Source organism: Paenochrobactrum pullorum (assembly GCF_041929845.1).
Taxonomy (GTDB): domain Bacteria; phylum Pseudomonadota; class Alphaproteobacteria; order Rhizobiales; family Rhizobiaceae; genus Paenochrobactrum; species Paenochrobactrum pullorum.
Map to the genome: position 1 here is coordinate 245,366 of NZ_JBHEEH010000002.1, position 54,670 is coordinate 300,035.

Sequence of the window (54,670 nt, forward strand, 5' to 3'; positions counted from 1 at the left end):
TAGTGATATTCAAATGCAGCTTGATGAATGTGTTGCGCTGCCTGCAAAGACCATTGAGATCGAACGTGCGATGGAGTTGTCATTGCGTTGGGCCGAGCGTTGCAAGGTTGCATTCGGCGATCAGCCGGGCAGGGCGATGTTTGGTATCGTGCAGGGTGGGGATGATTGCCGATTGCGCGAACGTTCAGCGCAGGCGCTGAAAGACATGGATCTTAAAGGCTATTCCGTTGGTGGTTTGGCTGTAGGCGAACCGCAGGAAGTGATGCTTGACATGCTGGAGATCGTCTGTCCGATTTTGCCGGGCGACAAGCCGCGTTATCTGATGGGGGTTGGTACTCCGGATGATATTTTGAAGTCGGTTGCCCGCGGTATTGATATGTTTGATTGTGTCATGCCGACCCGTGCCGGACGGCATGGCTTGGCCTTTACCCGTTTTGGTAAGATCAACTTACGCAATGCACGTCACGCCGATGATCACCGTCCGCTTGACCCTGAATCAGATTGTCCGGCAGCGCGTGATTATAGCCGTGCTTATCTGCATCATCTGGTCAAATCCGGCGAAACACTTGCCTCTATGTTGCTGACATGGAACAATCTTTCCTATTATCAGGATTTGATGAAAGGTATTCGTGCCTCTATTTCAGCAGGCAATTTTGCCGAATTCTCAGCTTTGACAGCAGAAAGCTGGACGCGCGGCGACATTCCAGCACTTTAAAAAGTATTAATTCGTAATAAGGGAGCTTCATTTTTAAATAATGGTGCTTCCTTATTTGGTTTTTAATATATTTTTTAATTTAATTGTCACAGTTCTGTGAATTTAAGAATTATTCTAATATTAATACTTTTATTTTTTTGATCTATATTCACTTCAACTATTTCTCTATTGTTGTTAAATAATATCTCTGACAAATCATGATTGATATCAGATAGCATCTTTTATTTTACACTTTTTTAATCTATTCTCCGCGCAACGCTTAGGCTGATAAAATTAGCCGGATCGCATAAATCATGCGCACATGTTTTAAATAAAAACCAACGTACTTGCTTAATACCCGCATATGACCTTTGAATGGTGCAGGAAAGTGAGTGCGCTAGAGCACACCGGGAGTGCTAAAAGTCAATGATTAAACGCCTTTTATTGGCAATTGTATTTCTGGCAATCGTTGTTGGCGGTCTTGTTGGATTTAACCTTTTCCGTTCGAAAATGATCGCGGATTTCTTCGCAAATATGCCGCAAAAGACGATGACAGTTGCAACCATTACCGTGGAACCGACAGTCTGGACACCCGGATTGGAGGCAATCGGTTCTGTCAATGCATCCGAAGGTGTTGATCTGACATTTGAAGTTGCGGGCATTGTGAACACGATCAAGTTCAAAGCCAATGAAAAGGTTAAGCAAGGGCAGGCCCTTGTGCAGCTCGATGACAGTATTCAGGTGGCTGATCTGGTTGCAGCTAAAGCCTCTGCCGTCTTAAGCGATCAGAATTTGAAGCGCGCGCAAACATTGCGCACCCAAGGTGTTGGTGCAGTTTCCAATGTGGACACAGCAGCAGCATCGGCTGAATCTGCTCGCGCACAGGTAGCCAAACTGGAAGCCGTTTTAAAGCAGAAGACACTTGTTGCGCCATTTTCAGGCACCATGGGGATCGCCAAGATTGATATCGGTCAGTATGTGACACCGGGTCTTGTTATTGCAACCTTGCAGAATATGGACACGATGCGTGTTGATTTTACGGTCACTGAACAATCATTCGATAAGTTGAAATTGGGCCAGACCATCAAAGTCAATCCGAACAATAATCAGGAATTTGAAGGTAAAATTATCGGTATTGATCCGAAAATTGATCCTTCTACACGGTTGGTTTCGGTGCGTGGTCATATTGAGCATGTCGATGGTCAGCTCAATCCTGGACAGTTTGTTCAGGTGACAGTCGAATTGCCGCAAGAAAACAACATTATTACAATACCGCAAACTGCTGTCACTTCCAGCCTTTACGGTGATTATGTCTATATTGTCCGTCCTGTGAAAACGGAAGATGCATCTGCTGATGCGAAAGAAACCTTGGCGGTTGACCAAGTTTTCGTTCAGCTTGGCCGCAGGCTAAAAGGTATTGTAGAGGTCACAAGCGGTGTTAAAGATGGCGATATTGTCGTCTCTGCCGGTCAAAACAGGCTCGCTCCGAAGATGCATGTGGTTATCGACAATAGTGTCAATCCTGCCAATCCGGCAACAGCGCAATAGGCGGGTCAGATGAGTTTTTCTGATATCTTTATTAGGCGACCGGTATTGGCGACGGTAACGTCGTTGCTGATCCTGTTGCTTGGCGCACAGGGAATTTTTCAGCTTTCCGTGCGAGAATATCCGAAAGTTGATGAAACGGTTATCACTGTCACCACAGCTTATGCGGGTGCAAGTGCGGATCTTATTCAAGGTTTTATCACTGCGCCGATTGCACAAGCTGTCGCGACGACTGAAAATATTGACTATGTAACATCTTCCAGTAATCCGTCGATGAGCACGGTAACGGTTCAGATGAAGCTTGGTGCAAATCCCGATGCCGCGTTGACTGAGGTGATCGCTAAAGTTAATCAGGTACGCGGTAATTTGCCGTCAGAATCTGATGATCCGGTGATTGTGAAGGGTACGGGGCAGAATTTTGCTACCATGTATCTCGCAGCTCAAAATCCGAATATGTCGGGCGAACAGATTACCGAATATCTGGAACGTGTGATCCAGCCGCGGATGTCTACCATTTCCGGTGTGGCGGAAGCTCAGATTTTGGGTGGTAAAGTTTACTCGATGCGTGTCTGGCTCGATCCGATCCAGATGGCGGCGCGCGGTATTACTGCTTCTGAAGTTCTGGCGGCGATTAAAGCATCCAACTTCTTGTCGGCGCCGGGTAAAACCAAAAATGAATATGTGGCAAGCTCCATTACGATGCAGTCCACATTGCAGACGCCGGAAACATTCGGTGCGATGCCGGTTAAAAGCAATGGTGATGATATTGTGCGTTTGCGCGATATTGCTAAAGTTGAACTGGCGGCAAAAAGTAATGACACAATCGTTTCGTTCAACGGCAGTGAGGGGACATTTCTGGGTGTTTTCCCGACGCCTGCCGCCAATCCGATTGACATGGCGGCTGCCGTGAACAAAGAGCTGCCTTCCATTCAGGCATCACTTCCTGAAGGAATGAGTATTGTTCTGGTTTATGATGCGACCGAGCAAATCAGTTCATCTATCCGTGAAGTGTTCACCACTATTGCGGAAGCGATGGCGATTGTTATTGTCGTGATCATCATCTTCCTTGGCTCGTTCCGCTCGGTTCTGATTCCGATCGTTACCATTCCGATCTCGATGATCGGTGTGTGTTTTTTCCTTTATATATTGGGTTTTTCCATCAATCTTTTGTCACTGCTGGCGATGGTGCTTTCCATCGGTCTGGTGGTGGATGATGCGATTGTGGTTCTGGAAAATATCCACCGTCACATTGAGGAAGGCCTCAAGCCGATGGATGCTGCCTTCAAGGGCATGAAGGAAATTACCAGCTCGATTATCGCAATGACCATTACATTGGCGGCTGTGTTTGCGCCGCTTGGTTTTACCGGTGGATTGACCGGATCGCTGTTCCGTGAATTTGCTTTCACGCTGGCAGGTGCGGTGATTATTTCCGGTTTTGCTGCGCTGACTATCTCGCCGATGATGTGCGCGCGCATGTTGAAACATGGCGAACAAACCCGTTTCCAAAAGTTTATTGACCATTATTTTGGTCGATTGGAAGCCGGTTACGAGCGTCTTGTTTCAGGTTCTTTAAATTATCGTCCGGTAACCTTGCTGATCGTTGTTTCGCTGGTTGGTCTGACGGGCTTCTTGTTCGTCAACACATCCAGCGAACTGGCTCCTGAAGAAGATTCCGGCGCGTTATTCTCACTCTTCAATGCACCGCAATATGCAACTTCTGCTTATACGGATCTTTATGCCAAGCAGATTGATGAACTGACTGCTGATCTTCCGGAATTGCAGACACGCTTCAATATTGTCGGCATGGGGGGCGGAACCACGCAAGGTATTGCGCTTTGGGTGCTTGATGACTGGAAGGACAGAACACGCAGCCAGAAGGAAATTCAAACAGATCTTACGAACCGCATTGAAAAGGTTACAGGTGTCGAGGCGTTTATTTTTGCTCCCCCTTCATTGCCAGGTACCGGGGGTGGTCTGCCGATTTCGATCGCTTTGCAGTCAACCGGTCCATCTGATCAGGTTTTTGAAGTCGCAGAAGAAATCAAAAATGCCGCACAAGCCAAAGGCGAGTTTATCATTGTTCAAAACTCGATGTCCTTTAATGCGCCGCAAACCACTGTCGCGATTGATCGTGACCGTGCCGCAGCACTGGGTGTGCATGTCAGTGAAATTGGGGCGACACTTGGTGTTTTGACCGCGGGCGCTTCGTTTGTGAAGTTTGACCGTGATTCCCATAGTTATGATGTCATTACGCAGGTTCCGGATGATTTCCGTGCTAACCCTGAAAATCTCGGCAACTACTATGTGCGCAGTGCGTCGGGTGAAATGGTGCCATTGTCGGCAGTCATTAAAGTGACGGAGAATGCCTCTCCTGCGGCCATTGAACAGTTTAACCAGCTGAACTCCGCAACAATTTCCGCATTGCCGATGCCGGGCGTGACAACAGGGCAAGGATTGGCAACCTTGCTAGACGTTGCACGTGAGACGATGCCGGATGGTTTCTTTATCGATTATTCCGGTCAGTCACGATTGGAAGTGGAGCAGGGCAATACCATTGCGATTGCTTTTGGTTTGGCGGTTGTCGTAATTTATCTGGTTCTGGCTGCACAGTTTGAGAGCTTCCGCGATCCGCTGATCATTATGATGTCTGTACCACTGTCGATTTTTGGTGCGATGGTTCCGCTGAATTTGGGCCTTGGTACGCTCAATATCTATACGCAGGTTGGTCTCATCACCTTGATCGGGTTGATTACCAAACATGGTATTTTGATGGTGGAGTTTGCCAATCAGCAGCGTGAGCTTGGGCTTTCTCGCCGTGAAGCAATCATCAAATCGGCTGAAACACGTTTACGTCCGATTCTGATGACAACGGCTGCTATGGCGCTTGGTGTTGTGCCACTGATTTTGGCATCAGGTGCGGGCGCTGCGGCACGTTATTCGATGGGGCTGGTGATTTTCACCGGTGTGACTGTCGGAACCGTCTTCACGCTTTTTGTGGTGCCTATGTTCTATACATATATTGCCAAAAAAGACGTAGCACCGGTCCAGGAAAACACAGCAACCGGACATCAAAATACTGATGCTTCGCCGTCACAGGCATAAGTGATCGGAACCTAAAATTTAAAAGGCGGGCTGGTAAAATAGCCCGCCTTTTTTATTGCACAAATAAGTCATATTTTGGTGAAGCGCACTTGTATTGTTTTGCATGCAATCCATATGAAGCACATGACACCTTTATCCGTTCTAGACCTTTCTCCAGTGCCTGCCGGCAGCACGCCGGCTCAATCTTTGCGCAATACCGCAGAGCTTGCACAACTTGCAGAAAAACTCGGCTACCACCGCTATTGGCTGGCCGAGCATCATAATATGCCGGGCATTGCCAGTGCCGCGACATCTGTCGTAATTGGTCATGTGGCATCTCACACCAAAACAATCCGCGTTGGCGCGGGCGGCATTATGCTGCCAAACCATGCGCCATTAGTGGTGGCGGAGCAGTTTGGTACACTCGCCTCGCTCTATCCGGGACGTATAGATTTAGGGCTTGGTCGTGCACTGGGCACAGATCAATTTACCGCCCATGCATTGCGCAGAAATCTCAATAGTGATGCCAATGCTTTTCCACAGGATGTAGTGGAACTGATGGGTTATTTCCGCCCGGTTGAAGAAGGCCAGCGTGTGCAGGCAGTGCCGGGCGGTGGGCTTGATGTGCCGGTCTGGATTTTGGGCTCCAGCTTGTTTGGTGCGCAATTGGCCGCGATGCTAGGCTTGCCTTATGCTTTTGCCTCACATTTTGCACCCGCTGATATGGAGCGCGCGATTGATATTTACCGCGAGCGTTTTGAGCCATCCGAGCATTTGGATAAGCCTTATGTGATGGTGGGCTTGAATGTGATTGCAGCCGATACTGATGAAGAAGCGCAATTTCTGTTTTCATCGCAATTACAGGCTTTTGTGAACTTGCGCACCGGTCAGCCTGGTTTGTTACCAGCACCGGTTGAAGGTTATATGCAAAATCTGGATGCTTCGGCACAATCGGTTATCCAGCATGCGCTTTCTTGCCGTGTTGTTGGTGATCCGGAGAGTGTTGGCAATGGTATCCACGATTTTATCAAGCGCACCGGTGTTGATGAATTGATGCTGACAGGCATGATCTATGATCATCAAAAACGTATGCGTTCTTATGAAATTGCCGCACAATCCTATGCCAAGGTCGCTGCCTCCTGATTAACTTCTGCCCTGCTGATTTCGGAGAGTAGCCAGTTTTTAAACGCTTGAACAGTCGGCCGCGCCTGACGAGTTTTAGGTGTGACAAAATAATAATGGCTGAGGCTTTTAATCTTATGCGGCCAGACAGGAACCAACTGTCCGGCCGCCATTTCTGCATGGATCAAAAATTCCGGCATCAGCGCAATTCCAAGTCCGGCGATACATGCCTGACTGACATTGGAGAATTGTTCAAAGCGCATAGAGCTGTGCAATGGCTGTTCAATGCCAAGAGTTTTGAACCAGTGTTCCCAAGCATTTAGGCGTGATGCCAGATGAAAAAGTGGCATTTTGAGAAGGTCAGCCGGACCAGTCACCGGGTGCGCTTGCAAAAATGCAGGGCTGCATACCGGCATGACCGTTTCATCCATTAAAAATTCAAAATCGGCATCCGGCCAATCGGGTTGACCTATATGGATGGCGGCATCGAGATTTTCTTTTTCAAAGTCCACTTTGCCAATACGGGTGGAAAAATTCAAAATAATATCAGGATATTGCGCCACAAAGCGCGGTATTTTCGGGATCAACCAACGGGTGCCGAATGTGGGCAAAAGTGCTAAATTAAGCGTGTTGTTGCCCATATGGCTCATTATATTTAAGGATGCTGCACGTATGGCTGCAAGGGCAGGCCGGATGGCTTGCAAATAGCTGCGACCGGCATCAGTTAAAATAACTTGCCTGCTGTTTCTCTCAAATAAAGCAATATTAAGCTGCGCTTCCAAAGCTGCGATCTGACGGCTGACCGCACCTTGCGTCAGGCTGAGCTCATCGGCTGCTTCCGAGAAACTTTCATAGCGGCTGACTGCATCAAATGCTGCCAATGCTTTGGTGGATGGTAGGAGCCGTCGCGATACTGATGTCATTCATCTATGATTAAACGGAATAGATGAATGAGTAAACATAGATTGCTGAAAATACGGACTGGTTGCATAATCGGTTATTCTTATTGGAGAGGCAGGAATTTATATGTCACGCGCAAGTTTTGTTTGGGATGATCCGTTGTTGTTGGATGATCAGCTGACTGAGGATGAGCGGATGATCCGCGATTCAGCCAGAGGTTTTGCCAATGATGTGCTGATGCCGCGTATTGAAAAAGCCTATATGGAAGAATCAACCGATCCTGAACTGTTCCGCATGATGGGGCAGGCTGGTTTGCTTGGCGTAACACTGCCGGAAGAATATGGTGCAGCCGATGCCAGCTATGTAGCTTATGGTTTGGTGGCGCGTGAAGTGGAACGTATTGATTCTGGTTATCGCTCGATGATGAGTGTGCAATCATCTTTGGTGATCTATCCGATTTATGCTTATGGCTCTGAAGAGCAGCGCAAGAAATATCTGCCGGGCTTGGTTTCGGGTGAATTGATTGGTTGTTTTGGTTTGACCGAGCCTGATGCGGGTTCTGATCCGGCTGGCATGAAGACGCGCGCCGAGAAAATCGACGGTGGTTACCGTCTGACCGGCACGAAAATGTGGATTTCCAATTCACCGATTGCCGATGTTTTTGTCGTTTGGGCAAAGTCTGCCGCACATGACAACCAAATCCGTGGTTTTGTGCTTGAAAAAGGCATGAAGGGACTATCCGCTCCGAAAATCGGCGGCAAACTTTCCTTGCGCGCCTCCATCACCGGTGAAGTGGTTATGGATGGTGTTGTAGTCGGTGAAGACGCATTGCTGCCGAATGTATCTGGCCTTAAAGGGCCGTTTGGCTGTCTTAATCGTGCGCGCTACGGTATTTCATGGGGCGTGATGGGCGCAGCTGAAGATTGTTGGCATCGTGCCCGCCAATACGGACTTGATCGCAAGCAGTTTGGCAAACCACTGGCCGGAACGCAGCTTTATCAAAAGAAGCTTGCCGATATGATGACCGAAATCACCCTTGGTCTTCAGGCAAGTTTGCGTGTTGGTCGCCTGATGGATGAAGATCGCATGGCGCCGGACATGATTTCACTGATTAAACGCAACAATTGCGGCAAAGCGCTCGATATTGCGCGTCATGCCCGTGATATGCACGGCGGTAATGGTATTCAGATTGAATATCATGTGATGCGTCACGCGCAGAACCTTGAGACCGTGAATACTTATGAAGGCACGCATGATGTGCATGCGCTGATTTTAGGCCGTGCACAGACAGGCATTCAGGCTTTTTACTAATTTTTACTAAGTTCAACATGACCTGTTGGTGATTGTGCCCGCTCGCATCATTGCGGGCGGGTTTTTATTTTAAAAGGGCATGATGTAATGGAAAATACACCGGTGGCAGGGCTGAAAGTGGTCGAGCTTGCCCGTATTTTGGCAGGCCCTTGGGTGGGGCAAACCTTGTCTGATCTGGGCGCTGATGTGATTAAGGTCGAAAGTCCTGAGGGCGATGATACGCGTAGATGGGGGCCGCCTTATTTTGATGTCGAGGGCGAGCCGTCTGCCGCTTATTTTCATGGTTGCAATCGTGGCAAAAGGTCAGTGACGGCTGATTTTCGCGACAAAAAAGGTCAGGACCTTGTTCGTGAATTGGTTAAGCAAGCTGATGTTCTGATTGAGAATTTCAAGCTGGGCGGTTTGGAAAAATACGGCCTTGATTATAAGAGCCTTATAAAAATTAATCCGGGGCTGATTTATTGCTCCATCACCGGCTTTGGCCATGAGGGGCCCTATGCCGAGCGGGCAGGTTATGATTTTATGATCCAAGGCATGGCCGGTATTATGGATTTGACCGGCGAGCCGGATCGAGAACCACAAAAAATCGGCGTGGCTTTTGCCGATATTTTTACCGGCCTTTATAGTGTGATTGCCATTCAATCAGCCCTGATGATGCGCGAGCGCACCGGAAAGGGCCAGCATATTGATATGGCTTTGTTTGATTGCATGACGGCAGTGCTCGCCAATCAGGGCATGAATTATCTGGCTACCGGCAAGGCGCCAAAACGGATGGGTAATACGCATCCCAATATTGCGCCTTATCAGACACTGCCGGTATCCGATGGTTATTTCATCATTGCTTGCGGCAATGACGGGCAGTTTGCAAAATTAGTCAAATTGCTCGGACTGCATGGCGTGGCCGAAGATGAAAACTATGCCAGTAATGCAGCGCGGGTTAAAAACCGTGATAGCCTGACACAAATGCTGGAAGAACAAACACGTCTATGGACACGTGATGCGCTGTTGGTGGAACTTGAAAAACTTAAGATTCCGGCAGGGCCGATTAATTCAGTAGCGGATGTTTTTAGTGATCCGCAATTTATCGCTCGCAATATGCAGATTAATCCGCAAAATGTGCCGGGACTACGCACCCCGATCAAATTCTCGGATGCTGAACTCAAGCTGGGACAACGTTCGCCATTATTGGGTGAGCATGATGCGGAAATTGCTGAACTGCTTCAAAAGAATAGCTGAAATAAAAAGCGGCCTGAATTTCAGACCGCTTTTTTAAAACTTAGAGCGCATCCCGAAAAGTGTGAAACAGTTTTCGGCGTAAGATGCGCGTAGAAACATAAAGACTAGAGCGGTTTTGATTGAAACCTCTTTAGTGATAGCTTGGCGCGTCGTCATCTTCGTCTTCATCGGGATCGATGATGTCGGCAAGGCCGTATTCTTCTACATCAGCCAGAAATGCATCCCATGCTTCCTGATCGGTTTCAAACAGATCTTCATAAACAAAGGAAATGTCATCTTCATCAATGACTTCCAGTGTCCAGCCATCTTCCTCTTCACGGCGATAAATATCGACCTGAACAGTAATGTCGTCTTCCGTAAATTGTTGGGACAAGGCGGAGAGAATGAGATTTGAATCTTGTTCGGTCATATCATTTTCCAAAAGCGGTTGTGAACGGTTATGTCATTTGAAATGACTATAACATTTTGTTTATATTTTATAAATTGATATTCGCTTTTTTAGAAAACTATATCTTCGTCATCCTGTTGATGACGCAAAAGAACCGGAATGATAAATCGTTCCGGTTCTTTGAAATTATTGCATAAAATAACGGCGCACTATGTGCCGTCAAAAATCAGATTATTTTGCTATTTTTGCTCTGGCAACGCTTTGATGAAAGCGGAAACGACAGCTGCGGAGTTGGCCGAAGCCAAGCCCATGAATGTGCCCATTTCGTTTTCGCCGTCGCCGCCGCCGGCAAGATCGGAAAGCGAACGGAATGCAATGAATGGTACGCTATTGGTGTCTGCAACATGGGCAACAGCGGCGGATTCCATATCAAGAACGGTCGCTTTGAACGTGTCGAATGAGTATTCGCGGAAATCAGCATTGTCGACAAATGCAGTGCCGCTCACGCCATTGCCGCCGACATGAATGGCAGGAGCCTTGGAGAGGCATTTGTTTTCGGCAACGCAATCTTTCAGCTTTACTGCTGCGGCCACTTTGGTGGCTGTTTCTAACAGCTTGCCATCAACTTTAAACCAGAATTTTTTCTCCATCTGGCCGCCGTCGCGCGCAACGCTGACTTCACGCGGGAAAATCATACCGTAATTCGGCAGGGTTGTCGGCATGAAGGACGGGGTGGAGAACTTGCCATCGGTTTCACGCGCATAGACAGCTTCGAGATATTGTCCCCATTGTTCCGGCACAATCACATCGCCAATATTGAGGGATGGATCAACGCCACCGGCAATGCCTGAAAAGACAATGGCATTGATGTTAAATTTGTCGATGGCCATCTGCGTGGTCATGGCTGCATTGACCATACTGACACCGGAGAGGAACAGGACAACGTCCTTTCCCTCAATCTTGCCAGTCAGAAATTTGGTGCCGTTCAATTCGATTTCCTGAGGATCGCTGAGCTTTTCTTGCAGGACAACCCATTCCGGTTCAAAAGCAGACATCACGGCGATACGCGATGTGTCATCAGCGAAAGCTGAGGTGCTGACGGTCAGGGCGAGGAGAGCAGGAATAAATTTCATCTCAATGTCTCTTCATGCGTTGGTGCAGGTGATTATTATTGGCTGATTATGTTAGGTGAAATCAAGCTTTAAGGCTAAAGCCTCTTAGCTCTATTTCAGTTTTTATTGTATTTAAAACAAAAATACTCCCATTATATCAATATGATGGGAGTATTTTTTATAAAATTAATTTAAATCAGAAAAATGTAATGGAAACCCAATATCTTGTCTGATTTATTTGCCGATTAATTATCACCGAAAACGCGATTGAAAATCGTATCAACATGCTTGGTATGGTATGCAAGGTCGAATTTTTCGCGGATTTCTTCTTCGCTGAGGGCTGCACGCACTTCTTCATCAGCCAGCAATTCTTCCAGGAAATCTTTACCCTGTTCCCAAACCTTCATCGCATTGCGCTGAACCAGACGGTATGAATCTTCACGGCTGATACCAGCCTGAGTGAGCGCCAAAAGCACGCGCTGTGAATGCACGAGGCCGCGGAACTTATTCATATTGGCTGTCATATTGTCAGGATAGACCAACAATTTTTCAATCACACCGGTGAGACGCGCCAAAGCAAAATCAAGGGTGACGGTAGCGTCAGGGCCGATCATACGCTCAACGGAAGAGTGCGAAATATCACGCTCATGCCAGAGAGCCACATTTTCCATTGCAGGCAGTGCGAAAGAGCGAACCATGCGGGCAAGACCGGTGAGGTTTTCTGTCAGCACAGGGTTGCGCTTGTGCGGCATGGCTGAAGAGCCCTTCTGGCCGGGTGAGAAATACTCTTCCGCTTCCAGAACTTCAGTGCGCTGCAAATGGCGAATTTCAACGGCCAGACGTTCAACCGATGACGCGATGACGCCGAGTGTTGCAAAATACATAGCATGACGGTCACGCGGGATCACCTGTGTGGATACAGGCTCGGCTTTCATGCCGAGGGCTTTAGCCACATGTTCTTCAACGCGCGGATCGATATTGGCGAATGTGCCAACTGCCCCTGAGATGGCGCAAGTGGCTATTTCTTCACGCGCCGCTACAAGGCGGGCGCGGCAGCGTTCAAATTCGGCATAGGCCAATGCCATTTTAAGGCCGAATGTAATCGGCTCGGCATGGATGCCGTGGCTGCGGCCGATGGTGACGGTGTCTTTATGCTCATAGGCACGGGTTTTAAGCGCTGCCAGCAGCTTGTCGAGATCAGCAAGTAATAGATCAGAGGCGCGCATCAATTGCACGTTGAAGCAGGTGTCGAGAACGTCTGATGAAGTCATGCCCTGATGGATGAAACGTGAGTCAGGCCCCACAAATTCTGCCAGATGGGTCAGGAATGCAATGACGTCATGCTTGGTGACAGCTTCGATTTCATCGATACGATCGACATCAAACTTTGCTGCACCGCCTTTTTCCCAGATGGTTTTAGCGGATTCTTTCGGGATAACGCCGATTTCAGCCAATGCATCGCAAGCATGGGCTTCAATTTCAAACCAAATGCGGAACTTGGTTTCCGGCGACCAGATGGCAACCATTTCAGGGCGGGAATAGCGCGGGATCATGTGCGTTTCCTAATGTGTATTCGACGAGAAAACCAGTTAGGGTAATAACCGGCGGTTTTAAAAAGAAATCAGGCGGATGCCTTTTTACGCATTTTTACGGAAAACCGGTTCCCACTTTTCCTAAAATACTCGCCCGCCTGCAAGAATTCAATTAAGCGCGGGCTTCTTCCGCAGCCTTGCGGATGGCCACGATATTGGCACGGTAGCCCTCCAGATTGCCTGCCTTGTAAACAGAGGAGCCTGCCACAAGCGAATTGGCACCAGCTTTTGCCGCAGCACCTGCATTGTCCGGTGTCACGCCGCCGTCAATCTGTAAGTCAATCGGGCGATTGCCAATCAATGCATTGACTTGGGCAATCTTCGGCAGCATCGAACTGATGAATTTCTGACCGCCAAAGCCCGGATTGACGGTCATCACCAAAATGAGATCGACATCATCAATGACATTTTCGAGCGCTGAAACAGGGGTGCCAGGATTGAGCGCTACACCGGCTTTTTTACCTAGGCCGCGGATGGCTTGCAATGAGCGGTGCAGGTGAGGGCCTGCTTCCGAATGGATGGTGATGATATCAGAGCCAGCTTTAGCGAAAGCTTCCAGATACGCATCGCAAGGTGAAATCATCAAATGAGTGTCGAAAACGGCATCTGTCTGTGGGCGGATGGCTTTGACGACATCCGGGCCAAAAGTGATATTTGGCACAAAATGGCCGTCCATCACATCAATATGGATCCAGTCCGCACCGGCGGTCACAACATCTTTGATTTCCTGGCCAAGCTTGGAAAAGTCAGAAGCGAGAATAGAAGGTGCAATGATAATCGGGCGGGACATCAAATAATCCTTGTTTGAAAAGCCTTTCAAAGGCTCTGTACCACTATGTGCCGTTAGCATGTCCGGCACAGTCATTCAAGTTTGTGCGAGGACGCGTCAGATAAAACTTAAGTCAACCCCAGCGTTTATGGAACCACATCCATTGACCCGGATATTCGCGTACCCATTCTTCTACAGTGTCATTTAAAAGCTGGGCCGTCGCGGCAATATCAACTTGTCCTTCGGCATCGCGTGGCAATTCCATGCGCTCTTGCAGTTCCAAGCGGAAGCGGCCACCGGGCAGGCGGATGCAACGAGCCGGATAGACATCGCAATCATATTGACGGGCAAGTTTGGCCAAAAGCGGATTGGTTTTAACCGGACGGTCAAAGAATGTGCTCTCGACGCCACGGTGGAATTTTTGGTCAACCAAAACACCGACATTGCCGCCATCGCCCAAAATGCTGGCCAAAGACCATGCAGCACCCGCTTTGGAAGGAACCAGATGTCCCATATTGGTGCGGCGTGCTTTAAGTACGCGTTTGGCAATATAAGGATTGTTTGGCGGGCGGAAGAGAGCTGTGACATCCAACCCGTAAGTAGCCGCACAAATTGGCAGCAGTTCGAAATTGCCGGTATGTGCGGTGAAGAAAATATGTGGTTTCTTCTCATCGCGCAGACGTTCGAAAATCGGAATACCATCAACTTCGACCAGACCTTTTGTCGTTGCATTCGGGTCGAAATCGAAAATAGCATCAAGGAAAATATATTCAGCAAACAGCCTTGCCATGCTGTCCCACATTTCGCGGGCGATCGCTTGGATATCATCTTCGGATTTTTCCGGATAAGCATGGCACAAATTATCGACTGCCACTTTATGGCGTGGCGTCAATGGCCCGATTTTGCGCGCAAACCACGCACAAAAGCGGATGGCCGCATTGGCAGGCAACAGCCGCAAAACTGCAAAAATCACGAAGATTGTCTGTGCTAACAGCCAGTAATTAAACTGTTTTAATTTCTGGCTGTAGCGAAAGGCAAGGAGTTTAAGCTTGAACATATTACTCAATAGTCAGGATGATCTTGCCGAAAACGTCACGGCCTTCCATGCGCTTCAATGCGGTATCGATTTCATCAAAACCAACAACGGTATCAATCACCGGCGATACAATGCCTTGTGCCATTTTCTGCATGGCGTCGGCCATGTTTTCCATACGGCAACCAAATGAGCCGAGAAGCTTCAGCTGCTGCTGGAACAGCATCATCAGGTTCATGCTTGTTGATACACCGGAGGTGGAGCCACAAGTGACCAGACGTCCGCCGCGCTTGAGGCTGAGCATCGAGCCTGCCCACGTGTCCGCGCCCACATGTTCAAACACCACGTCGACGCCTTTTTTCTTGGTCAGCTTGCGCATGACGCCTTCAAAGCGGTCTTCGCGGTAGTTGATGACGTGATCTGCACCCAGTGCCTTGGCTTTTTCGATTTTATCGTCGGAACCAACGGTGGTATAGACCGTGCAACCCATTTTCTTGGCGAGCTGAATAGCGGCGGTGCCGATACCCGAACCACCGGCCTGAATGAGAATGGATTCACCCGGCTGCAACTTTGCATTATCAAACAGCATATGCTCGACAGTACCAAAAGTTACAGGCGCAACAGCTGCACCAATCTCATCAACACCCGGAGGTGCAGGGATGAGAAGGCGTGCAGGCAGGTTAACCGCTTCACAGGCAAAACCATCAAGATGGAAGCCATGAACGCCGGAGACGTGTTCACAAAGATTGTCGCGGCCTTCGCGGCAAGCTTTACAAAGACCACAGGTGCGTGCGCCATAAATGGAAACGAGCTGTCCCGGCAGCAGACCTGCAACCCCTGGGCCGATAGCCGACACAACGCCGGAAGCTTCCGCGCCGATAACGAGCGGCATTTTGCGCTTGGCAAATACCATGCCGCGCCAGCCCCAAACGTCGATGTGATTAAGGGCGACGGCTTTGATGTTGACGGTTACTTCACCCGCAGCTGGCGGGGGTGGAGGTGCCATATCGGTGATCTCTAATCGACGATCATCAAGAAGCTGCAAAGCGCGCATGAAATTATCCTCTAAGTTTGGGCTTATCCCAAAATAGCTCTTGCCCATAATTTGTATTGTTATGGGCAAGATATTTGAAAGCTTAATCCCGGAAAGCATCTGCTTACCGGGATTTTATATAAATTACGGTCAATGACAGCCAGAATTTATTTCGGTTCGGCTGTCAAAATCAGGCTGGTATTCTGGCCGCCAAAACCAAAGGAGTTGGAAAGCACAGAGGTCACCGCGCAATCACGTTTGACATTCGGCACCACATCGAGCGGAATGGACGGGTCAGGATTATCATAGTTGATGGTTGGCGGCAAAGTGCCGGTCTGGATCGTCAATAATGAGAAGACGGCTTCAATCGCACCGGCAGCGGTCAGTGCATGACCGATCATCGACTTGTTGGATGAAACAGGAATGTTTTCCATTTGGTTTTCAAACACGGTTGAAAGTGCCAGATATTCCATCTTGTCATTTTCAGGTGTCGAAGTGCCGTGGGCATTGATGTAGGAAATCTGATCAATGGTCAGACCTGCATCAGCCAATGCGCCGCGCACAGTGCCGATGGCAGGGGACGCGTCAGGCTTGGAGCGGGTGCGGTGGAAATCATCCGCTTTTTCACCGCAACCAGCCAGAAGACCCAGCACTTTTGCACCGCGCGCAAGTGCTGATTCCAGCGATTCCATTACCAAAGCGCCGGAGCCTTCAGCCATGGCAAAGCCGTCACGATCTTTGGAGAACGGACGGGATGCCTTTTCAGGGGCTTCATTATGGGTGGAAAGGGCTGAGAGCAGCGAGAAGCGGATCAGTGCTTCGGCCGACACTGAACCATCGGTACCGATGGCCAAGACACGTTCGCTTTCGCCGCGGCGAATGGCTTCCGCACCAAGCTGAATGGCAGTGGCACCGGATGCACAAGCTGTCGATAAGGTGACAGGCAGACCGCGTGTGCCAAAATGATTGGCCAGCTGCTCGGCAATATAGCCAAATTGCGTGGTGTTGAAGAACTCTTGCTGACGCTGATTGCGGCAGGCTTCCAACAGCAATTGATAGCTGGCGGGGCCTTGGTCTTTAACGCTTTCATCCAGTGCAAAACGGCTTTTCCAGTCCAGTTCAACCGGAGGGGCCGCCAAGAACATGGCGCCGCCAAAATCGGACACGGAAAGACCGGATTGGGCGATCGCTTCTTCACCGGCAAGGCGCGCAAGCGCTTGTGAAAGGGCTGAAGCTCCGATTTCACTTTCGGTTAAGAAATCAACCGTACCGGCAAAGCGGGTTTTGAGATTTTCAGTCGGAAAACGGTTAATCGCATGAATACCGGATTTGCCGCTGGTCAGCGCATTCCAGTTATCTTGTTTGCCCTGACCAAGGGATGAAACAACACCGGCTCCGGTAATTGCGATCAGAGGACGACCGAGGTGATCGAGATATTTTGTCATCATCCTCTTCCTTATGCTTTAACCAGTTTGGCAATGCCTTCAGCGCGTGAGGCGCCGATTGTGGTGGCAAGGGCAGAGGCAATTTCTGCCTGATTGCGCAAATCTTTACCCTTCCAGACGCTCAATGCAGCTAACGCAACAGTCAATGGGAACTGTGCTTCGCGCAAATGTCCGGTGAGGCTGGTTACATCCTGATAATGAGCTTTTGCAGCTTCAAGCGCTGCTTTTTCGGCGGCTGTTGCCTGATGCGCACCCGAAACACCGGAGATGGTGATGTCGGCAGTGCCGGCACTCGCCAGCATGTCACGGACAGCTGCTTGCAGGTCGCTGTTTCCACGCTGAATTTGCGATGTCAGCACGTGTTCGATTTCTGCATAAGCGCGTGCATCACGCGATTTGGCATGGGTTTCGCTTTCAAGCACCAGAAACACACCGCCTGAGCCGGAAATCATACCGCCGCCAGTTGTGCCTTGACGCTCCCAGACAGGTGCCCAACCGTCATGCTTCAAAAGACCGCCCAGTTCATGGCCGAGAATCATGTCGAAATGCTCGGCATTATAAGAACCACCGACCAGCGCATGGGTGCTTTGACCCGAACGAATGCGCGCCGCAGCAGTTTCAATCGCCGAAATACCGGAACCTTCTTCACCCATAAAGGTGCGTGAAGAGCCGGTGACTTTATGAACGATAGAAATATTTCCGGCGAGCAGATTGGAAAGCTGCGCCAGAAATAATGTTGGCCGTAATTCCGTCGACAATTTGTCATTGAGCATCAGGCCGCGGTTTTCGTTAACGCGGCCTTCTTCCAAAATCTGGGTGTCAACGGAAATATCACGTTCGCCGCCGCCTGCACCGACAACCATATCCATGGTCGCGCAAAGGTTCTCGTCATCCTTGATACCGGCATTTTCCAGCGCAAGACCGGCAGCATAAGTGCCGAGCCTCTGCCATGTTTCCATCTGACGCTGATCACTGCGCTTCGGAATTTGGCAATTCCAGTCAACTTCACCAAGCTTGTGCACCACATATGGGGCAAATTCAGTTGTTTCCAACTGAGGCTTTGTGTCGGTTGAACTGAATGCATTCCAATGCGCTTCAAGACCTTCACCTAGAGAGGAAATGATGCCAATTCCGGTTATGAGAACTTTATTGCTTTGCATGGTGGCTTCGTATGATCTCCACGGCTGATAGGGGCGTTTACGCCCAAGTAAACATTTGGCGATTAAGCCTGTTTGGCAGCAACCAGTTCGTCGATTTTTGCGCAGAGGTTTTTCAGCACAAAATATTCTTCGGTCGGTGCTTTGCCTTCGTTTACTTCCTGAGTCCACTGTTCAAGCGGAATCTTGATGCCGAAAGCTTTGTCGATTGCGAAAACAATATCAAGGAAATCGAGGCTGTCGATGCCCAAATCGTCGATTGTGTGGCTTTCTGGAGTGATTGAATCGCGATCGATTTCACTGGTTTCGGCAATAATATCTGCGACTTTGTCAAAAGTTGAGGACAAGATCTGTTTCCTTTTTTAGGCTTTTGCCTTTCGGCTTTACGAATTTTCGTTCGCAATATGCAAACATTTAACGCGTATGTAGCGCTTTTCTCAAAATAGGGAAAGCCTCAATAAGCGCCAGATTATACATGTAGGTATAATCTGGTTTAACGACATCAATTATAATTGCAATCCTGCCCCTTATAATTGCTGTTTGTTGAATTTGAAGCAATTTATAATCAATTATGTCCTTTTTAACGTGAAAACCATCTTTCAAGCTTATGAAATTGAACAAAATCACTTAATCATGACTGTTTGAACTGCTTATTTGATAAATAAATCGTGAGCTGATTGCATTGGCATTAATGCACCGCGACACTCCACGACGCGGGCAGCTACTTTATGTGCCTGTATGGCTGCTTCCACAGGTGCCATGCCATTCAAACGGGCTGCAAGATAACCACCGTTAAAACTGTCGCCAGCGCCGGTTGTATCAATTGCATTGGCTTTGGCCGATGGTACAAGCGTTTGATCATCTTCAAACTGGACAATTGCCGGCTCAGTTCCATCTTTGACAATAATTTCTCTGACCCCAAGTGCTTTGAGGCGCTTTGCACAAGCCTGACCATCCGCATCGCCGAAAAGTGCCTGCTCATCCGGCAATGTCGGCAGAGCGATATCACTGCTACGCATGGCTTTGGTAATCAGTTCGCGGGCAAGGCCGTGATCGGGCCAAAGAGAGGCGCGGAAATTGGGATCAAACGCGATGAGAGAGCCATTGGCACGGCATGTATTAATAATGTCCAAGAATGCGTGGCGATGTTCCGGCAAAATGATGGCGAGCGTGATGCCGGAAAAATAGATCATTTTACGGTTTTTGAGGCTTTCGAGCAGCTTATCCGGATTTTCGGCCAGACGACGGGCAGCAGAATCATTGCGCCAGTAAGTGAAAGAACGCTCGGCTCCTGTCAGAGTGATGGCATAAAGGCCGGGGCGGGCACCTTTGATGATCGGGCTTTTGTCGGTTCCGATACCATTGTCTTGCATAAAGGCAATTTGTTGTTTGGAAAACGCATCATCACCAAAGGCGGTGATATAATCCACGCAGAAATCTTCGTCCATCAATGCGCGCACATACCATGCGGTATTGAGCGTATCGCCGGCAAATCCCATATGCCATTGCGTGTCGTTCTGGCCTGAAAGTTCGATCATACATTCACCGACAGAGGCAAAGCCGTGCATTATGTTACCTTTTTATATATATGGTTTTCCCGATTATAGTTTTGGATAAGGCTATAAGCGATTATCCGTCATCTGTCACCTTCGTCACTCTGTCTTATTTTACCGGTATTGGCATGCGTCAGAAAAAGGAATCATTATGCGTTACGCTATTTATTTTACCCCTTCCTCAACTGATGCTTTGCTGAAAATTGCCAATAATTGGTTGGGGCGAAATCCATTTACCGGAGAGGCGGTGCGGCGTCCTGTAATCAAAGGCTTGTCGGTTGAAGAACTGGATAATATGACGATCTCGGCACGCCGCTATGGTTTTCATGCGACCATTAAAGCACCGTTTTATCTGGCCCCTGGGTATAATGAAGATGATTTGTTGCGTGCATTGATGCTTTTTGCATCTTCCATTGCTCCGGTCACATTGCCGCGGCTAAAAATTGCGGCCCTTGGCTCTTGCTTTGCATTAATGCTGAAAGAACCGGTTCCGGCTCTGCAACAGCTGGCCAATGATACGGTTACAGCGCTGGATAAGTTTCGTGCGCCTTTAAGCGGGCAGGATTTTGACCGCAGAAAACCAGAAACATTGGAGCCTGCTCAGTTGCGCAATCTGCAACAATGGGGCTATCCTTACGTATTCGACGAATTTCATTTTCATATGACTTTGACGGACAAAATCGAAGAGAAGCACAGACCAAAAATTGCCGCTATTCTGGATGATTTCTTTGCACCGGTTTTAACCGACAGTGTCGAGATCAGTAATCTGGCTCTGTTCGTCGAACCAGAGCCGGGGGCACCATTTGAAGTGCATTCTTTGCACCCTTTGGCGAGTGTCAAGTTTTTGGCATCTTTGGCTGGTCAGCGATAGGCTGAAGATAAAGTGTCGAGTTGTTAGCAGGATAGGACAGGATGACGGAAACTGTATTAAAAAATGCCCGGCTTATATTGGCTGATGAAATTGTGTCGGGAGCTGTACAGTTTCGAAATGGGGTAATTACTGATATTTCCAGCAATGGCACTGCCGTTGGTGAAGATATGGCAGGGGATTATATCACCCCCGGACTGGTAGAGCTGCATACCGACCATTTGGAAGGCCATTACGCGCCGCGCCCGAAAGTGCGCTGGAACCCGATTGCTGCCGTGCAGGCTCATGATGCACAGATTGCATCTTCCGGCATTACTACGGTTTTTGACGCATTGCGTGTCGGGCTTGATGCGGAAACAGAAATTGGCATCGCAGATATGCGTAAATTAGCGCAAGCGATCAAACAAGGCGTGCAGGATGAACGCCTGCGTGCCGATCACTTTTTGCATTTGCGCTGCGAAGTGTCGGCTGATGATTGTCTGGATGCATTTCATTATTTCGATAATGAGCCGCTGGTGCGCCTTGCCTCGCTGATGGATCACGCACCCGGTCAGCGTCAGTTTATGGATATGGAGACTTATAAGGTCTATTATATGCGTAAACTGAAAACCAGCGATGAAGAGTTTCGCCGTTATTGCAATAAGCGGATGGATGATTCCAAACGTAACTCGGATAAAAACCGCAAAGAGCTTTCTGCACTTTGTCATGAACGCAATATCATTCTGGCAAGTCATGATGATGCAACGCTTAGCCATGTTGAAGAGGCGGTTGAGCAAGGTATTCGCATCGCAGAATTCCCGACCACACAAGTGGCGGCTGAAGCTTCGAAGAAAGCCGGTCTTTCCGTTTTGATGGGTGCGCCGAATATTGTGCGCGGTGGTTCACATTCCGGCAATGTGGCAGCACGTGATCTGGCAAGCACAGGTAATCTGGATATTATTTCATCAGATTATATCCCTTCAAGCTTGATGCAATCGGCTTTTCATCTGGAACAAGATGTGACGAGCGTATCCTTGCCGGAAGCAATCCGCATGATCAGCTATAATCCGGCACAGAAGGTCGGGTTTACAGATCGTGGCGAGATTGCGCTTGGTAAACGTGCCGATCTGGTACGGGTGAAACTCGTTGATAATATTCCGATTATTCGCACTGTCTGGCGCGAAGGTTCGCGGGTGATTTAAACGGTTTTTTGGTTTTATTTCTTTTTCTGCCCGTTCATAACGTGTATGAGCGGGCAGTTGTTTTTGTGTTGTACGTTGCTTGTCGATAAGCCTGCCGGAGAAGACTGTGTCACTCGTGTCTAAATTATATCAGGACCAATCAATATCGGTGCCACAGAACTGGCCCCGAAATTGGCCACGCTTGTCGATTGCGCCGATGCTCGATTGGACTGACAGGCATTGTCGCTATTTTCACCGTATTCTGACTAAAAACACGCTGCTTTATACTGAGATGGTGGTGGCCGATGCTGCCATACACGGGCGACGTGATTTTCTGCTCGGTTTTGATGATACACAGCATCCGGTTGCCTTGCAGCTTGGTGGTTCGGATCCGAAAAAGCTGGCGGAAGCGGCCAAAATTGGTGCGGATTTTGGCTATGACGAGATCAATCTCAATGTCGGTTGTCCGTCTGATCGGGTGCAATCCGGCACATTTGGTGCGTGTTTGATGCAGACACCCGATGTCGTGGCGGCTTGTGTCGCGGCGATGAAACAGGTGGTTTCTATTCCAGTGACGGTGAAATGCCGCATTGGTGTGGATGAGCAGGACACCGAAACAGCACTTGGCGAATTGGCACGATTAACGATCGGTGAGGGCGTTGATGCTTTGTGGGTACATGCGCGCAAGGCTTGGTTGCAAGGGCTGTCACCCAAAGAGAACCGTGATATTCCGCCACTGGATTATGATCGTGTTTATCGTTTAAAGCAGCAATATGGTGCGCAATTTATCGGCATCAATGGCGGCATCAATAATTTGCAGGAAGGTTTGGATCATCTGCAATCGGTCGATGGCGTTATGATCGGACGTGCGGCCTATCACAATCCGCTGTTGCTGAGAGAGGCAGATGCACTGCTTTACGGTGATGCACATGAGCCGGTAAGCGATGCAGAATTGATTGAGGCGATGTGCGATTATTGTGATCGCCATATTGCAACAGGCGGCAAGCTCAATCAGGTGACGCGCCATATGGTCGGGCTATTTGCCGGACAGCCGAGTGCGCGTCGTTTCCGCCAGATATTATCCGTCGATGCGCCGAAAGCTGGTGCAACCAGTGACGTGTTGCGCGCAGCCTATCATGTGATCGTCGAGGCGCGTGAAGAAGCGGAGGCACAAGCACTCAATCTTGGCGCTCTTAATCCAGCAGAATAAGCCTGTCTCCTCGCACATTGAAACCGTGCAAGGTTTCCAGAAAACTCATGCCCAGCAAACTGCCGCGCATCATGTCTGGCTGCGTGACGAGGGCATGGACATTCTCGCGTCTGATATCGCCGATCTGTAATGTATCTAGGCGCGCATGCGCAGCCTTTGAGCTGCCATTGGCGGTCATGATCGGCGCGGTAAAGTTTAGATTGTCGGTGTCAGTGCCGACTTTTTGTGCGTCCTCATATGATAAAACAATTGAAGAAGCGCCGGTATCTATCAGAAAATGCACATATTTTCCATTTACCTTACCATTGACTTCAAAATGTCCACCGGAAGATTTTGTTAAAGTAACGGTTAAGGTGCCATCCTCGGAAAGGCTGGAAATTGCACTTGCCGGAATAAGACCGGCTGTGACGCGGCTGCCAATATCCTGCAATTCATAGCGATATTGGTAGCCTGCAACCAAAGCCATAATAATGATTGCCCAGATCATCAATTGGCGAACGGAATCGACAAGACTGATACCAGAGCCAAGAAGACCGGCCGCAAGTACGATGCCCCAAATACCTAAATAACCAGCGCGGGCAAATATATCATTATCATAACCAGCAGTCGTGCCACTCTCATGATTGGAAACAAGCAGCAAGGCCAGAACTGCTATGAGCGCGAGAATAATCCAAACTAAACGACCCATCAGATATCTTTTGCCTGTAATTGTCTGTGGCGCGAAGGTAAGAGCGCCAGAACTTGTTTTTTATGTGCTGCACTCATGGTAGACCAACGTGCTATCTCGTCCAGTGTGCGGGCGCAACCTAAGCACAGGCCGGTGTTAATATCCATATTGCAAACCAAAACGCATGGTGATGGGGGCGATGGTATGCCTTGCTCCTGATTTTTAATCGGTGTTTCCATAATGAAAAGATGCGCATTTCAGAGGCTGATAACAAGTGCCAATAAAAGAGATAATCCTGTTATTTGTTGACCTGCGCCCAGCACATCGCCGGTTTGACCGTTAATTTTATTGAGGCTTAGCTTTGCAAAACCCCAAAGGATGAGCGATGCAACCAGCAAAGCTAAGATGAATGTCGCAATACTGGCAATGAGGGTGAAGCAAAGACCTAAAATGCCGACACCAATAATAAGGGCTGTTTGGGTGGCTTCCAGCGATGGCGCGCCGATCTTGTCGGACAAGCCACCGGAGCGGGCTGAGGGGAGTTTATACCAGAGGCTCATCATGGCGGCGCGGCTGACAGCTTCAATGGCAATAATCGCCAAGCCGGCCGATTGCGCTCCTAATTTTTCAATGACGGTTGCCAGAAATATGGTTTTCAGCCCGATGGTGCCGATCAGTGTGAGGGCGGCAAAGGTGCCGATATGGGAATCTTTCATGATTTCCAAACGACGCGCCTGTGTAGAGCCACCAAAAAAGCCGTCAGCGGTGTCGCCTAAACCGTCTTCATGCAAGGCGCCGGTAATGAAAGCCAAGGTCAAAAAGGTGATAAGTGCAACAGCTAATGGCGGCAGTCCTAAACTTGATGCGATGAGTAAAGCCAATGCGCCAATCGCGCCAAGGACTGCACCGGCAAGCGGAAATGCATAGGCATGGTCCTGCAATGATTCGCTTTCCTCACCATACCAATGCGCGGGTAAGGGCAGGCGGCTCAAAAAGCCCAGAGTATGGACGATAGAACGGCTGATCGTCTTTTTTGTCACGCAGCTTCTCCGGTCATTTTCAGGACGAATAGTCACTTTCTCTTTATAGGCCGTTTGAAAATTAGCTTCAAAGGCTTATAGGAGGTCAACACTTTAATAACATCCATCCTGTTTATTTCCCAAGAGCGACTGGACTGAAAGATTATGAGTACAAGCGGCCTGCCTTTTGATGATTTTCGTGAGCTGATCCGTAATTTGCCGGGGCCTTCTGAAGACGCGGTTGCGCAGGTCAAAGCGCGCGAAGCACAACTTACAAAGCCTGCTGGTTCGCTGGGTCGTATGGAGGAACTGGTTGAATGGTTGGCTGCATGGAGCGGCTTGGGCAAACCACAGGTCACCCGTCCGCTGGTTGCCGTTTTTGCCGGTAATCACGGCGTCACCGCACAAAACATCACCCCTTATCCGGCAAGCGTTACCGCGCAGATGGTGGAAAACTTTGCCGCTGGTGGTGCTGCAATCAACCAGATTTGCATTGCTTATGATCTGGGGCTGAAGGTTTTCGATCTGGCGCTGGAATATCCGACCGCTGATATTACTGTCGATGCAGCGATGGATGAACGCAGTTGCGCTGCAACCATGGCTTTCGGAATGGAATCGATTGCTGGCGGCGCCGATCTTTTGTGCATTGGTGAAATGGGTATCGGTAATACCACTATTGCTGCGGCTATTGCCTGTGCGCTTTATGGCGGCAGTGCTGAAGATTGGGCAGGCCCCGGCACAGGTTCTACCGGTGAATTGATGGATCGCAAGCTTGCTGCCATCAACAAGGCAATTTCATTGCATCAGGATCATTTGAAAGATCCGTTTGAAGTCTTGCGACGTTTGGGCGGGCGTGAAATTGCGGCAATGGCGGGTGCTATTCTGGCAGCACGCATGGAAAAAATTCCGGTCATCATTGATGGTTTTGTGGCAAGTTCTGCGGCTGCGATTTTACATGCTGTTGATCCGTCCGCTATTGAACATTGCATTTTTGGTCATGTTTCAGCTGAACCGGGGCATCGTCGTATGCTGGAAAAAATGGGCAAGAAACCATTGCTTGAAATGGAAATGCGCCTTGGTGAAGGTACGGGTGCTGCTTTGGCTGCCGGTATCGTGAAGGCTGCAGCTTTAACCCATGCTGGTATGGCAACATTTGAACAAGCTGGTGTAACCAGTTCAAATTAATAGTAATTTTCGAATTAAAATGAAAAAACCGGCTGAGATTTTCAGCCGGTTTTTTTTGTGGAATATTCAGGAGTTCTCTTTATCGAGAACCATATAATCAAGCGGCAACTCGGTTGTATATTTTATCTGCTCCATCGCGAAGGATGAGGAAACATCGCGAATTTCAATCCGGTTGATGAGGCGTTTGTAAAAAGCATCATAAGCGGCAATATCGGGCACAGCGACACGAAGCAAATAGTCAATATCACCGCTCATGCGATAAAATTCGATCACTTCCGGAAATTCCTGCACCACTTCAGAAAAGCGTTTCAGCCATTCATTGCTGTGCGAATTGGTGCGGATGGAAACGAAAACCGTCACGCGGGCATTGATTTTAGCCGGATCAAGGATGGCAACGCGCCGTTTGATGATGCCGTCTTCTTCCAGTTTCTGGATACGGCGCCAGCAAGGGGTGGTGGACAGTCCGACTTTTTTGGCAACATCAGCAACTGCAAGGGTTGCATCTTCTTGCAGCAAACGAAGAATTTTTCTGTCAAGCCTGTCCATGCGCTCAATTTCCCTTAAACGAAACCCGTATTATCAATTGTGCAGTTTCTTTGAAACTTGATACTCTTATGGCGAGCATATAATAAAAAAGACAGCAAATAAATTCTATGATTTTGTTTATTTGTAGAACTTTAATCTGGATTGAGCAAAAGTGAAGCGGTCAGCTTTTGCAATTCAGGCAATAAGTCATGTTCAAACCACGGATTCCGTTTCAGCCAACCGGTATTGCGCCATGAGGGATGGGGCAAGGGAAGGATACGGCGGTCATTTTCGTCTGGTGCCTCAAAGAAGTCCCGCCAATGTAAAACGGTTTCCGTTAAAGTTTTTTGGCGTCGTTTTCCCAAATGATAGCTTTGTGCATATTGGCCGATGACAATGACCAGTTTTATCTGCGGCATCAGCGGAAAAATCTGGTCATGCCAGATTTCTTTGCATTCACGTCGAGGAGGCAGGTCGCCGCCATTTTTATCATAACCGGGAAAGCAAAAGCCCATCGGAATGATGGCAAAGTGATCCGGATTATAAAAACTCTCCCGTGAGACATTGAGCCATTGGCGCAAGCGATCACCGGACGGGTCATTAAAAGCAATACCGGTATTATAAACACGCATACCCGGCGCTTGTCCGCAAATGGCAATGGGAGCTGAGGCGGAAATCGTGCAAACAGGACGTGGCGGCATTGCCATAGCTGGTGGATAGCGCGGGTTGTCGTGACACAACCGACATGCAGTAATCTCTTGAGATATTTGCTTGATCAAATGTTCTTGGTCGAGTTTATTCATCAGTTTCACCACTTCCGAATAATCTATCATAAATATCTTTGATTATTTGAACAAATTTTTGATAATCCAAATATGTGTCTTTAGAGGAATTTTCCATTTCTTGTTTGGCAGTGCGTTTGCGCCAATCTTGCGGACGTTCAAATTTACCAGCCCAGATGCCGCGTTTGTTTAGTCGCGCTTCATGCTCTTGTGCAGGATAATCATAATATGAAATGGCATAACCTTGCTCGACCATCCATTGGTTGAGGTCAGTTTGATCAAGATAACAGATTGCCAAAAAGCGCTTATATTTGTCACGTGCAGTGCTGGTGCAATGAATGGCCTGGCGCGCTATTTTTCGTTGCAGCGCCTGTTTGGCAGTAACGCCGCAAGCTTGTGCCTGGTTGTCAATTTGGCAAGTTTGTTTTATTTCAGGCGCATCGATGCCTTTTAAGCGCAGCCGTTGATTATTAAGAATTATTGTATCGCCATCAATAACAATCGCAATGCCCGACCATCCTTGGTTCTCATGACTTGCTTGTGGGAGCAGGCTGATCAGATAAGCAATTGCTGCCAAAATGATAAGAGCAAACAAAGTGTCGAGGATAAGTGGTCGGCGGCGTTTAAGCTGTCGATATTGTTTTGAGGTGCGAAAAGCGGATTTTCGACCATAGCGTGGTCTGAACATTGCGCCTCACTTTTAAAACATGGTGCTGAAATTCATAAATCAGATATGGAACATATAGGGAACTTTCGCAATGCTTGATGCTAGATATGCATTTGCTTGCTACGTGCCGTTATAACTAAGTCGTAATTTAATTATTAGATTTCGATCCAGTTTTCATCATCATTTTCTTGCCAGCCAAGTTGGTGCAATAAAGGTTGGTCACTATCGAACGCGGGCCAGCCAATGCAAAGATAAAAACTAAACTGCCAGCTTTCAGGAACCTTGAATAGTTGTTCAATGGCGTGTGGGTTCAAAATGGACACCATTCCAACGCCCAGCCCAAGTGAACGGGCCACCAGATTTAGATTTTGGATGGCCATTGCCGTGCTTTGTATCAAAGTGTCTTTTATTGTTTGACGGCCCAGCCCGTGGCCTTGATCCGGGTTTGTTTCAGTAAAAACTGCCAGTTGAATTGGGGCGGTTTGGATGGCTTCAAGCTTCAATTGAGCGTATTGAATTGAGCGGCGCTCATCATAGATGGTTGCGGCTTCTGCGTTGGCTTGTTGGAAGTTATCGTAAATTTGAGCGCGTATTTGTTGAGATTTTACTGCGAAAATGCGCCACGGACGTGAGTTTCCCACGGAAGGTGAAAGCTGAATGGCGTGCTGCAGCTCTTTAAGGAGATGATCGGGTACAGCTTCAGTTTTAAAATGCCTCACATCCCGTCGCCAACGCATGATATTTAGTAAAGTTTGTTGGTCACTGGCCGCGAAATTCATATTTAAAAGCTTATTCTGTCTGCAAGGGGATTTAAGAATCCTTCTTATCTCAATGTAACAGATTTCGCTAATTATAGTGTTGGTCAAAAAGAGGTTTGTCTCTTTTTTAAAAAAAGTGGCGCGAAGCTAAAGTTCGCGCCACCGCTGGATTTTTTAAACTATTAAGCAAAAGCTTAGAATTTAAACTGGGTTGCCACCATGAAGGTACGTCCTTGACCTGAACCAGATGTGTTGAGGGCAGGCGTATAGGTTTTATTGAAGACGTTGTTGACCCTCAGGGTCAGGTCAACATTATCTGTGAATTTATAATTGGCAAACACATCAACCAGCGCATAGGAGGCTGTTTTGCTGCCATCTGTATTCTCGCCTTTTGATACGTAGTTATAACGCGCACCGGCCGTCAGTTTTTCTTCCATGAAACGCGCACCGGCCGTCAGTGTCAGGATATGATCAGGCAGATAATTATTGGCGCCCAAGCCCGGCATTTGTTCCGGCATATTTGTATTGGTGTAACCATAAGCGATGCCGGCAAAAGCAAATCTTGCATCATAGTTGGCTTCAAGTTCGAAACCACGCACATGGGTGCTGCCGTCAATATTTACATATTGCATTAAGTTACCGTCAACTTCACGAGCGGCAATATAATCCTTGACGGTCATATAGTAATAATTTGCTTTCATGCTGATAATGTCATCAGCTAGGAAAACATCGCTTTTGGCCAGATTGAAACCAACTTCCCAGCCACGCAGTTTTTCAGCTGAAAGGTTTGGGTTCGGTAAATAAAACTGACTTGAAACGGAACCAGGATGTACACCACCCAACATCGTTTCCTGCAAAGTCGGTGCACGCATGGAATGCGAATAAGTGACATATGGCTGTAACCAATCGGTTGCATTCACAGCCAGCGTAATTTTGGGGTCGAGTTCATTTATCGAGCGGTCGACAAGCTGGGTTCCGTCGTTGGCATCACCATCAAGTTTGAAGAAATTATATCGCAAACCGGTGGTCAGATCGACAATGCCATAGGAAAATTTGACTTCAGTGAAAACAGCCCCGGCTGTACTGCGACCATCTGACGGGTTAACGCCTGCATTGTCGCCGGTGATTTTGTCGCGGAAATATTCGACACCATTTTGCCAACGAATGGCAACATCACCCGCAACAAAATTTGATGTGTTCGAGACGTCAAACCCTACACCTTTGTCGGTAATTTCGCGGCCTACAGCGCTAACGAATGGCGGGTTAACCGATGCATTATAGGTCATGTTAAGGTGATTATAAAAACCATTAACGCGCAGATCGATCAGATCATTATCGCCGGGATTGTAGCGATAATTTGCAGTTAAAGTGTTGTTTTTCAGTGTTTGATCATAAGAGTTTGCACCAAAATCATTTTTATAGAAAACGCCGCCCAATGACAGGCGTTGATCTTCACTAAAGCCAAATTCGGTTTTAAACAGGCCGGATGTCAGTTCCTGTCCGGTGTTGGGCTGGCGGTCGCCGTCACCGTTTTTGTAAGAATTGGAATCGCGGCGGCTGATAGCTGCGGCAATCCCCATCGCATCAATGCGTGCACCACCGGAGAGCATTTCGGAGAAGCCAACACCATTACTACCCCATGAAGCGCGACCAAGAACACCCCACTGTTTGCCTTCAGGCACAATGTCATTGACGCCGAGGGTGCGGAAGTTAACGCTGCCGGAAAGACCACTGCCGCCTGCACCCGTTACGGCGCCGCGGGTTACGTCAATATCAGCCAGCAAATTTTGATCGACATAAGTGAAGCCGGACGCCTCATGGCCGGTAAAGCGGAAGTTCTGGCGAACGCCGTCAATCATCATATTGACGCGTCCGGAACCCTCAAAGCCGCGGATATTGACTGCAACGCCGGGTTGAGAGCCATTAATGCGGGTAAATGTACCAGGTACATTGCGTAATGTGTCGTCAATCTTGATGCCGCCAAAACGATTCAGGGTTTCGCGTGTAACGATGCTGATCGGATCTGTGGTGGATGTTATTGCGTCCGGATTACCTTTACCCACAACAATTGTCTTCAGATTGACTTCCGCTTCATCAGGTTTGGCAGTTTGTTCCTGTGCGAAGGCTGATGAAGTTGCGATAAGAACCAATGAGAGGGCTGTTCCGGCCATAAAATGCGTGCGGTGCCCGCCAGTCTTCAGCGACATTTCTACTTCTCCTGAGAAAATTGAAAACTTGTTCCGCTGGCTGGTGATGTGAAAAGTCACTGGCTTGAGGAAGTTTTTAAAACTTGACTAACAAAGTCTTGTATTGCTCTTTCTATGAAACATGATAGATTGTGTCAAGAATGTGAGAGTACAAATTTTCACAGGATGAATGAAAGCGAATGAAGCAATGAACCGGCGCATCGATATAGATCTGGAGGTGCAGTGGCCTCCTGCAAGATCATCTGAAAAATGGCCAATGCAACAACAGCTGGCAAGCGAGGATGAAGTGCAGGCGTTGCAACCCGATGAATGTATTGCCGCAGCAGGAGATTCTCTGGAACCGGAAGTTAAAACCTATGGCAGTAGTGAGCTTTTTGAAGGTGCAAAAGAGGTTGGCATCAAACATGCCGGTTCTGTGTATCGTTTGAAAATCACCCGCCAAGGCAAATTAATTCTCAATAAATAGGCATAGTAGCACCATGACACTATCGACAAAACCATCGCCGCAGGAAATCCGTTCGGCACGCAGCGAAAATCCGAAAATGCGCGAACGTGATTTTGCACAAAAACTTGATATCTCTGAAGCCGATTATCTGGCAGCTTATATTGGCGCTGATGATGAAGCTTTAAAAGTAGCGCGGGTACGCGCTAATGTTGAGGCGTTTTTAAGTGGTATCAGTGCTGTCGGAGAAGTGATGGCGCTGACCCGCAATGAAAGCGCAGTGCACGAAAAAATTGGTCCCTATGAAAAGACAGTGCCTGGCAAACATGCGGCCATGGTGCTTGGCAAGCAGATTGACTTGCGTATTTTCCCTTCACAATGGGTTGAAGCTTTTGCCGTTGAAAAGCATGACGGAGAAACTGTGCGGCGCAGTTTACAGTTTTTCAATGCTTCTGGTGAGGCCGTTCATAAGGTGCATTTGCGTGAGGCGTCTGATCTGGATGCCTATGCCAAATTGCTTGAAACATTGGCCAGCGATAATCAATCCCCGGAATTTCATGCCGTTGCACCAAAAGCCAAGCCTGAGACAGCAGTTACAGCTGAAGTTGACAGCGATGCTTTCCGAAGCCGTTGGTCGGAATTGACGGACGTGCATCAATTTATGGGCTTGCTGCGTGATTTTAATATTGATCGCAAGCAGGCGGTTGAGCTTGCAGGTGATAATTTTGCATGGCCGCTTGATGCCGGATCAATTCGCGCGATGATGGAGCAGGTTGCCGAAAATGCATTGCCGATCATGTGTTTTATCGGCAATCGCGGCTGTATCCAGATCCATACCGGTGCAATTACGGGCATTAAAATGATGGGGCCTTGGCTCAATGTCATGGATCCGACTTTTCATATGCATTTGCGTACGGATCACATTCGTGAAGTATGGGCTGTTCGCAAGCCGACTAAAGATGGTCATGTAACCTCTTTGGAAGTCTTCGATGACAAGGGTGAATTGTTTATCCAGTTCTTCGGTGAACGCCATGAAGGCACTGAAGAACGTGCGGATTGGCGTGAATTGGTGGAAGCTTTACCGCGTCTGCCGCGTTCCATTGCTGCTTGAACATATGGCCGGTCACATGAATTTTTTACCCCTGTTTTCATCAAAAACCCTGCTGCACAAAACGCGGCAGGGTTTATTGGCTGGTGTTGTTGCTTCAATGCTATTTACGCCGGTCTCGCTCCAGTCATCTCTTGCAGCAGGCAATGAGCCTGTAACATCAGCAACAGTGGAAACATTGCAAGATACGTCACGCTTGTTAGCCATTGGCGGATCTTTGACCGAAATCATCTATGCCCTTGGTGAAGAGGGCAGATTGATCGGCCGTGATACAACCGGCACTTATCCGCCGCAAGCAAAAAATCTTGCTGATGTCGGCTATATGCGTCAATTGTCACCGGAAGGCGTTTTATCCATTAATCCGAGTGCGATTTTAATGCTGGAAGGCAGTGGCCCGCCAGAAACGATCGAGGTTTTGGAAAAAGCCTCTGTTCCGGTGGTGGTGGTGCCGGATGGCATGAGCCATGAAGGCGTATTGGAGAAAATCCGCATTGTCGGTAAGACATTGGGTGTCAGTGATAAAGCCGAGGCGCTTGTCGCTCAGGTTGATGCGGATATGCAGGCCACTGAAAAACTGGTTCAAAAAGTAACAAAGCCAAAACGTGTTCTGTTTGTTTTATCCATGCAGGGTGATCGTATTCAGGCTTCCGGCACCGGTACCGCTGCCGATAACATTATCAAAATGGCAGGGGCGATAAATGTCATCGACAGTTTTGCCGGTTACAAACAAATGACCGATGAAGCCGTGGACAAGCTTGCCCCAGATTTCATCTTGATGATGTCGGGCGGCGGTGACCATATGGCAAGAACTGCAGAAGTTTTAAAGCACCCTGCCATTATCTCGACACCTGCTGCGAAGACAAAAAGCGTCGTATCCATGGACGGATTATATCTGCTGGGATTTGGTCCGCGCACCGGTGAGGCTGTGCGTGAACTGACGGAAGCACTCTATCCGGAACAAAAAGACTAAAATAACAACGACATGCATATGTTGCGGTCTGACTTTATCGGGCCGCAACATATTAATATGTAAAGGTAGCTTTGGCTGCCGTCATTCACGGGCTGCATCCGATGGCCTGTTCAATATTCAGGGATGTAATTATGACATCGCAAGACGCCGCTTACAGCAGTACGCTGCCGTTAATGCGGAACAGGCAGGATGGAGATCGCAGCCATATTGCCAGATTGGCTATTTTTATACTGGCTATTGCCTTGATTTTCACGGCTTTGTTCAGCTTGACGGCGGGGGCATCTGATGCCTCGTTATGGAATTTGATCCGATCTTTATGGGCAGGCAGTGATGCTTCGGGCGATGTTCTTTCGCAACGTGACCGTTTGATTATTGTTGATATTCGTCTGCCACGCATTGTTTTAGGCATGTTGATTGGCGCAGCACTGGCTGTTTCGGGTGCAGTGATGCAGGGTTTGTTCCGCAATCCGCTGGCTGATCCGGGCCTTGTTGGTGTATCGTCCGGAGCAGGGCTTGGTGCAATTTCGGTGATCGTGCTGGGCGGTTCAATTCTGGCGCCGCTGACCGCAATTCTTGGTCTTTTGACCTTGCCGCTGGCCGCATTCGGAGGTGGTCTTTTTACGACATTGGTGCTTTATCGTGTGGCGACCAGACAGGGACGGACGTCTGTTGCCACCATGCTTTTGGCCGGTATCGCATTGGGCGCGCTGGCTGGCGCATTGACGGGTCTTTTGACCTATATTGCTGATGACCGTCAATTGCGCGATATGACCTTTTGGGGACTTGGTTCGCTGGCTGGTGCGACGTGGAACAAAATCATCTCCGCAGGGCCGATTATTTTGATCGTCCTGGTTGTGGTGCCGTTTTTAGCGCGTGGTTTGAATGCTTTGGCATTGGGGGAGGCATCTGCCAACCATCTGGGCGTTCATGTGCAGCGGGTGAAAAATATTGCTATTGTCAGTGTTGCTGCGGCCGTTGGTGCATCCGTGGCCGTCAGTGGTGGTATTGGTTTTGTCGGTATTGTAGTGCCGCATATTCTGCGCTTAACGATCGGGCCGGATCATCGTTATCTGCTGCCTTGTTCAGCCCTGCTTGGCGCTACATTATTATTGCTTGCCGATGCTTTCAGCCGCACAATCGTAGCCCCAGCTGAATTGCCGATTGGTATTGTAACTGCAACATTCGGTGCGCCTTTCTTCCTTTGGATTTTGTTGCGCCGCCGAAATGTGCTGGATTTGTAAGAGGTTATTATGATCGAAATTCGGGATCTGTCTGTTACAATTTCCGGTAAGACCATTATCGAAGATGTCAGTTTTAAAGCTTATCCGCGTCAGGTGACGGTCATTGTCGGGCCAAATGGTTCCGGTAAAACAACGCTGATGCGTGCTTTATGCGGCGATGTGGAGTATAAAGGCGAGGCTGCACTGGACGGGATTAATTTCCGTTCTTTCAAGCCTTGGCAAATGGCCGGAAGACGTGCTGTCCTGCCGCAATCCACCAGTTTGTCCTTTCCTTTCAGCGTACGTGAGATCGTACGCTTAGGATTAACGGGGGGGTTGAGCGGCGTATCTCAATCCGAGCAGGAGAAATTGCCGGATCTGGCACTTAAAATGGTGGATCTGGAAGGGTTCAGCGGGCGTCTTTATCAGGAATTATCAGGCGGAGAACAGCAGCGCGTACAATTGGCACGTGTCTTGTGTCAGGTTTGGAAACCTGTTGTCGATGGTCATCCGCGTTATTTATTTCTGGATGAGCCAATTTCCAGCCTAGATATTCGTCACCAGATCATGGTTATGAATATTGCCCGCAAATTTGCTGCTGATGGCGGAGGCGTCGTTGCTATTTTGCATGACCTGAATTTGACAGCAATGTTTGCTGATCAGATCATCATTATGCAAAATGGAAAGCTGGACGGGGCAGGTGCACCACGTGCGATGCTGACCAATAAAAGATTGTCACGAATTTATGGTTGTAATTTATGTGTCGGCATGGTGCCGCCACCGGATGTACCTTTTATCCTGCCTCATGGTTCAATAGAAGAAATGAGCGGTTCTTAGCGGCGCTCATTTAATACTTAAGAATATCGAATGGAATGATTGCCGGCTCAGCCGGCAGTCGCACGGGCCGAAGCTGCTGCGGCACGCTTTTCCATTACTTCATCAAGTCCCAGCAACATCCGCACATTCGGGCGAGCCTTAACCAGATCAGCAATTGTATATTGCGAAAGAACAGTGAAGAAAGCGCCCAAAGCTTCACGCAGGGCCGAGTTGAGAGCGCAGCTGTCAACAAGCGGGCATTCCGTAGCATCATTTTCGAAGCATTCTGCCATCGCAAAATTTTCTTCTGTTACATGCACCACATCAAAAACGGTGATTTCACTTGCAGCTTTACCGAGCCTGACGCCACCATTACGGCCGCGTACAGTTTCAATCATATTGTTTTGGACAAGCGGCTGCAGAATTTTGAACAGAAAAAGTTCGGAAACCGAATAAGCTCTGGCAATTTCCGGAATGCGGCTTAACTGCCCTTCATTTGCAGCGCAATACATAAGCATCCGAATTGCATAATTGGTCTGACGGGTCAGTCGCATATAATATCCTTTCCACACGGGAAGGTTTTAAACGATACACTCCTTACGCGTAAAACAGGTAAGGAGCCTGAATGTTAACTTGCCCTATGATGCAATGAAACAAACATAATTCAAGTTAGTTTAGAATTGTTCTTAACACATATAAAAGGCATTATTAAGAATTGCAATTTGATTTCGTAAAAATATGACAAAATTAAGCATGTTTAATATAGCCGGTTAAAACCGGTGAAGCAATATCAATATGTTCACCGGTATTTTTAAGGTTGTTGTTTATTGGCAAACATCAATCCATTCGGCCTGGCTCAGTTCTGCCAAACGCAGAGTGTTGATGCGAAGAGCACTATTGATGGAACCGGCGGCCGGTACGACCTCATCAAAGTTCTTTAAGGAGATGTCGCAATAAATGGCCATATTGCTTGCCAAACCGAAAGGGCAGACACCGCCGACTGGGTGACCGGTTAGTGCAATCACGCTTTCAGCATCCAGCATCCGCGGTTTTGTGGCAAACTGGTCTTTGAATTTGCGGTTATCAATACGTGCGTCACCGCGGGTGACAATGAGAACGGCATCATCTTTGATTTTGAACGAAAGGGTTTTGGCAATTTGCCCCGGCTCAACACCATGTGCCTCGGCTGCCAGTGCAACCGTTGCGGTGCTGGTTTCCAGCTCAATAATCTCTATATCGGGAGCTTTTTCGGCAAAAAATGCTTTAACAGATTCCAGACTCATCATTTGTTCCTTGATTTTATAGACCAAGTTTTAAGCAGGAAGATGAGGAAGGCAAGCATTCAAAGAACTGATATTGAAAACAGTTTTATGAAAATTTTATATTACTAATTGAGATTTTAAAATGGTGCGGGCGGAGGGACTTGAACCCCCACGCCTCTCGGCGCTAGAACCTAAATCTAGTGCGTCTGCCAATTCCGCCACGCCCGCAACAAGCGCTCTCATAGGGTAAAAAATAATCCGGTGCAAGCCCCGTTTAATTTATTGAAACACCTAACAAACAAGTTTTTAAAGTTTTATCTTAAAATAAACAGTTTTGTGTTGTTTTCCGGCTAAGCACTCGGCCAAACAACTCTGACAGGCACAGGGCTTAACAAATACTCGAATCAAACTTCTATTGACCGGTAGTGAGAGGCTCGCGAATAATTACAGTTCTCCTTATTTCCGGGCAGATGCATTTTATAATGGCAGGTTATAATGGCAGGTTATAATGGCAGGCTTTGGGTTGAAATTAGCTCTGTGCTATTTTTCAGCTTCGCAATTTAAATGCTGGCATGGACAAAATTCATGGTTTTATCTGCTGAGGGTGGATTGTCAGCTGGCAAATGGATAAATATATAGGCATAAGCGCTGTGTGACATGCATCATTATTGACGGTTATTCATTGACCTTTGGGTTCTGTCCACGTAATGGAAGTGAAATTTGGCGCGAGGTGCAATGAAGTGACTGCGTCTTTGAAGCGGAAACTTGATCGGAATAAAGGCCTGACGGGGCTCCGGTGAGGTTTCATGTTTTTTAAGATGCGCATTGATTGTCTGACGCGTTTGATTGCGCACACAAGCCATATGGCACAACAGTTTCTTGCCGGCGTTGACGCCAGAAGTTCGTGACCCGGCATCATGATAAGAAGTGAAGGTTTTGACATGCAGGTTACCGAAACGCTCAATGAAGGGCTGAAGCGCGAAGTTAAGGTCGTGATTCCAGCTGCGGATCTCGTCGCAAAGCTCGCAGAACGCCTCGAAACTGCACGCGGTAATGCACGTATTAACGGTTTCCGTCCGGGTAAAGTGCCTGTTGCGCATCTGCGTAAGACATATGGCAAGTCTTTCATGGCTGAAATCGTCAATGAAATTCTCAGCGATACCCCACGCTCGATCCTTGCTGATCGTGGCGAAAAATCTGCAACCCAGCCGGAAGTTGTTTTGTCGGAAGACGAAAAAGAAGCCGAACAGGTTCTGGACGGCAAAATCGATTTCGTATTCTCGCTGGCTTATGAAGTTCTGCCGAAGATCGAAATCAAAGATTTCTCCGGCATCAGCGTAACCCGTGAAGTTGTCGATATTTCTGATGAAGAAGTTGACGAACAGGTTAAGCGCGTTGCGTCTTCTACTGTTTCTTACGAAGCGAAAAAAGGCAAAGCTGAAAACGGCGATCGCGTTACCATGGATTACCTTGGTAAAGTTGACGACGTTCCGTTCGATGGCGGTGCAGATAATGATGCACAGCTCGTTCTGGGCTCCGGTCAGTTCATCCCGGGCTTTGAAGATCAGCTCGTGGGCGTAAAAGCTGGCGATGAGAAAGTTATCAACGTAACTTTCCCTGCTGATTACGGTGCAGCACATTTGGCTGGCAAAGATGCAACCTTCGACATCACCGTGAAGGAAGTTGCTAAAGCTGGCGAAATTGAACTGAACGACGAAACCGCTAAGAAGCTCGGCATTGAAACTCTTGAGCGTCTGCGTGAAGTTGTACGTGAACAGATCGAAAGCCAGTATGGCTCCATCACCCGCCAGAAAGTCAAGCGTCAGATTCTTGATGCTTTGGATGGTGACTATCAGTTTGAAAGCCCTGAAAAGCTGGTCAATGCTGAATTTAACAACATCTGGCAGCAGATCAACTTTGACCTTCAGCAGGCTGGCCGCACTTTTGAAGACGAAGAAACCACAGAAGAAGCAGCTCGTGAAGAATATCGCAAGCTGGCTGAACGCCGCGTACGTCTCGGTCTGGTTCTCTCCGAAATCGGTGAAAAAGCTGGTGTAGAAGTTACCGAAGAAGAATTGCAGCGTGCAGTTTACGATCAGGTGCGTCGTTACCCAGGTCAGGAACAGCAGATTTACGACTTCCTGCGTAAAACTCCGGATGCAGTTGCTAACTTGCGCGCTCCAATCTTTGAAGAAAAGGTTGTTGACCATCTGTTGGCTGCAATCACCGTTACCGACAAGAAAGTAACCAAAGAAGAGCTGACCGCAGAAGACGAAGATCAAGTGGCTGAAAAGCCAGCCAAGAAAGCTGCACCAAAGAAAAAAGCTGCTCCTAAGAAAAAAGAAGCAGATAAGGCAGATGAAGCTTAATCATTAGCCATCTGAAAATTTAGACAAAAAAGGCCGTGCTTTGCACGGCCTTTTTTGTGTTTCTAACACCGTTAAATGATTGGGAAACGTCATGGTTGGCTGCTGTTCACATTAAGTTTATCTACCGTTTTTACATCATACGACTGATTGACAACTTGCCCCAACTTAATTACCAACCGGATGGTTATTAACTGGAATGAACTGATGGCCAGACCCAGAGCGATTGATCGTGCAACGATTTTGGATGCGGCTGAGCATGTAGTGTTGCGTGACGGGGCAGCAAAACTGACACTTGATGCTGTGGCACTTGTAGCTGGTATCAGCAAAGCGAGTGTAATCTATGATTATAAAACCAAGCAGGCTCTGATTCAGGCGGTTGTGGAACGCTGGATTGCCGGTTGGCGCGATAAGCTTGATGAAGCCACAATCTGTCATGAGGACAGCGATAATCCGCGTTTACGCGCGCGTATTGATGTGGCGCGCGATTATAATGCGGAAGAAGACGGCGCTGTTGTTTTCCAGCTTTGTTCAGCGATGACACAAGATGAACAATTACGACAAACAATGAATGAAGGCTTTCGGGAAGAGCTCGGCAAATTGCTCAGTTCAGCGAAAGATCCGGACAAGGCATTGCTGGGATTTCTGGCCATTGAAGGCATGAGCATTTTGCAAATGTTTGGGGTGGTGGAATGGCAGCCAGAACAACGCGAGAAGATTCTCTCCGGCATTGAACAACTTATTACTCAAGAATAACCCGCAGCTCTAACATGGATGACCATAATGTGATCAGAAGGCTAGTTTGGTTTTGCCTCCGAAAACTATAAGAAAGCCTGAATGTTTCGCTTGGAATCTCTGTTTCATATCTCAGGATATAGAATGAAAAAAAATACTTACTTGTACAAAGTGGCTGCCGTTCTGTTGGCTGCCAGCTTTTTAACCGCATGTGATGACAAAAAGGATGCGGCTGGAGCTGCACAGGCGATGCCCGCGATGTCGGTCAGCGTTGTTGAGTTAAAGCCGGAAGCTTTGCCGATCCTGAATGATTTGCCGGGCCGTATCGCCCCGACACGTCTGGCAGAAGTGCGTCCGCGCGTTTCAGGCATCGTGGTTGAGCGTGTGTTCGAACAGGGAACCAGGGTTAATCAGGGTGATGTGCTTTACCGTATCGATCCGGCACCTTTTCAGGTGAAAGTTGATATGGCAGAAGCCACATTGGCACGAGCGAAAGCTACACAGCTTCAGGCGCGCCAAGCCAATGACCGTCAGGAACAGCTGCGTAAATCCAATGTTTCTAGCACACAAAATCTGGAAACAGCTGTTGCTCAACTGGCGCAAGCTAATGCTGATGTGGCAGCTGCTGAAGCAAGCCTCGCAGAAGCCAAGCTTAATCTGCAATATGCTGAAGTAACGGCTCCGATCAGCGGCCAGATTGGCCGTGCACTGATTACGGAAGGGGCTTTGGTTAGTGCAAACAGTGTTGAAAATCTGGCCACCATTCAGCAGCTTGATCCGATCTATGCTGACTTTACCCAGCCTGCAGCCGATCTGATCCGTCTGCGTAAAGCCTTGCAGGATGGCAAATTGATGACTGGTCCGAATGAAGCAGAAGTGAATCTTCTTCTTGATGACGGCACACTTTATCCAACCACTGGTCGTCTTCTGTTCTCAGAAGCAGCGGTTGATACTACAACCGGGCAGGTGACCTTGCGTGGTGAGTTCCCAAATCCTGATGGTGATTTGCTGCCGGGCATGTATGTCCGAGTTCAAATCGAACAAGGTATTGAGAAAAACGCCTTGGCAGTGCCGCAGCAGGCCGTACAGCGTAATGCTGATGGGCTTGCATCTATCTTGGTTGTGAATGCAGAAAACGTGGTTGAACTGCGCTCTGTCAATGTGAACCGCATTTTGGGAGACCGTTTCGTCGTAACCGGTAACATCAAAGAAGGTGATCGTGTGATCACTGAAGGTTTCCAGAAGACTGCTCCGGGTGCGACTGTGGCACCTGTACCATTTGAAGCGGAAAAGCCGGTAGCTGAAGTTGCTAAAGATAAGGGCGAATAGGATAAAAATATGGCGCAATTTTTCATTGGACGCCCCATCTTCGCCTGGGTCGTCGCTATCTTCATTATTATTGCGGGACTTCTGGCCATTCCGCAACTGCCGGTATCGCAATACCCAAATGTTGCACCACCGCAAATTTCTGTTTTTGCTTCTTATCCGGGCGCAGCACCTGAAGATATTTATCAAAGTGTGACTTCGCCAATCGAACAGGAGCTCAATAGTGTAAGTGGAACGATTTATTTCGAGTCCACTTCTGATGCGTCTGGTACAATTCAGATTACGGTTACTTTTGAAGCCGGTACCGATATTGGTCAGGCATCGATTGATGTGCAAAACGCGATCCGCCGTGTGGAATCGCGCTTGCCGCGTATCGTGGTGCAGCAGGGCGTGCAGGTGCAGGAAGCCGGTTCAGGCTTTTTGATGATGGTTGCGCTGATGTCGAAAGACGGAAGTACCAACGTGGTTGGTCTTGGCGATTATTTAAGCCGTAACGTGCTTGGTGAAATCCAGCGTCTTGACGGCGTCGGCCGTGCGCAGGTTTTCGCCAGTCAGCGCGCAATGCGTATCTGGATTGATCCGGACAAAATGGTTGGGCTCAACCTGTCTTCTACCGATATCAGTAATGCAATTTCTTCGCAAAACGCGCAGGTTGCTGCTGGCCGCATTGGTGCACGTCCGATCCCGATCAATCAGCAAATTGCTGCAACCGTTCTGGTTAAAGGTCAGTTGACCTCACCGGAAGAGTTCGGTTCTATTGTTCTGCGCGCTAATCCGGATGGCTCATCTGTGCGACTGCGTGATGTGGCACGCATCGAAGTGGGGGCGGAAAGTTATAACTTTGCCACGCAAATTAACGGTCGACCGGCAGCGGCGCTGGCTGTTCAGCTGTCACCGACCGGTAATGCGATGGAAACAGCTGCAGCTGTTCGCGCCAAGATGGAAGAGCTTTCAAGCTTCTTCCCTGATAATATCGAATATGCAATCCCTTACGATACATCGCCTTTCGTGGCCGTATCGATCAAGAAAGTTGTCACCACACTCGTCGAAGCGGTTATTCTCGTTTTCCTTGTAATGTTCCTGTTCTTGCAGAACTTCCGCTACACCATCATTCCCACTTTGGTTGTTCCGGTGGCTCTGCTTGGAACGCTGGGTGTGATGTATGCCGCCGGCTTCTCGATCAACGTGCTGACAATGTTTGCGATGGTTCTTGCCATTGGTATTCTTGTTGATGACGCGATTGTGGTGGTTGAAAACGTTGAACGTATCATGGCGGAAGAGGGGCTACCGCCTCGCGAAGCAACGCGTAAAGCTATGAAGCAGATTTACAGTGCGATTATCGGGATCACACTGGTTCTGACAGCTGTGTTCATTCCGATGGCTTTCTTCCCCGGTGCTGTTGGCGTTATTTATCAGCAGTTCAGTCTGACCATGGTGGTTTCCATCATGTTCTCTGGCTTTCTGGCGCTATCTTTGACACCTGCATTGTGCGCAACCTTCCTGAAGCCTATCAAAAACGGTCATGAGCCAAAGCGTGGTTTCTTTGGTTGGTTTAACCGTAAATTTGATGCTCTGATCGGTGGCTACACAGGTAGTATCGGTTGGATCGTCAAGCGTGCTGGCCGTTTTATGCTGATCTACGTCGTGCTGGTTGGTGGTTTGGCCTATCTGTTTATTCAGTTGCCTTCCTCCTTCCTGCCGAATGAAGATCAGGGGTTCCTGATTGTTGATTTGCAGGCACCGGCTGAAGCCAGTGCAAACCGTGCTTTGAGTGTATCCGATGAAGTGGATGCGATTTTCCAGCAGGAAGATGCAGTTGCAGAACGCGTGCTGATCAGCGGCTTCTCCTTCTCAGGATTTGGTGACAATGCTGGTCTGGCATTCATTACCTTGAAGGATTGGAGCAAACGTGATGCGTCCAACTCGGCAAATGCTATTGCCGGACGTGCCAACCAGAAGCTGTTTGCTATCAAGGATGCAATTTCTTTTGCTCTTTCCCCGCCGCCAATTCAGGGCTTGGGTACATCCGGTGGCTTCAGCTTCCGTTTGCAGGATCGCTCCGGTGCAGGGCAGGCGGCACTTTCGGCTGCAACTTCGCAGTTGATGGCGGAAGCTGCAAAAAGCCCGATCCTTGTCGGTATGCGTATTGAAGGCATGCCGGATGCAGCGCAGCTGATCATTGATATCGACCGTGAAAAAGCCAACACTTTTGGTGTGACCTTTGCCGCGATCAACTCAACCATTTCTGCCAATTTGGGATCGTCTTATATTAACGACTTCCCGAATGCCGGCCGTATGCAGCGCGTAACCATTCAGGCGGATCAGGAAAAGCGCATGAGCGCGGATAATATTCTGGATCTGAATGTGCCAAATGCTTCGGGTGGTATGGTGCCGCTGCGTTCTTTTGCCAATGTTAATTGGACGAAGGGCGCCGCACAGGTAGTCGGTTATAACGGTTATCCTGCGGTGCGTATTTCCGGTAACGCGGCTCCTGGTTATTCATCCGGTGCGGCGATTGCGGAAATGGAACGTCTGGTGGCTGATTTGCCTGCCGGTTTTGGGCATGAATGGTCAGGCCAGTCCTTGCAGGAAATTCAATCGGGTTCGCAGGCGCCATTCCTGATGGGCTTGACAGTCGTCTTCATCTTCCTGCTTTTGGCTGCTTTGTATGAAAGCTGGTCAATTCCTATTTCCGTGATGTTGGTGGTGCCGCTTGGTATTATCGGCTCGGTTGTGGCCGTGATGCTGCGCGATATGCCGAATGACGTTTATTTCAAGGTTGGTCTGATTACCATTATCGGACTATCGGCGAAAAACGCTATTCTGATCGTGGAGTTTGCCAAGGACTTGCGTGCGGAAGGCATGGGACTGCTGGAAGCAACCATTGAAGCTTCGAAATTGCGTTTCAGACCAATTTTGATGACCTCACTTGCTTTCACTTTGGGCGTTGTACCTTTGGCGATTGCTAATGGTGCGAGTGCTGCCAGTCAGAACGCTATTGGAACCAGTGTGCTGGGCGGAATGATTTCGGCAACAATTTTGGCTGTTTTCTTTGTGCCGGTTTTCTTCGTGTTCATCATGAGCTGGTTTGGAGGCAAACAAAAACCGATTGAGAAAGTATCTCCTCCGGTTGAAGCTGAATAATAACAGCCTGTGAGATAAAACAAAAAATGCCGCGCTAGTCTCAAGCGCGGCATTTTTATTGGAAGTAATTTATTACAAAAACGTGCCGCTTACTCAGCCGGTACAACGCAGGCAAGATCGCCTTCTTCGCATTTCAGATAATCAGCCAATTGTTGATTTCGTGCTTTCGTCAGAGATGCCTTGCACATTGCCAGCATCATCGGGTGCACGCTGCCACCTTGCGTGCCGGACGTTGAGAAGTTGCACTCACTATCGCGAAACGCAATCCATGCCCGTTGTGCGCTTATTAATAAAGCTTTACTCTCGGTGGCATCAGCAAGGCGCTTCTCGATCGTTTGATAAAGTTGATTGAGCTTGTGATCAGCTTGATACAATTCATCTTGTGCGCATTTTGTCATCGAGGTTTGATCGGTAACAGTGCTGCAATCCGTTGCAGCATAAGCCTGACTAATCAAAAATATGCTGCATGCTGTGAAGAGTGAAAGTTTCAACATGAATAAATCCTCTCACTATTAATGGTGACGTCTCTGTCATCACTTAAAATCATGGACAATCATTGTCACGAATATAGCGTGCATAGACCCAACCTTTCGCAGACCGATCTTCGCCATAATAGGTTATAGGGCACCAACGATTGGCCCATGGTCGGTTTAAAGGCTCGCATTTACCTTTCAAAACAATCACACCATGATTCTCCGCAGGTATTTTGCCCACAACCGGTGATGCAGCGGTTGGTTGGCTGCGAATATTGAGTACGTCATCTTGCTGGACATTGACGACACGCAGGCATCCAGGACCTGTTGTTGCAAAAGCTGGTTGGATGATTGTCAGGCTGAAAGTCGCCAGTAAGAAAGCAGAAACGGAAAATTTCATCTGTATTTCCTTTTAAAACGCGCGATCACGTTTGTGCATGCCATCTTTTGAAGGCTGCAACATATTATATATTAAAATGATCGGAGGTGAATACAGGCTGAATGAAGCAGAGAAAGAGAATATTGGGGGAAATTCTGCTCTATTCTTCAAATAAACTAAAGGATTACAGCATTGAGGCTGATTGATCCAGAATAACAACATAAGGCGAAAGATGGGGATAAGGGGAAAGATGGAGGCCTCGCCCGTAGTGAAACATACTAATTAATTCAGTAGGTTAATGCCCCGCACCACTGAAGACAGCCCTTTGATTTTATTTACTTATTTTTAGGCTTCCCCGCACCCACCACAGAATGATTTGTAGCACTGCTTTCAATTTGTTCAGCTACGCGACGAGACGATTTAATGCCAAGCTTAACTCGGTCAGCGCCTTTTGTATAAATTTCAGCTTGCTTCATACTTGACCAGCCATACTGCGCCATTAATTCATGCGTGGCGGCACCAGCTTCCGCTGCTAATGTTGCACTAAGTTTTCTCACTCCATGTGCGCTTTTTTTAATTCCAGCCTCATTGCATCGGTCACGGAACCAATTACCAAAACTTGCCGTTGCAAACGGAGCGCCCGATTCGCTCACTAAGAAGCAGAGGTCGCCTGTCTCAGTATTTTCAATTACCCTCATCAATTGCGATGGAAATTCTACGGTAATTTGCGCGCCTGTTTTCTGAGTTTTCATTGTAAAAATATTGCCACGCATATGATGGCGGCCAGCGCGAACAATATCAGACCTACGAAGGCCGGTATGGATCATCAGCTCCACTGCCAAGCGTGGCTTGGTGCCAATAGGCCACCGTGCATAGAACAAGGCCAAATCCTCCATACTCCATGGGGCAAACCCATCTGTCTTATATTTTAATGGGCTAATGCCTGCCGTCGGGTCTACGGTAACGTGGTCGTTCTTAAGCGCCCAAGAAAACAATCCTCGCATGGTTTTAAGAAAGTGATTGGCCTGAGCCGGAGTGTCTGACCGTGCCTCTACCGCCGCTATCATAGATTTTTTATTGATTGCACTATATGGCGCGTTCCCAGAGCGATTAATTGCGATAATAAATAAATTTTCACGTTGACGTTGAGTGGCTGGGGAAAAGGCTTTCCATGCAGCGCTTTCGCGGTAGCGATCAATAAGCCATCGCAAGCTTTGTACTGATACTTCATCTTTATTTTTAACTTCAGGCCGCTTTCCTGATGCGGCCTGTATGTAGGCCTCTTTAAATTCATCAGAGGCGATATCATCGGGTAGCCTAATACGCTCACCTTTGCCGACGCGGTAAAAGAACTTAATCTTTCCGTGGCGGCTTTTCTCCCTGACAACATAAAGTGGTAATTTTCTTGCCATGTGCTCATTTACAGTAGGACAATATCATTGTGATTGTTGCGCGTTGCGTCATTTGGAGCGGCAGGAACTGGCAAAACGGATAGTGATCCATCTGGCTTCACCGTGACGCTTACGCCTTCCTCTTTAGCGATTATCGCCATATTGCGCATCTGAGCGCGCGTAAAACGAAGTTTCTCGGTCAATCCCTTCCTCCTTCCGGTGCGAGAGGCGAGGCGTAGAGGGGTTGTTGCTCGTACTTCTCAGGGTCAAATCCACTGTCGGGGTGCAGGCTGTAGTTCCAGTAGTGGTCGTTATTATTGCGATGTTTACCGCGCCACGCCACTGGCTCCTGCGCTTCATGCTGCGCGAGTTTGGCTTTCAGCTCATTGATTATTAAAACAGCTGCTAAACAACCGTTCTCGGCATCCTCTTTCTTCGCACGTTCTGCCGCGATTAATGCAGCGGCTTGCGAGTGAAGGACGTATTCGCCTTCCATATTGTCGACTTCCATATCGGCGCTATCGTAATCAGACCAATGCAACCTATACCGCACCAACTCCGGCACGTCTGGCGCGGCGCGGGGATCGTGGTAATTTCCGGCATCATGCGTAGTGATATAATTAGCTGGAATATTAGAAAACGTAGTCTGATTGATCTTTTCTCCGCAGCGTTCGCAATAGTGCTGTCGCCCATCGGTATACACACTACTTCTATGCGTCACTCTATTATGCATTCTGTTATAGCAAGGATGGGCATCTGACTGCGGCATATATTCAAAGTTCATGCTGCTGTCCTTTCGTGTTTTTACCCGCCCAAAAGCCAATGGCGAACCAGAAAAACCAAGATGATGTAAGGATTAAACCTAAGATGCTTTCAGCACTCACTCCCCACCTCCTTGCGCCAAGGCGGCGCGGCCTGACCTAAGTATGCGGAGACGGCGAATAGCTTCAGTTATTCCTATATCGCTCGAAATGAGATAGTCGTAGCTCTCTATGATGGATGCTGCCATGTATCGCACTTCTTCGGCACTCCCATATCGCAAGCGCCACATTACCCCGCCATCATAAAATGATTGAGGGTTTACGATGGTGGCAATTGCACCATCTCCAAGCTCGATCTGTGCTGTCAGCTTCATCGTCCTGCCTCCATGGTCGGGGTGGCGGGTAAAGATGCAATCGCTTCTTTACGTTTTGTTGCCGCCGCAATTGCTTCCTCTTCGGTTTCGAAGGTCAATACCTCGTCGTCGTCATCGCTTGGATCAAGTGTAGGGGCGCGAAACACATATCTGCTATCGCCCCTGTAACTTGAGTGAACTAGGTGTATCGAATATTCAGGATGGTTTACGATTGCTTCGTAAGCTGTATCGCCATTATCATCCGGATCATTATCTCGGTAAAACCAGTCGGCGTTAGCGAAGCCTGCCTGTACTGGGTCGGCAGATGGGGCGCGGATGGCATCACGGGCATATGATTTTACAAGCTTCTCGTGAGTTTGCGCACTCATAGCGGGGTAGTATTCATAAAGCTCGTCTGGCAGCTCAGGTAGCCGCCCTTTAGATCCACGCACCGCCGCCACGTCAACGGGCTGCAAGTGAGGCAGGGCGGCGGTGATCATATTCCTCGCCACTTCTTCGATATCAGGCATATCAAGCCCTTGTCCGCACCCATCGCTGTAATGGTCAATTGCAGCCTGCACGGCTGCATCTGGTATCTGCATTGGGGTGGTCATTGTGAGTGCTCCTGTGGTTGAGCGGACACGTAAAGAGAACGGCGCGGCAATGGCTTCTTGGTCATTTCTGGCTTTGGAGATTTGCGACCGGCTAATTTTGATTTTGGTCTGATCGTTCCAATGTGTTTGCCGCGTACTGCTGCAACTTTGGCTTTCTCACGCACATCAGCTTGTGTTTTCTTGATGTGGCAGTGGCTATGAGCAGGGGCTAGATTGCTCTCACGGTTTTCACCACCATTGATCAAAGCAATCTTGTGATCTGCTTCCCATGTTTCAAAAGGCACTTTGATTTGAAGGTTGCAGCAATGGCAGATGCCTTTTGCACGATCGAAGATGCGTTGTGATACGCGGGGAGGGATTTTGCTATCGGGAGTTTTGCCAACCCATTCTGGTGTTGATCTTGCCATTACTGCCCCCACTCAAATTTGCCGTTGCGATATGGAATGCCGCGTTCAATCGTCATGATGATGGCTCTGACCTTGCAAAGCTCGCTCTGTAGGTGGCTGTATTTCTTTTTGTCGCGCTTAGCTTTTTCGATGGCGGCCGTTAGCTCGTTAGCCTTTTTATTAAGTGCCGGAAGAGGATTGTCTTGAATGCCAAACAGCTTGCGCAGTCTTGAGATAAGGAAATGCATTATCATGCGGCTGCCCTCGCTGTTTCACCACGGTTGACGCCAAGTAGCTTGTCTATTTCTTCTAAAACTGCCGTTTTGCTTTGTTGGAATTCTTGCTTTCCCATAGCCTTCATGCTCTGGCTTTGTGCTGTGTAAACCCGCACCACTGCCTCACGAACGGTAACAACCGCATGTTCATCCATTGGCTTAATGAAGGCTGCAACGCGGAGAGCGTCTGCCTTGCTGGCGCACACTATGGAGCGTTCATCTGCGTACCCGCATTTGACAAGCATCTTTTTTCTAAGATGTTCTGCACTCGGATATTCTGAAATCAATTCGTCCGGCAGTGTTCGCCATGCGTTTGTAATACTGGCGAAATAATGATTGTGCGTTGCTTCTGTGCGGTCATGGTGCTCAACCATTTTATAGGTTTCGCCAATGACGAATTGCTTATCCGCACGGGCTTCCCAATAAGGGGAGGAGGGAACCATCGCTTCACCGTCCCACTGCATCATGATAGGAGTGATGCTCATTCTGCTGCCTCCATCCTTGGTTCTTGTCCGTAAGAACGGATGCGCTCGATCAGCGCCGCTTTCTCATCGTTGAAGCGGTCAATTTCGTCGGACATGGTTTTGATATATTCCTCATCGCGATAGACGCGGACGATCAGCATCGGCAAGCGCGGCCAATAAGAAACGAAATCCCACCATTCACGCTCTGCAATCCATAAGTTGCCTTGCACTTGCGCTTTATGTTCTGGCGGAAGGCGGTTGCGCTCTAAGCGGTCAATCTGAATGCGTGGCAGTGCGGTTTTGATCTCTAAGCCGCCATCCGTACCGATAAGACTATCTGGGCTTGCGCCTTTTTCACCTTTGCGGATGAAGCCGACCTGATAAGGCTCAACTGAGTTGATAAAGGCGTAAGTCTCACGCGCTTCATCTTCCATCAGCTTGCCGCGTTCCATATGTGCGGATGAGAAGCTTTCCTCTATCTCACCGGTGATAATTTCACCGGCAAGTGTCCTCATATATTCAGAGCGTGTTTTACCTTCACCTTTTGCCATGACAGTTGAAAAGCGTGAGGCTGTCGGGATGCCAGCACGGGCGGCAAACCATTCAGGAGAGCCTTGCTCGATATCTTTGAATACCTGCATCATTGCCCCATCCGCTTCTTTTTTTCTTCAAGCAGATAAACAGCGGTTTCATAGTCAGCGGCCAAAATATCCGGCAGGGCTTCCACCTTGCCACGGTTGCAGAACTGCTCAATATCTGTGTCTGTTTCTTCGATCAGGCGGCGTATGTTTGCCAGCTGGTCATTGTTAATGCGCTCTTGGCTTCTGGCTGTTGGCTTGTTGCCGTCCAGATCATCGCCGGTGCTGATGTTAAACAGCATGCAAAGCAGGTAACGACGGCCATAGGTGGCTGTGCTTCCAAAGGCTTGAGTGCCGGTCTTGTTGACCTTGCCTTGTGAGCCAGCGCCATCAACTGGAATTTCGCCTACGCCATTGCGTGAGTGACCTTCTGCATGGGAAATTTCCCAAAGAATACGCAATTCACCGTTGCCGTTATAGCCGTCTGGTTGAAAAGACACTGCAAAGCCATGCTTATGAATGGTTGGCATTGCCTGTTCTTCAATTGCAGCCAGATCGGCATAGCGTGACTTAGTGTGGTCGTTGCCACGGTTCTTAATCACGACCGGCAATTCAGACTGGCATTTTGACATGGCGGCAAAATAAGCCTTCTTTGCCTGACGTTCTTCGTCTTCACGGGCGCGATCTTCCATGCGCTCTTTCATGTCGAGCATCTTTTCAAGGCGATCAAGCGGGATAGTCGGATCCATCGCAATGCGCTCGATCATAGAAATCATTGGCGTGTCGGAGTTACGGACTTGAGGTGATGTTTCAGTGTGGATTTCAAGTGCTGCGCTCATGCTGCAAGCTCCTTATTGTCGACTAAATCAAACGGGCTGATGCTGTACCAAAATCCTGCGGCTTCTAAGTGCCTCAGCGCTGCTTCAATGCCGTAGTTGATGCCTTGGCTAAACAGATCATCAGGGGCGGCGGCTCCGCCCTCTGCTTCAATGGTTCGGTATAATTCACGCAGTTTTTGATTTTCTGATGCATTCATGACAAATGCTCCGCCAAATTAAAAATGAAGTGATGAAGAGAGAGACAGCAATAAATGCTGCGAAATCTTGGAGGAGGCCTTTCATTATGCGACCTCCCGCATTTTCATCAGGCAATCTGAGCCGATGAATTGTGCTTCTTCTGGAGTGATGGTTATAGGTGCAGCAGCGAAGATGCGAATTTCCAGATATGCATCGCGCAAGCACTTGTTGAATTGGTAGCGACGGAATGGGAGCTTTTCGCCATATTCCTTGAGCCAGTCAGCTGACCATTTGCGGTAGCTTTCCCATGCCATTTTCATGGCTTTAGATTGGGTTGAATAATCGCGGGGACGCTTTGCAGGTCGCACTGCATTCGCGGCAGTAACCTTCTGTGCGCCTGTTAAATCTGTGTGTGCAATCTGCAAAGCTGAGGACATTTTCTAACTCCATCGTTTAGCGGATCGGCGGGTGCTTCTTCGCGCTGTTGATGTGGCTACATTACTAGTAATCTAGTGAGTGTGTCAACTAGTAAACTAGTTAAATTGTAGTGTTGTGCAAATGAAAAAAGAATCGGTGAGTTTTGAAAATGGAACTCGACAACATCACGAATCTTGGTATCTATGGACAAAAGGAGAACATTATGGGGGAATGTTTAAAGCCCGAATACAAAACGTTTACGCTGTATGTTCGCTGCGAGAACTGTATGCGTGAAAACATTATGGGCGTGGCAGTGCCTAAAGAAGATGGTTCGCCGACTGATGTTGATGAGCTTTTGGAAAGCGCAGTATTGAATAACCTGCCATTCAAATGCAGCAAATGCCCGAGCTTAATCGGGAAGGTAGTTGGGGCGGAAGAGGGGTCACGGAAGCGATGAGTAAACCAGTCACAACATTTATGATTATGCCGCCGCAAGAGCTGTCAGACGCTATTAAGGCATCAAAAGAACGGCTTGAAGCGCATCTTGCTGTGGAGTTCACCGGTTATGAATTTAAAGTTATTGAGCCTAATGAGGCTTTCGACGGGTTAGAATTTATAGTGCTACCGTTGATGAATTACATAGATGACAATGGGGATAGCAGATTGTGCGATAAGCCTGACAGCTATCTCCTTGAAGAGATTTATACGGTGTGCAGGGGCTTTAACCACTCCATCAAACAAGCAGTAGTGCATTAAAAACCCGCACTAGGCGGGTTCTGTAGGGGGTAATATAAAAGATCGGGGGCTGTTCGTGTTATTTTGTCACGACAGCATCAATGCCTGCTTGAGCGCATTCAGCATCTATCGCCCCAGTAGGCGCGCCACCAACGCCAATACCAGCCACTAAGGCATCCCCAACCTTGATAGGTAATCCGCCGCCTTGAATGACAAAGCGCTCATCCATGTCTCGCAATCCGTTATTAGCTGGATTTTCAGTAATGAACTGCGCTAAACCAGCGCTGTCACGCCCCATTGCGGCGGACGTAAATGCTTTTCCTTCTGCGCTGCTTCCAGTGTGAGGGCCGGATAAATCAGCTTTCAGCAATACTTTGGTTGAGCCATCACGCGCGACTACCGCGACACTTACATTATGCCCAAGAGTAGAGCATGCATCCAAGGCTGCCTGAGCCGCTTTAGTGGCTAGGTCAAGTGGTAGATACGCAGTTGTTGGAAGGTCTTGCGCATAGACATGGCTTGATGCGAGCAACACTGCAGATAACACTAGTAAACGCTTCATGAGAATCTCCGTTTATATAGAGGTGCTCATATAGTAAATCATAGTGAGTAGGTATAACCAAGCGCTTTCGGCTTAGTGCCGTGCAGGAGTTATTCGATCAACTGCGTTATGGCGAGCTCTCGAATTGTTCGATCAAGCTTCTGCTGATCCAGATCGCGACGGCGCTCGTACTCTTCGCGCTCCTTCTCATACTCCTCGCGTTCCTGCTCATACGTCTTTGGGTCTGGATTTGGGTGCCGCTTAATGAGTTCCAAATGTTGTGTGTGACGCTCAACGTCTTCTTTCAAAGCTTTAATACGGCTTTCAAGGTATTCGCGAATATGTGACATAAAACTATCTCCCCCAAAGTTATGCTTTTAAAACTCGATATCGTTTACCACGCGCCGCACGATAGCGATTACTTCAACGCTCATCCCGTTATCTGTATCGTGGTCGCGTTCAATAACAATTGGCTTATAGTTTGAATTGGTTGAGCGTGGCGCGAATATGGTTCGATCTTCGTATAGCTCAATCTGCTTGATCGACCACTCACGGGTATGACCGCCATCACGGCTGCGCTCGACAACTACGACCATACCATCACGTAACGGCACTTCATGCGCTACATCGCTATAAGCAACGCATACAGCTCTGTCGCCGGACAGGATAGGTCGAGGCCTCAGGTCATTCATGGAGTCGCCGGAGACGTTGAAGGCCATCTGGCGCGCATGTGGGAAGCGGCTATCGATAGGGAGTGATAACTCTTCAAAGTCAGACTGGTCGAATTCGTCAACCTCTCTGAAAGTTCCAGCTTCAACCGTACCGACGACCCGAACTGCAGATAACTTAACTCTCGTCAGTATATCATTTGCGCTTTCAACTGATCCGAAAGATGGATCTATTTCTGACACTGATACTCCTAAAGCTTCTGCAAGCTTAGGCAGGTTTTTTGTACTTTGATTTATGCCTCTCTCAAGCTGCGAGATCAGCTGCTGACTAACACCAGAAGCGGACGCAAGTGACCCTTGTGAGAATTTTTTCGCCTCTCTAAGGCGCTTGAGATTTTCAGCTATCGACATGGGGGTAGAATACCAGTTACCAACAAGGATTAAACACAAGTTTTCTAGTTGACTGATTTGAAAATAACTACTAGTTTACTAGTATGGTTACATTTCGGGATCACGTTTACGCAGCTGTAAAGCTGAAAGGTTCACAGCAAAAGCTTGCTGCAGCAATTGGTTGCTCGCAACAGCAGATATCATATCTGCTGAATACAGCTTCAAATATTTCAGTAGAGATGGCAGCTGCAATTGATCGGGCTACTAATGGGGCTGTCGCTAAGAGCGCATTAAGGCCTGACTTTTTCAAAAAACAAGGCCGCGCAGCATGAGCCACGCGACCCTGATATTCAATTTCATTTCACCGGCTTCCCCCGCCGGTGTTAAGGCCGAGACGATCACCCCCTCCTTTTTCATCGTCTCGGCCACTTATTCCCGTCTTTTGGCGGTGTATTCGTGCGTGTCTGGCTTTGTTCAGAACGCGCACAGCAATCTTACCCACTGGCTCCATTCATTGCCTCTCACTGTTTCGTTTGTCCGTCGCAAGGTCAAACGTAACGGAGAGGCTTTGCAATGTCCGACAAAGGTTTTGAAAGATCTGACAAAATGAATGTGGATTACATCAGTCATGCCCGAGGGATGTCTGAGTACATCCTGAACAGATCATATCGCGGTGCAGGGGATACGGTTGAAGCCGCCATGCACCGCGCTGAAAGAAAGTTTGGTGCGCCAGCAACATGGCTTCACCGCCTTAGATACCGAAACATCAAAGATATGCCTGTGTCTGCTTATGGGGCGATTGTTCGCGCCTATGAGCTTGC

The 54,670-nt window shown here is 48.4% G+C and carries 62 protein-coding genes and 1 tRNA gene (2 of these 63 cut by a window edge); 24 read left to right on the plus strand and 39 right to left on the minus strand.

The window, feature by feature from the left end; translation table 11 throughout:
* The 4 genes from tgt to JNC77_RS07390 all read left to right on the plus strand — a co-directional run.
* Positions 1–715 carry the 3' portion of a tRNA guanosine(34) transglycosylase Tgt gene (tgt, locus tag JNC77_RS07375; protein WP_374830976.1) on the plus strand. The gene continues 419 nt to the left of window position 1, outside the view, so the window shows 715 of its 1,134 coding nt (coding positions 420–1,134); its start codon lies beyond the left edge, outside the window; it ends in the stop codon at positions 713–715.
* 405 nt (positions 716–1,120) lie between these two features.
* Positions 1,121–2,242 carry an efflux RND transporter periplasmic adaptor subunit gene (locus JNC77_RS07380; protein WP_374830978.1) on the plus strand — a complete coding sequence of 374 codons (1,122 nt, stop codon included), beginning with the start codon at positions 1,121–1,123 and terminating at the stop codon, positions 2,240–2,242.
* A 9-nt stretch (positions 2,243–2,251) separates the two neighbouring features.
* On the plus strand, positions 2,252–5,341 hold the full coding sequence (locus JNC77_RS07385) for an efflux RND transporter permease subunit (RefSeq protein ID WP_374830980.1): 3,090 nt from the start codon (positions 2,252–2,254) through the stop codon (positions 5,339–5,341).
* Between the two features lie 123 nt (positions 5,342–5,464).
* Positions 5,465–6,463: an LLM class flavin-dependent oxidoreductase gene (locus JNC77_RS07390; protein ID WP_374831149.1), complete on the plus strand. Its 999-nt coding sequence runs from the start codon at positions 5,465–5,467 to the stop codon at positions 6,461–6,463.
* Here JNC77_RS07390 and gcvA read toward each other — a convergent pair.
* Positions 6,439–7,365: a transcriptional regulator GcvA gene (gcvA, locus tag JNC77_RS07395; protein WP_374830982.1), complete on the minus strand. Its 927-nt coding sequence runs from the start codon at positions 7,363–7,365 to the stop codon at positions 6,439–6,441. The genes JNC77_RS07390 and gcvA overlap by 25 nt on opposite strands.
* A 103-nt stretch (positions 7,366–7,468) precedes the next feature.
* Between gcvA and JNC77_RS07400 the strand changes: the two genes are divergently transcribed.
* Positions 7,469–8,653: an acyl-CoA dehydrogenase gene (locus JNC77_RS07400; protein ID WP_374830984.1), complete on the plus strand. Its 1,185-nt coding sequence runs from the start codon at positions 7,469–7,471 to the stop codon at positions 8,651–8,653.
* An 87-nt stretch (positions 8,654–8,740) separates the two neighbouring features.
* Complete coding sequence (locus tag JNC77_RS07405) at positions 8,741–9,889, plus strand: CaiB/BaiF CoA transferase family protein (protein ID WP_374830986.1); 1,149 nt, start codon at positions 8,741–8,743, stop codon at positions 9,887–9,889.
* 130 nt (positions 9,890–10,019) lie between these two features.
* Here JNC77_RS07405 and JNC77_RS07410 read toward each other — a convergent pair whose 3' ends face one another.
* The 10 genes from JNC77_RS07410 to JNC77_RS07455 all read right to left on the minus strand — a co-directional run bounded on the left by JNC77_RS07410 (position 10,020) and on the right by JNC77_RS07455 (position 19,986).
* Entirely contained in the window at positions 10,020–10,298 is a 279-nt protein-coding gene (locus JNC77_RS07410) for a hypothetical protein (protein ID WP_374830988.1), read from the minus strand.
* A 218-nt stretch (positions 10,299–10,516) separates the two neighbouring features.
* Entirely contained in the window at positions 10,517–11,410 is an 894-nt protein-coding gene (locus tag JNC77_RS07415) for a 5'-methylthioadenosine/S-adenosylhomocysteine nucleosidase (protein WP_374830990.1), read from the minus strand.
* Positions 11,411–11,634: 224 nt separating this feature from the next.
* Entirely contained in the window at positions 11,635–12,942 is a 1,308-nt protein-coding gene (gene purB, locus JNC77_RS07420) for an adenylosuccinate lyase (protein ID WP_374830992.1), read from the minus strand.
* Positions 12,943–13,093: 151 nt separating this feature from the next.
* Complete coding sequence (gene rpe, locus JNC77_RS07425; protein WP_374830994.1) at positions 13,094–13,771, minus strand: ribulose-phosphate 3-epimerase; 678 nt, start codon at positions 13,769–13,771, stop codon at positions 13,094–13,096.
* Positions 13,772–13,883: 112 nt separating this feature from the next.
* Positions 13,884–14,807 (minus strand): lipid A biosynthesis lauroyl acyltransferase, encoded by a 924-nt coding sequence (locus JNC77_RS07430; RefSeq protein WP_374830996.1) that lies wholly within the window; start codon positions 14,805–14,807, stop codon positions 13,884–13,886.
* Position 14,808: 1 nt separating this feature from the next.
* Complete coding sequence (locus JNC77_RS07435; protein WP_374830998.1) at positions 14,809–15,837, minus strand: zinc-binding dehydrogenase; 1,029 nt, start codon at positions 15,835–15,837, stop codon at positions 14,809–14,811.
* Between the two features lie 146 nt (positions 15,838–15,983).
* Positions 15,984–17,261, minus strand: a complete 1,278-nt coding sequence (locus tag JNC77_RS07440; protein ID WP_374831000.1) for a beta-ketoacyl-ACP synthase — start codon at positions 17,259–17,261, stop codon at positions 15,984–15,986.
* Positions 17,262–17,272: 11 nt separating this feature from the next.
* On the minus strand, positions 17,273–18,421 hold the full coding sequence (locus JNC77_RS07445; protein WP_374831002.1) for a beta-ketoacyl-ACP synthase: 1,149 nt from the start codon (positions 18,419–18,421) through the stop codon (positions 17,273–17,275).
* Between the two features lie 62 nt (positions 18,422–18,483).
* Positions 18,484–18,765, minus strand: a complete 282-nt coding sequence (locus JNC77_RS07450; RefSeq protein ID WP_374831004.1) for an acyl carrier protein — start codon at positions 18,763–18,765, stop codon at positions 18,484–18,486.
* Between the two features lie 303 nt (positions 18,766–19,068).
* Positions 19,069–19,986 (minus strand): sugar kinase, encoded by a 918-nt coding sequence (locus JNC77_RS07455; protein ID WP_374831006.1) that lies wholly within the window; start codon positions 19,984–19,986, stop codon positions 19,069–19,071.
* A gap of 136 nt (positions 19,987–20,122) precedes the next feature.
* Here JNC77_RS07455 and JNC77_RS07460 point away from each other — a divergent pair, with 136 nt between their 5' ends.
* The 3 genes from JNC77_RS07460 (at position 20,123) to dusA (ending at position 23,209) form a co-directional block, all read left to right on the plus strand.
* Entirely contained in the window at positions 20,123–20,842 is a 720-nt protein-coding gene (locus JNC77_RS07460) for a DUF1045 domain-containing protein (RefSeq protein WP_374831008.1), read from the plus strand.
* A gap of 41 nt (positions 20,843–20,883) precedes the next feature.
* Positions 20,884–22,020, plus strand: coding sequence for an alpha-D-ribose 1-methylphosphonate 5-triphosphate diphosphatase (locus JNC77_RS07465; RefSeq protein WP_374831010.1), 1,137 nt, complete (start codon positions 20,884–20,886; stop codon positions 22,018–22,020).
* A 142-nt stretch (positions 22,021–22,162) separates the two neighbouring features.
* Entirely contained in the window at positions 22,163–23,209 is a 1,047-nt protein-coding gene (gene dusA, locus JNC77_RS07470) for a tRNA dihydrouridine(20/20a) synthase DusA (RefSeq protein ID WP_374831151.1), read from the plus strand.
* Here the strand turns inward: dusA and JNC77_RS07475 are convergent.
* The 3 genes from JNC77_RS07475 to JNC77_RS07485 are packed head-to-tail and all read right to left on the minus strand — an operon-like array spanning position 23,193 to position 24,916.
* Entirely contained in the window at positions 23,193–23,897 is a 705-nt protein-coding gene (locus JNC77_RS07475) for a TIGR02281 family clan AA aspartic protease (RefSeq protein WP_374831012.1), read from the minus strand. The two genes, dusA and JNC77_RS07475, sit on opposite strands and share 17 nt — an antisense overlap.
* Complete coding sequence (locus tag JNC77_RS07480; protein WP_374831014.1) at positions 23,897–24,115, minus strand: DUF1289 domain-containing protein; 219 nt, start codon at positions 24,113–24,115, stop codon at positions 23,897–23,899. Before JNC77_RS07480 ends, JNC77_RS07475 begins: the two co-directional genes overlap by 1 nt.
* Positions 24,116–24,133: 18 nt before the next feature.
* Entirely contained in the window at positions 24,134–24,916 is a 783-nt protein-coding gene (locus JNC77_RS07485) for an adenosylcobinamide-GDP ribazoletransferase (protein ID WP_374831016.1), read from the minus strand.
* Positions 24,917–25,060: 144 nt separating this feature from the next.
* Here JNC77_RS07485 and cobT point away from each other — a divergent pair, with 144 nt between their 5' ends.
* Entirely contained in the window at positions 25,061–26,080 is a 1,020-nt protein-coding gene (cobT, locus tag JNC77_RS07490) for a nicotinate-nucleotide--dimethylbenzimidazole phosphoribosyltransferase (RefSeq protein WP_374831018.1), read from the plus strand.
* 66 nt (positions 26,081–26,146) lie between these two features.
* Here the strand turns inward: cobT and JNC77_RS07495 are convergent, their stop codons facing one another.
* The 5 genes from JNC77_RS07495 to JNC77_RS07515 all read right to left on the minus strand — a co-directional run bounded on the left by JNC77_RS07495 (position 26,147) and on the right by JNC77_RS07515 (position 31,019).
* A complete protein-coding gene (locus JNC77_RS07495; RefSeq protein WP_343804562.1) occupies positions 26,147–26,626 on the minus strand; it encodes an Lrp/AsnC family transcriptional regulator in 480 nt (159 codons plus the stop codon).
* 131 nt (positions 26,627–26,757) lie between these two features.
* A complete protein-coding gene (locus JNC77_RS07500) occupies positions 26,758–27,417 on the minus strand; it encodes a uracil-DNA glycosylase family protein (RefSeq protein WP_374831153.1) in 660 nt (219 codons plus the stop codon).
* Positions 27,401–27,964 carry a thermonuclease family protein gene (locus tag JNC77_RS07505; protein WP_374831021.1) on the minus strand — a complete coding sequence of 188 codons (564 nt, stop codon included), beginning with the start codon at positions 27,962–27,964 and terminating at the stop codon, positions 27,401–27,403. Before JNC77_RS07505 ends, JNC77_RS07500 begins: the two co-directional genes overlap by 17 nt.
* Before the next feature lie 245 nt (positions 27,965–28,209).
* Positions 28,210–28,833 (minus strand): 5,6-dimethylbenzimidazole synthase, encoded by a 624-nt coding sequence (bluB, locus tag JNC77_RS07510; RefSeq protein WP_374831023.1) that lies wholly within the window; start codon positions 28,831–28,833, stop codon positions 28,210–28,212.
* A gap of 173 nt (positions 28,834–29,006) precedes the next feature.
* The gene (locus JNC77_RS07515; RefSeq protein ID WP_374831025.1) at positions 29,007–31,019 is read right to left on the minus strand and encodes a TonB-dependent receptor domain-containing protein; all 2,013 of its coding nucleotides are present in this window, start codon (positions 31,017–31,019) and stop codon (positions 29,007–29,009) included.
* Positions 31,020–31,188: 169 nt separating this feature from the next.
* Between JNC77_RS07515 and hemP the strand changes: the two genes are divergently transcribed.
* The 5 genes from hemP (at position 31,189) to JNC77_RS07540 (ending at position 35,596) form a co-directional block, all read left to right on the plus strand.
* Positions 31,189–31,485 carry a hemin uptake protein HemP gene (gene hemP / locus JNC77_RS07520; RefSeq protein ID WP_374831027.1) on the plus strand — a complete coding sequence of 99 codons (297 nt, stop codon included), beginning with the start codon at positions 31,189–31,191 and terminating at the stop codon, positions 31,483–31,485.
* Positions 31,486–31,498: 13 nt separating this feature from the next.
* Positions 31,499–32,572: a hemin-degrading factor gene (locus tag JNC77_RS07525; protein WP_374831029.1), complete on the plus strand. Its 1,074-nt coding sequence runs from the start codon at positions 31,499–31,501 to the stop codon at positions 32,570–32,572.
* A complete protein-coding gene (locus JNC77_RS07530; protein WP_374831031.1) occupies positions 32,493–33,539 on the plus strand; it encodes a heme/hemin ABC transporter substrate-binding protein in 1,047 nt (348 codons plus the stop codon). The genes JNC77_RS07525 and JNC77_RS07530 overlap by 80 nt, the downstream gene beginning before the upstream one ends.
* Before the next feature lie 131 nt (positions 33,540–33,670).
* Positions 33,671–34,780: a FecCD family ABC transporter permease gene (locus tag JNC77_RS07535; protein WP_374831033.1), complete on the plus strand. Its 1,110-nt coding sequence runs from the start codon at positions 33,671–33,673 to the stop codon at positions 34,778–34,780.
* Positions 34,781–34,789: 9 nt separating this feature from the next.
* Positions 34,790–35,596 (plus strand): heme ABC transporter ATP-binding protein, encoded by an 807-nt coding sequence (locus JNC77_RS07540; RefSeq protein ID WP_374831035.1) that lies wholly within the window; start codon positions 34,790–34,792, stop codon positions 35,594–35,596.
* A gap of 47 nt (positions 35,597–35,643) precedes the next feature.
* Here the strand turns inward: JNC77_RS07540 and rirA are convergent, their stop codons facing one another.
* The 3 genes from rirA to JNC77_RS07555 form a co-directional block, all read right to left on the minus strand.
* On the minus strand, positions 35,644–36,129 hold the full coding sequence (rirA, locus tag JNC77_RS07545) for an iron-responsive transcriptional regulator RirA (protein WP_374831037.1): 486 nt from the start codon (positions 36,127–36,129) through the stop codon (positions 35,644–35,646).
* 270 nt (positions 36,130–36,399) lie between these two features.
* Positions 36,400–36,858: a YbaK/EbsC family protein gene (locus tag JNC77_RS07550; protein ID WP_374831039.1), complete on the minus strand. Its 459-nt coding sequence runs from the start codon at positions 36,856–36,858 to the stop codon at positions 36,400–36,402.
* Positions 36,859–36,980: 122 nt separating this feature from the next.
* Positions 36,981–37,065 (minus strand) — tRNA-Leu (locus tag JNC77_RS07555).
* Between the two features lie 713 nt (positions 37,066–37,778).
* On the opposite strand from JNC77_RS07555, the gene tig reads away from it, so the two are divergent.
* From tig to JNC77_RS07575, 4 genes are all read left to right on the plus strand, one after another.
* On the plus strand, positions 37,779–39,206 hold the full coding sequence (tig, locus tag JNC77_RS07560) for a trigger factor (protein ID WP_374831041.1): 1,428 nt from the start codon (positions 37,779–37,781) through the stop codon (positions 39,204–39,206).
* Between the two features lie 204 nt (positions 39,207–39,410).
* Complete coding sequence (locus JNC77_RS07565; protein ID WP_374831043.1) at positions 39,411–39,959, plus strand: TetR/AcrR family transcriptional regulator; 549 nt, start codon at positions 39,411–39,413, stop codon at positions 39,957–39,959.
* Between the two features lie 123 nt (positions 39,960–40,082).
* Positions 40,083–41,267 carry an efflux RND transporter periplasmic adaptor subunit gene (locus tag JNC77_RS07570; RefSeq protein ID WP_374831045.1) on the plus strand — a complete coding sequence of 395 codons (1,185 nt, stop codon included), beginning with the start codon at positions 40,083–40,085 and terminating at the stop codon, positions 41,265–41,267.
* Between the two features lie 9 nt (positions 41,268–41,276).
* Complete coding sequence (locus JNC77_RS07575; RefSeq protein ID WP_374831047.1) at positions 41,277–44,408, plus strand: multidrug efflux RND transporter permease subunit; 3,132 nt, start codon at positions 41,277–41,279, stop codon at positions 44,406–44,408.
* 89 nt (positions 44,409–44,497) lie between these two features.
* On the opposite strand, the gene JNC77_RS07580 is transcribed toward JNC77_RS07575, so the two are convergent.
* From JNC77_RS07580 to JNC77_RS07645, 14 genes are all read right to left on the minus strand, one after another.
* Positions 44,498–44,902, minus strand: coding sequence for a lysozyme inhibitor LprI family protein (locus JNC77_RS07580; protein ID WP_374831049.1), 405 nt, complete (start codon positions 44,900–44,902; stop codon positions 44,498–44,500).
* Positions 44,903–44,951: 49 nt separating this feature from the next.
* A complete protein-coding gene (locus JNC77_RS07585; RefSeq protein WP_374831051.1) occupies positions 44,952–45,281 on the minus strand; it encodes an SH3 domain-containing protein in 330 nt (109 codons plus the stop codon).
* Positions 45,282–45,595: 314 nt separating this feature from the next.
* Positions 45,596–46,672, minus strand: a complete 1,077-nt coding sequence (locus tag JNC77_RS07590) for a tyrosine-type recombinase/integrase (protein ID WP_374831053.1) — start codon at positions 46,670–46,672, stop codon at positions 45,596–45,598.
* 8 nt (positions 46,673–46,680) lie between these two features.
* Positions 46,681–46,854 (minus strand): hypothetical protein, encoded by a 174-nt coding sequence (locus tag JNC77_RS07595; protein WP_374831055.1) that lies wholly within the window; start codon positions 46,852–46,854, stop codon positions 46,681–46,683.
* Complete coding sequence (locus JNC77_RS07600) at positions 46,851–47,435, minus strand: hypothetical protein (protein WP_374831057.1); 585 nt, start codon at positions 47,433–47,435, stop codon at positions 46,851–46,853. Before JNC77_RS07600 ends, JNC77_RS07595 begins: the two co-directional genes overlap by 4 nt.
* Positions 47,436–47,531: 96 nt before the next feature.
* Positions 47,532–47,786: a hypothetical protein gene (locus JNC77_RS07605; protein ID WP_374831059.1), complete on the minus strand. Its 255-nt coding sequence runs from the start codon at positions 47,784–47,786 to the stop codon at positions 47,532–47,534.
* The gene (locus tag JNC77_RS07610; protein WP_374831061.1) at positions 47,783–48,379 is read right to left on the minus strand and encodes a hypothetical protein; all 597 of its coding nucleotides are present in this window, start codon (positions 48,377–48,379) and stop codon (positions 47,783–47,785) included. The genes JNC77_RS07605 and JNC77_RS07610 overlap by 4 nt, the downstream gene beginning before the upstream one ends.
* The gene (locus JNC77_RS07615; RefSeq protein WP_374831063.1) at positions 48,376–48,786 is read right to left on the minus strand and encodes an HNH endonuclease; all 411 of its coding nucleotides are present in this window, start codon (positions 48,784–48,786) and stop codon (positions 48,376–48,378) included. Before JNC77_RS07615 ends, JNC77_RS07610 begins: the two co-directional genes overlap by 4 nt.
* Positions 48,786–49,013 (minus strand): hypothetical protein, encoded by a 228-nt coding sequence (locus JNC77_RS07620; RefSeq protein WP_374831065.1) that lies wholly within the window; start codon positions 49,011–49,013, stop codon positions 48,786–48,788. The genes JNC77_RS07615 and JNC77_RS07620 overlap by 1 nt, the downstream gene beginning before the upstream one ends.
* Positions 49,014–49,015: 2 nt before the next feature.
* On the minus strand, positions 49,016–49,525 hold the full coding sequence (locus JNC77_RS07625) for a hypothetical protein (RefSeq protein ID WP_374831067.1): 510 nt from the start codon (positions 49,523–49,525) through the stop codon (positions 49,016–49,018).
* A complete protein-coding gene (locus JNC77_RS07630) occupies positions 49,522–50,148 on the minus strand; it encodes a lambda exonuclease family protein (RefSeq protein WP_374831069.1) in 627 nt (208 codons plus the stop codon). Before JNC77_RS07630 ends, JNC77_RS07625 begins: the two co-directional genes overlap by 4 nt.
* Positions 50,145–50,921 (minus strand): ERF family protein, encoded by a 777-nt coding sequence (locus tag JNC77_RS07635; RefSeq protein ID WP_374831071.1) that lies wholly within the window; start codon positions 50,919–50,921, stop codon positions 50,145–50,147. Before JNC77_RS07635 ends, JNC77_RS07630 begins: the two co-directional genes overlap by 4 nt.
* On the minus strand, positions 50,918–51,118 hold the full coding sequence (locus JNC77_RS07640) for a hypothetical protein (protein WP_374831073.1): 201 nt from the start codon (positions 51,116–51,118) through the stop codon (positions 50,918–50,920). The genes JNC77_RS07635 and JNC77_RS07640 overlap by 4 nt, the downstream gene beginning before the upstream one ends.
* 84 nt (positions 51,119–51,202) lie before the next feature.
* Positions 51,203–51,535: a hypothetical protein gene (locus tag JNC77_RS07645; RefSeq protein WP_374831075.1), complete on the minus strand. Its 333-nt coding sequence runs from the start codon at positions 51,533–51,535 to the stop codon at positions 51,203–51,205.
* A gap of 149 nt (positions 51,536–51,684) precedes the next feature.
* On the opposite strand from JNC77_RS07645, the gene JNC77_RS07650 reads away from it, so the two are divergent.
* Both JNC77_RS07650 and JNC77_RS07655 read left to right on the plus strand, forming a co-directional pair.
* Positions 51,685–51,972, plus strand: coding sequence for a hypothetical protein (locus JNC77_RS07650; protein WP_374831077.1), 288 nt, complete (start codon positions 51,685–51,687; stop codon positions 51,970–51,972).
* Complete coding sequence (locus JNC77_RS07655) at positions 51,969–52,271, plus strand: hypothetical protein (protein ID WP_374831079.1); 303 nt, start codon at positions 51,969–51,971, stop codon at positions 52,269–52,271. Before JNC77_RS07650 ends, JNC77_RS07655 begins: the two co-directional genes overlap by 4 nt.
* A 58-nt stretch (positions 52,272–52,329) precedes the next feature.
* Here the strand turns inward: JNC77_RS07655 and JNC77_RS07660 are convergent, their stop codons facing one another.
* From JNC77_RS07660 to JNC77_RS07670, 3 genes are all read right to left on the minus strand, one after another.
* Entirely contained in the window at positions 52,330–52,812 is a 483-nt protein-coding gene (locus JNC77_RS07660) for a GlcG/HbpS family heme-binding protein (RefSeq protein WP_374831081.1), read from the minus strand.
* A gap of 89 nt (positions 52,813–52,901) precedes the next feature.
* Positions 52,902–53,141 carry a hypothetical protein gene (locus JNC77_RS07665; protein WP_374831083.1) on the minus strand — a complete coding sequence of 80 codons (240 nt, stop codon included), beginning with the start codon at positions 53,139–53,141 and terminating at the stop codon, positions 52,902–52,904.
* Between the two features lie 27 nt (positions 53,142–53,168).
* Positions 53,169–53,870, minus strand: a complete 702-nt coding sequence (locus JNC77_RS07670) for a helix-turn-helix domain-containing protein (RefSeq protein WP_374831085.1) — start codon at positions 53,868–53,870, stop codon at positions 53,169–53,171.
* An 83-nt stretch (positions 53,871–53,953) separates the two neighbouring features.
* Between JNC77_RS07670 and JNC77_RS07675 the strand changes: the two genes are divergently transcribed.
* The 3 genes in view from JNC77_RS07675 to JNC77_RS07685 are tightly spaced (each overlapping or abutting the next) and all read left to right on the plus strand, a layout consistent with a single transcriptional unit that may run on beyond the window.
* The gene (locus tag JNC77_RS07675) at positions 53,954–54,181 is read left to right on the plus strand and encodes a transcriptional regulator (RefSeq protein ID WP_374831087.1); all 228 of its coding nucleotides are present in this window, start codon (positions 53,954–53,956) and stop codon (positions 54,179–54,181) included.
* On the plus strand, positions 54,178–54,459 hold the full coding sequence (locus tag JNC77_RS07680; RefSeq protein ID WP_374831089.1) for a hypothetical protein: 282 nt from the start codon (positions 54,178–54,180) through the stop codon (positions 54,457–54,459). The genes JNC77_RS07675 and JNC77_RS07680 overlap by 4 nt, the downstream gene beginning before the upstream one ends.
* Positions 54,423–54,670: the 5' portion of a hypothetical protein gene (locus JNC77_RS07685; protein WP_374831091.1), read on the plus strand. It continues 172 nt past the right edge of the window; only the first 248 of its 420 coding nucleotides appear in the window; its start codon is at positions 54,423–54,425; the stop codon falls past the right edge of the window. The genes JNC77_RS07680 and JNC77_RS07685 overlap by 37 nt, the downstream gene beginning before the upstream one ends.

Excerpts from the sequence above, each read along its gene's own strand:
- JNC77_RS07460 (WP_374831008.1), top strand. The coding sequence starts at position 20,123 with ATGCGTTACGCTATTTATTTTACCCCTTCCTCAACTGATGCTTTGCTG.
- JNC77_RS07675 (WP_374831087.1), top strand. The coding sequence starts at position 53,954 with ATGGTTACATTTCGGGATCACGTTTACGCAGCTGTAAAGCTGAAAGGT.
- bluB (WP_374831023.1), bottom strand. The coding sequence starts at position 28,833 with ATGAATTTCGCGGCCAGTGACCAACAAACTTTACTAAATATCATGCGT.
- JNC77_RS07565 (WP_374831043.1), top strand. The coding sequence starts at position 39,411 with ATGGCCAGACCCAGAGCGATTGATCGTGCAACGATTTTGGATGCGGCT.
- JNC77_RS07495 (WP_343804562.1), bottom strand. The coding sequence starts at position 26,626 with ATGGACAGGCTTGACAGAAAAATTCTTCGTTTGCTGCAAGAAGATGCA.
- JNC77_RS07680 (WP_374831089.1), top strand. The coding sequence starts at position 54,178 with ATGAGCCACGCGACCCTGATATTCAATTTCATTTCACCGGCTTCCCCC.
- JNC77_RS07665 (WP_374831083.1), bottom strand. The coding sequence starts at position 53,141 with ATGTCACATATTCGCGAATACCTTGAAAGCCGTATTAAAGCTTTGAAA.
- JNC77_RS07540 (WP_374831035.1), top strand. The coding sequence starts at position 34,790 with ATGATCGAAATTCGGGATCTGTCTGTTACAATTTCCGGTAAGACCATT.
- JNC77_RS07605 (WP_374831059.1), bottom strand. The coding sequence starts at position 47,786 with ATGAAGCTGACAGCACAGATCGAGCTTGGAGATGGTGCAATTGCCACC.
- JNC77_RS07585 (WP_374831051.1), bottom strand. The coding sequence starts at position 45,281 with ATGAAATTTTCCGTTTCTGCTTTCTTACTGGCGACTTTCAGCCTGACA.
- JNC77_RS07465 (WP_374831010.1), top strand. The coding sequence starts at position 20,884 with ATGACGGAAACTGTATTAAAAAATGCCCGGCTTATATTGGCTGATGAA.
- purB (WP_374830992.1), bottom strand. The coding sequence starts at position 12,942 with ATGATCCCGCGCTATTCCCGCCCTGAAATGGTTGCCATCTGGTCGCCG.
- JNC77_RS07400 (WP_374830984.1), top strand. The coding sequence starts at position 7,469 with ATGTCACGCGCAAGTTTTGTTTGGGATGATCCGTTGTTGTTGGATGAT.
- JNC77_RS07600 (WP_374831057.1), bottom strand. The coding sequence starts at position 47,435 with ATGAACTTTGAATATATGCCGCAGTCAGATGCCCATCCTTGCTATAAC.
- JNC77_RS07535 (WP_374831033.1), top strand. The coding sequence starts at position 33,671 with ATGACATCGCAAGACGCCGCTTACAGCAGTACGCTGCCGTTAATGCGG.
- cobT (WP_374831018.1), top strand. The coding sequence starts at position 25,061 with ATGAGTACAAGCGGCCTGCCTTTTGATGATTTTCGTGAGCTGATCCGT.
- JNC77_RS07550 (WP_374831039.1), bottom strand. The coding sequence starts at position 36,858 with ATGAGTCTGGAATCTGTTAAAGCATTTTTTGCCGAAAAAGCTCCCGAT.
- JNC77_RS07455 (WP_374831006.1), bottom strand. The coding sequence starts at position 19,986 with ATGCACGGCTTTGCCTCTGTCGGTGAATGTATGATCGAACTTTCAGGC.
- JNC77_RS07410 (WP_374830988.1), bottom strand. The coding sequence starts at position 10,298 with ATGACCGAACAAGATTCAAATCTCATTCTCTCCGCCTTGTCCCAACAA.
- JNC77_RS07630 (WP_374831069.1), bottom strand. The coding sequence starts at position 50,148 with ATGATGCAGGTATTCAAAGATATCGAGCAAGGCTCTCCTGAATGGTTT.
- hemP (WP_374831027.1), top strand. The coding sequence starts at position 31,189 with ATGAAAGCGAATGAAGCAATGAACCGGCGCATCGATATAGATCTGGAG.
- JNC77_RS07435 (WP_374830998.1), bottom strand. The coding sequence starts at position 15,837 with ATGCGCGCTTTGCAGCTTCTTGATGATCGTCGATTAGAGATCACCGAT.
- JNC77_RS07440 (WP_374831000.1), bottom strand. The coding sequence starts at position 17,261 with ATGACAAAATATCTCGATCACCTCGGTCGTCCTCTGATCGCAATTACC.
- tig (WP_374831041.1), top strand. The coding sequence starts at position 37,779 with ATGCAGGTTACCGAAACGCTCAATGAAGGGCTGAAGCGCGAAGTTAAG.
- rpe (WP_374830994.1), bottom strand. The coding sequence starts at position 13,771 with ATGTCCCGCCCGATTATCATTGCACCTTCTATTCTCGCTTCTGACTTT.
- JNC77_RS07525 (WP_374831029.1), top strand. The coding sequence starts at position 31,499 with ATGACACTATCGACAAAACCATCGCCGCAGGAAATCCGTTCGGCACGC.
- JNC77_RS07430 (WP_374830996.1), bottom strand. The coding sequence starts at position 14,807 with ATGTTCAAGCTTAAACTCCTTGCCTTTCGCTACAGCCAGAAATTAAAA.
- JNC77_RS07590 (WP_374831053.1), bottom strand. The coding sequence starts at position 46,672 with ATGGCAAGAAAATTACCACTTTATGTTGTCAGGGAGAAAAGCCGCCAC.
- JNC77_RS07575 (WP_374831047.1), top strand. The coding sequence starts at position 41,277 with ATGGCGCAATTTTTCATTGGACGCCCCATCTTCGCCTGGGTCGTCGCT.
- JNC77_RS07650 (WP_374831077.1), top strand. The coding sequence starts at position 51,685 with ATGGAACTCGACAACATCACGAATCTTGGTATCTATGGACAAAAGGAG.
- JNC77_RS07480 (WP_374831014.1), bottom strand. The coding sequence starts at position 24,115 with ATGGAAACACCGATTAAAAATCAGGAGCAAGGCATACCATCGCCCCCA.
- JNC77_RS07475 (WP_374831012.1), bottom strand. The coding sequence starts at position 23,897 with ATGGGTCGTTTAGTTTGGATTATTCTCGCGCTCATAGCAGTTCTGGCC.
- JNC77_RS07385 (WP_374830980.1), top strand. The coding sequence starts at position 2,252 with ATGAGTTTTTCTGATATCTTTATTAGGCGACCGGTATTGGCGACGGTA.
- JNC77_RS07655 (WP_374831079.1), top strand. The coding sequence starts at position 51,969 with ATGAGTAAACCAGTCACAACATTTATGATTATGCCGCCGCAAGAGCTG.
- JNC77_RS07660 (WP_374831081.1), bottom strand. The coding sequence starts at position 52,812 with ATGAAGCGTTTACTAGTGTTATCTGCAGTGTTGCTCGCATCAAGCCAT.
- JNC77_RS07610 (WP_374831061.1), bottom strand. The coding sequence starts at position 48,379 with ATGACCACCCCAATGCAGATACCAGATGCAGCCGTGCAGGCTGCAATT.
- JNC77_RS07635 (WP_374831071.1), bottom strand. The coding sequence starts at position 50,921 with ATGAGCGCAGCACTTGAAATCCACACTGAAACATCACCTCAAGTCCGT.
- JNC77_RS07620 (WP_374831065.1), bottom strand. The coding sequence starts at position 49,013 with ATGCATTTCCTTATCTCAAGACTGCGCAAGCTGTTTGGCATTCAAGAC.
- JNC77_RS07570 (WP_374831045.1), top strand. The coding sequence starts at position 40,083 with ATGAAAAAAAATACTTACTTGTACAAAGTGGCTGCCGTTCTGTTGGCT.
- JNC77_RS07445 (WP_374831002.1), bottom strand. The coding sequence starts at position 18,421 with ATGCAAAGCAATAAAGTTCTCATAACCGGAATTGGCATCATTTCCTCT.
- JNC77_RS07515 (WP_374831025.1), bottom strand. The coding sequence starts at position 31,019 with ATGTCGCTGAAGACTGGCGGGCACCGCACGCATTTTATGGCCGGAACA.
- JNC77_RS07580 (WP_374831049.1), bottom strand. The coding sequence starts at position 44,902 with ATGTTGAAACTTTCACTCTTCACAGCATGCAGCATATTTTTGATTAGT.
- JNC77_RS07625 (WP_374831067.1), bottom strand. The coding sequence starts at position 49,525 with ATGAGCATCACTCCTATCATGATGCAGTGGGACGGTGAAGCGATGGTT.
- JNC77_RS07405 (WP_374830986.1), top strand. The coding sequence starts at position 8,741 with ATGGAAAATACACCGGTGGCAGGGCTGAAAGTGGTCGAGCTTGCCCGT.
- JNC77_RS07380 (WP_374830978.1), top strand. The coding sequence starts at position 1,121 with ATGATTAAACGCCTTTTATTGGCAATTGTATTTCTGGCAATCGTTGTT.
- JNC77_RS07530 (WP_374831031.1), top strand. The coding sequence starts at position 32,493 with ATGAAGGCACTGAAGAACGTGCGGATTGGCGTGAATTGGTGGAAGCTT.
- gcvA (WP_374830982.1), bottom strand. The coding sequence starts at position 7,365 with ATGACATCAGTATCGCGACGGCTCCTACCATCCACCAAAGCATTGGCA.
- JNC77_RS07645 (WP_374831075.1), bottom strand. The coding sequence starts at position 51,535 with ATGTCCTCAGCTTTGCAGATTGCACACACAGATTTAACAGGCGCACAG.
- JNC77_RS07670 (WP_374831085.1), bottom strand. The coding sequence starts at position 53,870 with ATGTCGATAGCTGAAAATCTCAAGCGCCTTAGAGAGGCGAAAAAATTC.
- JNC77_RS07615 (WP_374831063.1), bottom strand. The coding sequence starts at position 48,786 with ATGGCAAGATCAACACCAGAATGGGTTGGCAAAACTCCCGATAGCAAA.
- JNC77_RS07640 (WP_374831073.1), bottom strand. The coding sequence starts at position 51,118 with ATGAATGCATCAGAAAATCAAAAACTGCGTGAATTATACCGAACCATT.
- JNC77_RS07390 (WP_374831149.1), top strand. The coding sequence starts at position 5,465 with ATGACACCTTTATCCGTTCTAGACCTTTCTCCAGTGCCTGCCGGCAGC.
- JNC77_RS07415 (WP_374830990.1), bottom strand. The coding sequence starts at position 11,410 with ATGAAATTTATTCCTGCTCTCCTCGCCCTGACCGTCAGCACCTCAGCT.
- rirA (WP_374831037.1), bottom strand. The coding sequence starts at position 36,129 with ATGCGACTGACCCGTCAGACCAATTATGCAATTCGGATGCTTATGTAT.